Origin of the sequence: Neobacillus dielmonensis, from assembly GCF_000612665.1 — a bacterium.
Classification (GTDB): domain Bacteria; phylum Bacillota; class Bacilli; order Bacillales; family Cytobacillaceae; genus Neobacillus; species Neobacillus dielmonensis.
The window spans coordinates 1-50,811 of sequence record NZ_HG942030.1 but is presented as its reverse complement, the minus strand read 5'-3'; the positions used below and the strand labels follow the sequence as shown (position 1 = coordinate 50,811).

Annotated in this window: 47 protein-coding genes and 1 pseudogene; 9 read left to right on the top strand and 39 right to left on the bottom strand. The window is 44.1% G+C overall.

Annotated features, from left to right (window positions below):
- Positions 1-93: 93 nt before the first annotated feature.
- The 5 genes and pseudogenes from BN2425_RS02965 to BN2425_RS23485 all read right to left on the bottom strand — a co-directional run.
- Positions 94-2,547, bottom strand: a pseudogene (locus tag BN2425_RS02965) (cytochrome P450); the annotation flags it as partial.
- Between the two features lie 48 nt (positions 2,548-2,595).
- Positions 2,596-3,177 (bottom strand): TetR/AcrR family transcriptional regulator, encoded by a 582-nt coding sequence (locus tag BN2425_RS02960; protein ID WP_042454846.1) that lies wholly within the window; start codon positions 3,175-3,177, stop codon positions 2,596-2,598.
- A gap of 197 nt (positions 3,178-3,374) precedes the next feature.
- Positions 3,375-4,805: a MocR-like pyridoxine biosynthesis transcription factor PdxR gene (pdxR, locus tag BN2425_RS02955; protein WP_042454844.1), complete on the bottom strand. Its 1,431-nt coding sequence runs from the start codon at positions 4,803-4,805 to the stop codon at positions 3,375-3,377.
- An 80-nt stretch (positions 4,806-4,885) separates the two neighbouring features.
- Positions 4,886-5,422 carry a DUF1697 domain-containing protein gene (locus tag BN2425_RS02950; RefSeq protein WP_042454842.1) on the bottom strand — a complete coding sequence of 179 codons (537 nt, stop codon included), beginning with the start codon at positions 5,420-5,422 and terminating at the stop codon, positions 4,886-4,888.
- Positions 5,423-5,839: 417 nt separating this feature from the next.
- Complete coding sequence (locus tag BN2425_RS23485) at positions 5,840-5,998, bottom strand: aspartyl-phosphate phosphatase Spo0E family protein (RefSeq protein ID WP_406603182.1); 159 nt, start codon at positions 5,996-5,998, stop codon at positions 5,840-5,842.
- Between the two features lie 413 nt (positions 5,999-6,411).
- On the opposite strand from BN2425_RS23485, the gene BN2425_RS02940 reads away from it, so the two are divergent.
- Entirely contained in the window at positions 6,412-6,843 is a 432-nt protein-coding gene (locus BN2425_RS02940; RefSeq protein ID WP_042454859.1) for a VOC family protein, read from the top strand.
- A 99-nt stretch (positions 6,844-6,942) separates the two neighbouring features.
- On the opposite strand, the gene BN2425_RS22690 is transcribed toward BN2425_RS02940, so the two are convergent.
- The 5 genes from BN2425_RS22690 to BN2425_RS02920 all read right to left on the bottom strand — a co-directional run bounded on the left by BN2425_RS22690 (position 6,943) and on the right by BN2425_RS02920 (position 11,335).
- Positions 6,943-7,119, bottom strand: a complete 177-nt coding sequence (locus BN2425_RS22690; RefSeq protein WP_195891890.1) for an SE1832 family protein — start codon at positions 7,117-7,119, stop codon at positions 6,943-6,945.
- Positions 7,120-7,468: 349 nt separating this feature from the next.
- Complete coding sequence (gatB, locus tag BN2425_RS02935) at positions 7,469-8,896, bottom strand: Asp-tRNA(Asn)/Glu-tRNA(Gln) amidotransferase subunit GatB (protein ID WP_042454840.1); 1,428 nt, start codon at positions 8,894-8,896, stop codon at positions 7,469-7,471.
- A gap of 12 nt (positions 8,897-8,908) precedes the next feature.
- Positions 8,909-10,366 carry an Asp-tRNA(Asn)/Glu-tRNA(Gln) amidotransferase subunit GatA gene (gene gatA / locus BN2425_RS02930; RefSeq protein ID WP_042454837.1) on the bottom strand — a complete coding sequence of 486 codons (1,458 nt, stop codon included), beginning with the start codon at positions 10,364-10,366 and terminating at the stop codon, positions 8,909-8,911.
- 17 nt (positions 10,367-10,383) lie between these two features.
- Complete coding sequence (gene gatC / locus BN2425_RS02925; RefSeq protein WP_042454834.1) at positions 10,384-10,677, bottom strand: Asp-tRNA(Asn)/Glu-tRNA(Gln) amidotransferase subunit GatC; 294 nt, start codon at positions 10,675-10,677, stop codon at positions 10,384-10,386.
- Between the two features lie 166 nt (positions 10,678-10,843).
- On the bottom strand, positions 10,844-11,335 hold the full coding sequence (locus tag BN2425_RS02920; RefSeq protein ID WP_042454832.1) for a VanZ family protein: 492 nt from the start codon (positions 11,333-11,335) through the stop codon (positions 10,844-10,846).
- A gap of 95 nt (positions 11,336-11,430) precedes the next feature.
- On the opposite strand from BN2425_RS02920, the gene BN2425_RS02915 reads away from it, so the two are divergent.
- Both BN2425_RS02915 and BN2425_RS02910 read left to right on the top strand, forming a co-directional pair.
- On the top strand, positions 11,431-11,880 hold the full coding sequence (locus tag BN2425_RS02915) for an OsmC family protein (RefSeq protein WP_042454830.1): 450 nt from the start codon (positions 11,431-11,433) through the stop codon (positions 11,878-11,880).
- A 28-nt stretch (positions 11,881-11,908) separates the two neighbouring features.
- The gene (locus BN2425_RS02910) at positions 11,909-12,568 is read left to right on the top strand and encodes a lysozyme family protein (RefSeq protein ID WP_042454828.1); all 660 of its coding nucleotides are present in this window, start codon (positions 11,909-11,911) and stop codon (positions 12,566-12,568) included.
- Between the two features lie 23 nt (positions 12,569-12,591).
- On the opposite strand, the gene fosM is transcribed toward BN2425_RS02910, so the two are convergent.
- Complete coding sequence (gene fosM / locus BN2425_RS02905; RefSeq protein WP_042454826.1) at positions 12,592-13,014, bottom strand: FosM family fosfomycin resistance protein; 423 nt, start codon at positions 13,012-13,014, stop codon at positions 12,592-12,594.
- 83 nt (positions 13,015-13,097) lie between these two features.
- Between fosM and BN2425_RS02900 the strand changes: the two genes are divergently transcribed.
- On the top strand, positions 13,098-13,868 hold the full coding sequence (locus tag BN2425_RS02900) for a class I SAM-dependent methyltransferase (protein WP_042454823.1): 771 nt from the start codon (positions 13,098-13,100) through the stop codon (positions 13,866-13,868).
- 178 nt (positions 13,869-14,046) lie between these two features.
- Here BN2425_RS02900 and BN2425_RS02895 read toward each other — a convergent pair whose 3' ends face one another.
- From BN2425_RS02895 to nirB, 7 genes are all read right to left on the bottom strand, one after another.
- Positions 14,047-14,481, bottom strand: a complete 435-nt coding sequence (locus BN2425_RS02895) for a YueI family protein (RefSeq protein ID WP_042454822.1) — start codon at positions 14,479-14,481, stop codon at positions 14,047-14,049.
- Positions 14,482-14,660: 179 nt separating this feature from the next.
- Positions 14,661-15,944: an isocitrate lyase gene (aceA, locus tag BN2425_RS02890; RefSeq protein WP_042454821.1), complete on the bottom strand. Its 1,284-nt coding sequence runs from the start codon at positions 15,942-15,944 to the stop codon at positions 14,661-14,663.
- 42 nt (positions 15,945-15,986) lie between these two features.
- A complete protein-coding gene (gene aceB, locus BN2425_RS02885) occupies positions 15,987-17,579 on the bottom strand; it encodes a malate synthase A (protein ID WP_042454819.1) in 1,593 nt (530 codons plus the stop codon).
- A gap of 475 nt (positions 17,580-18,054) precedes the next feature.
- The gene (locus BN2425_RS02880; RefSeq protein WP_042454817.1) at positions 18,055-18,672 is read right to left on the bottom strand and encodes a precorrin-2 dehydrogenase/sirohydrochlorin ferrochelatase family protein; all 618 of its coding nucleotides are present in this window, start codon (positions 18,670-18,672) and stop codon (positions 18,055-18,057) included.
- Complete coding sequence (cobA, locus tag BN2425_RS02875) at positions 18,669-20,120, bottom strand: uroporphyrinogen-III C-methyltransferase (protein ID WP_042454814.1); 1,452 nt, start codon at positions 20,118-20,120, stop codon at positions 18,669-18,671. The genes BN2425_RS02880 and cobA overlap by 4 nt, the downstream gene beginning before the upstream one ends.
- A 79-nt stretch (positions 20,121-20,199) precedes the next feature.
- Positions 20,200-20,520 carry a nitrite reductase small subunit NirD gene (nirD, locus tag BN2425_RS02870; protein WP_154663451.1) on the bottom strand — a complete coding sequence of 107 codons (321 nt, stop codon included), beginning with the start codon at positions 20,518-20,520 and terminating at the stop codon, positions 20,200-20,202.
- A gap of 5 nt (positions 20,521-20,525) precedes the next feature.
- A complete protein-coding gene (gene nirB / locus BN2425_RS02865; protein ID WP_042454812.1) occupies positions 20,526-22,940 on the bottom strand; it encodes a nitrite reductase large subunit NirB in 2,415 nt (804 codons plus the stop codon).
- Between the two features lie 205 nt (positions 22,941-23,145).
- On the opposite strand from nirB, the gene BN2425_RS22920 reads away from it, so the two are divergent.
- Entirely contained in the window at positions 23,146-24,489 is a 1,344-nt protein-coding gene (locus BN2425_RS22920; protein WP_235714558.1) for an acyltransferase family protein, read from the top strand.
- Between the two features lie 99 nt (positions 24,490-24,588).
- A complete protein-coding gene (locus BN2425_RS02845; RefSeq protein WP_042454810.1) occupies positions 24,589-25,125 on the top strand; it encodes a hypothetical protein in 537 nt (178 codons plus the stop codon).
- Between the two features lie 167 nt (positions 25,126-25,292).
- On the opposite strand, the gene BN2425_RS02840 is transcribed toward BN2425_RS02845, so the two are convergent.
- Both BN2425_RS02840 and BN2425_RS02835 read right to left on the bottom strand, forming a co-directional pair.
- Entirely contained in the window at positions 25,293-26,279 is a 987-nt protein-coding gene (locus tag BN2425_RS02840; protein WP_042454808.1) for a hypothetical protein, read from the bottom strand.
- A 20-nt stretch (positions 26,280-26,299) separates the two neighbouring features.
- Entirely contained in the window at positions 26,300-26,527 is a 228-nt protein-coding gene (locus BN2425_RS02835) for a hypothetical protein (protein ID WP_042454805.1), read from the bottom strand.
- Between the two features lie 249 nt (positions 26,528-26,776).
- On the opposite strand from BN2425_RS02835, the gene BN2425_RS02830 reads away from it, so the two are divergent.
- Entirely contained in the window at positions 26,777-27,586 is an 810-nt protein-coding gene (locus BN2425_RS02830; RefSeq protein ID WP_042454803.1) for a hypothetical protein, read from the top strand.
- Between the two features lie 45 nt (positions 27,587-27,631).
- Here the strand turns inward: BN2425_RS02830 and BN2425_RS02825 are convergent, their stop codons facing one another.
- The 10 genes from BN2425_RS02825 to BN2425_RS02780 form a co-directional block, all read right to left on the bottom strand.
- Positions 27,632-28,066: a hypothetical protein gene (locus BN2425_RS02825; RefSeq protein WP_042454800.1), complete on the bottom strand. Its 435-nt coding sequence runs from the start codon at positions 28,064-28,066 to the stop codon at positions 27,632-27,634.
- Positions 28,063-28,263: a helix-turn-helix transcriptional regulator gene (locus BN2425_RS02820; RefSeq protein ID WP_042454796.1), complete on the bottom strand. Its 201-nt coding sequence runs from the start codon at positions 28,261-28,263 to the stop codon at positions 28,063-28,065. Before BN2425_RS02820 ends, BN2425_RS02825 begins: the two co-directional genes overlap by 4 nt.
- Positions 28,264-28,410: 147 nt before the next feature.
- Positions 28,411-29,958: an L-glutamate gamma-semialdehyde dehydrogenase gene (gene pruA / locus BN2425_RS02815; RefSeq protein WP_042454792.1), complete on the bottom strand. Its 1,548-nt coding sequence runs from the start codon at positions 29,956-29,958 to the stop codon at positions 28,411-28,413.
- Positions 29,959-30,115: 157 nt separating this feature from the next.
- Positions 30,116-31,279 carry a CamS family sex pheromone protein gene (locus BN2425_RS02810; protein WP_042454790.1) on the bottom strand — a complete coding sequence of 388 codons (1,164 nt, stop codon included), beginning with the start codon at positions 31,277-31,279 and terminating at the stop codon, positions 30,116-30,118.
- 12 nt (positions 31,280-31,291) lie between these two features.
- The gene (ligA, locus tag BN2425_RS02805) at positions 31,292-33,298 is read right to left on the bottom strand and encodes an NAD-dependent DNA ligase LigA (protein ID WP_042454787.1); all 2,007 of its coding nucleotides are present in this window, start codon (positions 33,296-33,298) and stop codon (positions 31,292-31,294) included.
- Positions 33,299-33,357: 59 nt separating this feature from the next.
- Positions 33,358-35,616: a DNA helicase PcrA gene (pcrA, locus tag BN2425_RS02800; protein ID WP_042454786.1), complete on the bottom strand. Its 2,259-nt coding sequence runs from the start codon at positions 35,614-35,616 to the stop codon at positions 33,358-33,360.
- Between the two features lie 71 nt (positions 35,617-35,687).
- Positions 35,688-36,377, bottom strand: a complete 690-nt coding sequence (locus tag BN2425_RS02795; protein WP_042454784.1) for a heptaprenylglyceryl phosphate synthase — start codon at positions 36,375-36,377, stop codon at positions 35,688-35,690.
- A gap of 435 nt (positions 36,378-36,812) precedes the next feature.
- Positions 36,813-37,130: a YerC/YecD family TrpR-related protein gene (locus BN2425_RS02790; protein ID WP_042454782.1), complete on the bottom strand. Its 318-nt coding sequence runs from the start codon at positions 37,128-37,130 to the stop codon at positions 36,813-36,815.
- A 30-nt stretch (positions 37,131-37,160) separates the two neighbouring features.
- Positions 37,161-38,219: a DUF3048 domain-containing protein gene (locus tag BN2425_RS02785; protein ID WP_042454780.1), complete on the bottom strand. Its 1,059-nt coding sequence runs from the start codon at positions 38,217-38,219 to the stop codon at positions 37,161-37,163.
- 70 nt (positions 38,220-38,289) lie between these two features.
- Positions 38,290-40,035, bottom strand: coding sequence for an adenine deaminase C-terminal domain-containing protein (locus tag BN2425_RS02780; protein WP_154663450.1), 1,746 nt, complete (start codon positions 40,033-40,035; stop codon positions 38,290-38,292).
- Between the two features lie 160 nt (positions 40,036-40,195).
- On the opposite strand from BN2425_RS02780, the gene BN2425_RS02775 reads away from it, so the two are divergent.
- Together BN2425_RS02775 and BN2425_RS23480 are read left to right on the top strand one after the other, a co-directional pair.
- Positions 40,196-40,528: a YgaP family membrane protein gene (locus BN2425_RS02775; protein ID WP_074432999.1), complete on the top strand. Its 333-nt coding sequence runs from the start codon at positions 40,196-40,198 to the stop codon at positions 40,526-40,528.
- Positions 40,529-40,699: 171 nt separating this feature from the next.
- Complete coding sequence (locus BN2425_RS23480; protein ID WP_406603181.1) at positions 40,700-40,807, top strand: EYxxD motif small membrane protein; 108 nt, start codon at positions 40,700-40,702, stop codon at positions 40,805-40,807.
- On the opposite strand, the gene purD is transcribed toward BN2425_RS23480, so the two are convergent.
- Genes purD through purC form a run of 9 tightly spaced genes read right to left on the bottom strand, consistent with a single transcriptional unit; the run spans position 40,791 to position 50,458 of the window.
- Complete coding sequence (purD, locus tag BN2425_RS02770; RefSeq protein ID WP_042454778.1) at positions 40,791-42,056, bottom strand: phosphoribosylamine--glycine ligase; 1,266 nt, start codon at positions 42,054-42,056, stop codon at positions 40,791-40,793. The genes BN2425_RS23480 and purD overlap by 17 nt on opposite strands.
- Before the next feature lie 15 nt (positions 42,057-42,071).
- A complete protein-coding gene (purH, locus tag BN2425_RS02765; RefSeq protein ID WP_042454776.1) occupies positions 42,072-43,610 on the bottom strand; it encodes a bifunctional phosphoribosylaminoimidazolecarboxamide formyltransferase/IMP cyclohydrolase in 1,539 nt (512 codons plus the stop codon).
- Positions 43,585-44,187 (bottom strand): phosphoribosylglycinamide formyltransferase, encoded by a 603-nt coding sequence (gene purN, locus BN2425_RS02760; RefSeq protein WP_042454774.1) that lies wholly within the window; start codon positions 44,185-44,187, stop codon positions 43,585-43,587. The genes purH and purN overlap by 26 nt, the downstream gene beginning before the upstream one ends.
- The gene (purM, locus tag BN2425_RS02755; protein ID WP_042454771.1) at positions 44,184-45,218 is read right to left on the bottom strand and encodes a phosphoribosylformylglycinamidine cyclo-ligase; all 1,035 of its coding nucleotides are present in this window, start codon (positions 45,216-45,218) and stop codon (positions 44,184-44,186) included. The genes purN and purM overlap by 4 nt, the downstream gene beginning before the upstream one ends.
- Before the next feature lie 5 nt (positions 45,219-45,223).
- The gene (gene purF / locus BN2425_RS02750; protein WP_042454768.1) at positions 45,224-46,633 is read right to left on the bottom strand and encodes an amidophosphoribosyltransferase; all 1,410 of its coding nucleotides are present in this window, start codon (positions 46,631-46,633) and stop codon (positions 45,224-45,226) included.
- On the bottom strand, positions 46,609-48,834 hold the full coding sequence (gene purL / locus BN2425_RS02745) for a phosphoribosylformylglycinamidine synthase subunit PurL (RefSeq protein WP_042454766.1): 2,226 nt from the start codon (positions 48,832-48,834) through the stop codon (positions 46,609-46,611). Before purL ends, purF begins: the two co-directional genes overlap by 25 nt.
- Positions 48,818-49,501, bottom strand: a complete 684-nt coding sequence (purQ, locus tag BN2425_RS02740) for a phosphoribosylformylglycinamidine synthase subunit PurQ (protein ID WP_042454765.1) — start codon at positions 49,499-49,501, stop codon at positions 48,818-48,820. Before purQ ends, purL begins: the two co-directional genes overlap by 17 nt.
- The gene (gene purS / locus BN2425_RS02735) at positions 49,498-49,752 is read right to left on the bottom strand and encodes a phosphoribosylformylglycinamidine synthase subunit PurS (RefSeq protein ID WP_042454763.1); all 255 of its coding nucleotides are present in this window, start codon (positions 49,750-49,752) and stop codon (positions 49,498-49,500) included. Before purS ends, purQ begins: the two co-directional genes overlap by 4 nt.
- Positions 49,745-50,458 carry a phosphoribosylaminoimidazolesuccinocarboxamide synthase gene (gene purC / locus BN2425_RS02730; protein ID WP_319922062.1) on the bottom strand — a complete coding sequence of 238 codons (714 nt, stop codon included), beginning with the start codon at positions 50,456-50,458 and terminating at the stop codon, positions 49,745-49,747. The genes purS and purC overlap by 8 nt, the downstream gene beginning before the upstream one ends.
- Positions 50,459-50,811 lie beyond the last annotated feature (353 nt).

The window sequence follows — 50,811 nt, the reverse complement described above, 5'->3', positions numbered from 1 at the left end:
CCATGCTGGGCGCACATAAAGACCACCGCATGTTTCTGCGGTGGTTTTCACTTAATGAGATTCAATCATTTCCTCCTGAAACTTTAAATCAAAATAAAACTTTGGCTTTTGCGGCGGTAACAGTTCAAGGAATCGTTCAAATGGAATTTGGCATGCTTCGTATTTTACAAGCAGGTCGAGCATAGTGATGCCTTTTTGCAAGACTTGCTCTTCATAAGCGTTTTCCCCAGCCATGACTTCTAGCTCCCGCTGGTGAGGCGGACAAACTGTTAATGAGGCCAACTCGAGTATTTGTTCACGTGTGACCGTTGCTTCTAGATTCACATGATGGCGAAGCAATACCTCTATTTGGACGGCCTGATGTATAGGCAAATGAGTTAAACTGCTGTTGCTGGATGTTAATATGACAATGTCTTTTCCATTCAGGCCAAATCTACGTAAAGCTCGTTCTACATTTTCAAAGCGATTGGAAGGAAATACGCCGAGGTAATCTCCTTGCTGAAAACCTCCAGGCACGCCATTTTCCAGCAGCTCTTTTGTTTGTACGGAAACGTACTGGTTATCCATCATTGCTTCCTTGGAATGGCTAATCCACTGTATCGAAAGTTTGTCTCCTGGTTCCTGCTCCTGATTATGCAAGGTCAGTTCAAAAGTATCGATTGCATCTGTCCACATCTGTTTTTTCCATTGTTCAATTTGGTCTTCAAAGTCTTCGCTCACATTTGCTTCACCCCGCTTTGAGAACCGAATAGCACCTTTTTCAGCAAGCTTTTCATCAATCAGTCTAGGAATGTTCTGATAGGTACTTGCCCAGTTGCTGTCACCACAGCCTAATACCGTGTAATGAACCCCATTTAACGAACTAGATCCTGATTCCTCCAGCCATTTGACAAACTTACGTGCATTCCTAGTCGGCCGGCCGTTATAAGACGATGCAACAATGAGCACAGCTCCGTCTGTCGGCAAGTTCCCTACATGGTGGTCGAGTTCATCCACTTCAGTCTGGACACCATACAACCGTGCTGTTTCTGCTAGCTCTTTGGCAATTCGCTCCGTTGTCCCCATGTTAGAACCGTACAGAACAAGTAATGGCCGGTTGTTGACTCCGCTGATGGTAACAGGGTGCGGCTGTCGCAGACGACTATTTGCCATCTGATTCTCCGATACACGGCCCAGCTTTTTATCCCGCTCTTTCACTTTTAATTTAAAATCATCCGGCTTTAGGGTCAATGTTTGCTTCACCTTTAATTGATAATGTGTATCATCGATTAGTTGAAAATGCTGCAAAATCATCCCAATGACCAAAGTGGCTTCATGAAGGGCAAACTGCATGCCTATGCAGGCGCGCTGGCCATTTCCGAATGGCTTATAGGCATGTGTCGGTATTTTACTAGAGTCCTTAAATCGCTCTGGACAGAATTCTTCTGCATCTTCTCCCCAAGCTGTTTTGTCCCGATGGAGCTGTGGCAAGAGGACTGCTACATTTTCACGTTTTTTTATTTGATATTTCCCGCCAATGACTGTGTCCTCTTTTGCATAGAGAGCAAATTGCGGTGCAGTCGGATATAACCGTAGGGATTCCTGTAAAATCATCCGGATGTATTTTAACTCCAAAACCTGCTGGTAGGTCGGCACTGGGCCAGTTAGCACGCGGTCTACTTCTTCATAGGCTTTCTCTAGAACTCTTGAATTATTTTTTAATAGATATAAAGCGAATGATAATAAACCGCTAGTGGTTTCGTGACCGGCAATCAGGAAGGTGATGATTTGATGGCGGATATTCTCATCATCCAACCGCTCCCCTGTTTCCGGGTCCTTAGCGTTCAGCATCCGTGCCAGCAAATCCGTTTCACCTTGGTCACCGCCAGTTTTTCGTTCAGCAATTAGCTGATCCACTAAGGTAAACATGTTCTCTACATCACTTTGGAATTGGCGATTCTTCCGCACCATCAATTTCCGCTGAATCGGCAGCCTTGTGTTCTGATGCATGGCTTCATCCATGGCTCTTACCATACTAATAATAAACGGATTATGACTTTCCTTATAAAAACTATTAAACCGATAATTAAAGCCACATAGCCCGATGGTGTCGAGAGTCAGTCTTGTCATGTTATCAGGAATATCAATGCTCTCATTCGGGTTTAGCCGTGCCCATTTTTCCACCAGCTGTTTGGCGATATCGACCATCATGTCATGGTACCCTTTCATCGCCTGTTGAGAGAACGCTGGCAGCAAGATATTATGTGCCTTTTTCCAGTTTGGCTCTTTGGTTAACCCCGTGAACAGCCCATCTTTGCCTAATGGACGCAAATTGGATAGGCCTAGGGCGATACTTTTATCAAAGCGGGACTCGTCACAAACCTCTGCGACCAGTTCATGTCCGGAAACAACTAGAAACGAGAAGCCAAAGAACTGTAATCGAAATATCGGGCCTAACTCCTCTGCTATTTTGCAAAACGACAATGTGGGGGCATCTTTATCGATTAAAGGGATGTTGCCTAGCAGGCCAAACGTCTTGGGCTGTGGAATCGGTGCGTAATTCTCCATAGAAATCTCCTTTCTTTATAAAAAGACAGCATTGTAACCGTTCAATATTTATAATTTGATTTTATTTCCTAAGATGCCGTATAAAACAACGTCGGCAATTTCTTCCTCCAGGTTTTCCACAGGAACCTTATCAGTTATCAGGTCTGCTTGAATTTTTTCAAAATTGAGGATCGACCAAATGGCTGCTGTGATCCCCAGCTCATAGAGCAGTGATTGAACGGGCGATAGCTCCTTATTAAAAATCGACTTAAGTAAATGTTTCGTGTTTTGTTCATTGGTATATACCTGGTCCAAAAACATTTTGGCTAACTCTGGATGATTGGGTGCTTCCCTAAAGAGTATGTTAAAGCTGTCAAGGTTACTGCGGACAAGATCCACCCTTTCCTTTAAGACTTCCCGAACTTGTTCCTGGTTGTGCCCAGAGTTAATCATCGCTGTTCCGTAAACGTTCGGCGTGATGCAGGCAAGAAAGATCTCCTTTTTCCCTTTAAAATGTTTATACAGAGCCGCTTCTGACACACCTACACGCCGGGCAATTTCAGCTGTTGTGGCCCCGCTGTAGCCGCGTTCGGCAAATAATTCCCGTGATTTCTCAATAATCTTTTTCTTTGTCTCAGATTGAGAGCCCATTTTTGTTTTCACCTTTCAGGTTAGTAAATACTCACTAACCTAGTTTATATACTATTTTGAATATTTAAACCAGTTACTTTTTACCTATTTTTTTGTAATTAATCCATTTGCATACAGAGAACCAATATTAAGCTAAAAAAAATGGTCACTCATGACTACATATGAGTATGAGTGACCACTGCTTTTCCTAAGTATCTCTATAAAGAAGCAAGTGCATCAGCAAAACGCTTGATTCCTTCTCGAATATTCTCTTCATTTTCCCTCGCAAAGGTAAACCTGGCAAATCCTTTTTCAGTCCCCATGGTGGTTCCAGGAACATAGATGACGCCTCTTTTAATGGATTCCTCTAACAACTGAATTTCATTAAACTCCTTATTGATCCGGCACCACAAGTGAATGCCGCCTTCTGGAAGATAAAAATCAACCACATCTTTTAAATAGGTGTGAAGGCTCTCAGCCATTTGGTCTCTGCGCAGTTTTAATTCCTTAACCAAATCCCGCATGTGGGATTCAAATTGCTTTGATTCCAAAAAATCATTGGCCGTCCATTGGGAGTAGCTTGCATGTCCAAAGTCGATTTGCTGTTTGGCATCTGCCAGCCTTTCGATGACTGCTTTTGGACCAATAATCCAGCCTATCCTAAGACCCGATGCGACAATTTTTGTCAGTGAGCTGATATATAAAACATTTCCATGTTGGTCTAATGATTTAAGCGTCTGGATTTTTTCATTAGAAAACGAGGTTAAACTATAAGGATCATCCTCCACCACTGGTATCCCAAATTCAGAAGACAATTCAAGAATTTTCTTTCGGCGTTCTAAGGACAGCAGTGTTCCCGTAGGATTTTGGAAAATAGGATTTAGAAAAATCATCTTTATTCTATGTTTTTTATATAATTCTGCAATCTCGTTGGGATTGATTCCATCCTTATCTACTTTTAAATAATAGGTTTTAATTCCTGCGGATTGAAAGACAGGAAGATTGTAGTGATAAGAAGGATTTTCAATTGCGACAGCGTCTCCTGGTTTTAGCAAGCACTGAACAACAAGGTGCAAAGCCTGCTGTGCCCCCGATGTCACTAATATGGTGGCAGAACTCGTTTCAAATCCGCGATACTGTTGCACATGGTTTGCGATTGTCTGACGCAGGATCGCATTTCCTAATGGATGATCGTACCCTAAGGTACCAATAAAAGATCGATTGGAAGTAATCTCTCTTAGGGCCGACAGTGGAAAAAGGTCCTGAGACAGTTCACCGCTGGCTAAATTGATTAATTTTTGCTCTGCCATTTCTTTATGAATTCTCTGGGTAACAGGCAAATTGGGCAGAAACGAACCGGCTTCAATGTATCGGCTCCAACTTGGAATCCGTTTCTTGGCCATCCCCCAAATATCTTTGCTTACAGTTGTACCGCTGCCTTGATTTCTTTCTATCAGTCCAAGTGATTCCAATTCATCATATGCTGCAATAACGGTGCTCCTGTTTACTCCAATATCCTTTGCCAAGCTTCTTTCCGATGGCAAGGGCTTATCAGGCGGAAATGTCCCATCTGCAATGCCATTTTCAATATAGAGGGCAAGTTGTTTATAAATAGGTATTTTAGAGTTTCTATCTGGTTTCCAATCCATCTGCTACATTCCTTGATAATATTTGAGTCTCTATAAAGATTGTATCCTTTTTCAGTTTATGATTCCTAGCAAATTCACTTCTATAATGCGTTAGCCAGCGATGCTAGTTTGATAACTGTTTTCCAATTTCGTACCGTTGCCGATACTTCTAATTTTGGCAGCTGAGCCGCAAGCTTTGAATTCCGGATGCTATGACGGAAAAACAAGTATACATCTTTGCCATTAATATGAACTTGCTCCATTTCATTCGAAAAGGCAACTAATTGATCGATTCCATCCTGGGAAGGTTCTCCTGCCAAAAAAGCAATCTGCACACTTTCCCCTTCTTTTAATTCCTCTGTTGGAAATGGGCAATTGCTAATCATCTGTTCCAAGTCTGCTTGTGTTCGCAATACTACTGGTACTGGAAAACCAAATGCTTCTTGTATTTGCTTTTCCATGCTTTGCCTAAGTAGTTCTGCATCCCTGTTTGATTCAAACAGCACATTTCCACTTTGAATATATGTTTTGACCTTCTGTAATCCCAACTCTTCAAGGAGTTGCTTCAATTCTGCCATTTTTATAATATGGTGTCCTCCGACATTAATCCCTCTTAATAAGGCAATATAAATTGTCAATCGTGCTCCTCCGTTCCATGCATTCCCCTAAATATTAACATTTGTTTCACCCTCCTACAAAAATGAGGGCGTTTATCGTGCAAAGTCGTTCTCCTCTCTTTATTTATTTAAATGGCTACGTTAAATAATTCTGTTTTAAATAAAGAATGCCAGTCCCTACTTTTAAGAGACCGGCAATCATTTAGGAGTGTCCATTAGCTGTCTATTAGTCGCTCTTACTAAATTTCTATACCATTGGGATAGTCGCACCATATCCCTGTATTATTCCTATTTTTAAATGTCCATTCAAGTAATCAGAACCCGCGTATTTGGCAGAGTAAAAGCTGGCCTATCCAATACTTATCGTTGACTCCCCAATCCTCTTATAACCGTTATCTATGTATAAAATGGCTCGATAGAACTATTCAGCACCCTGCACTAAAGTGACGGAAAAGAACAGTCCATTTTAAGTTGAAGGCAGATAAGAGAATCGAGTGCTTCGCTAAGTTTAATTGTTTCTGAAGCTGTGAGCCCCTTTGATATTCCGACCCGTATCATTTTATTTCGCAATAGTTCAATTTGAAAGGTTAGTTCCATCCTATCCACCAGCAGCACCCCTTACTCTTACTTTAATACTATATTACCAATAGAAAGAGGAAACCGCAGTTCATATTTTTCCACATATTCCTACATTTTTTATCAAAGTAGGAGAACTATTTGAAGAAAAAACTCTAATTATTCCTATCCTCTCAAATATCGACACATTTCCTCACCAATCAAACGTTTGTTTAATAACACAGGGAAACCCTTTTGTCCTTAAGAAACGTTCATTGATCAGTTAATAAAAAATTTGCCGATTATTCGGCATTTGTCACTTATTTTTATCTTAGGGTTAATGACCAGTTTGGAGAAAAATTTCCTGTGCCAAAGTAAAACAAATGGATGATTATGAAGGAACAAGACCCATGTTTGAAGAAATTACTGTATATAAAATTCGAGGGGGAATGAAGTTGGTTTTTCAGAGAGTTAGTCTCCTCACTATTGGAGCATACAATTTACCTGTATTAAGGTCCTTTTATCAATCATTAGGATGGGAGGAGACAGAATCTAGTTCAGACAGCTATGCTGTTTTTAAGACAGCAGGCGTTATCCTAACCCTATTTCCTGTGGCAGAGCTGGCAAAGGATGCCAGTATTGAGTTCCCTTCATCACCGGATGCATACCGACCGGTAACGTTTGCTATTAATGTGGACGCACCTGAACAGGTTGATTCAACCATTGAACAGGTACGGATATCAGGGGCTAAGCTTCTGCGTGAGCCTAGTGATGCCTTTTGGGGTGGCCGGACCGCCTATTTTGCTGACCCTGAAAACAATCTTTGGGAAGTGGCCTGGAATCCAAGTGCTATTTTTGATGAACGTGGTGCCATGCTCTCTTTTTAGGAACCACTGCTGGCATTTTTAAAAAATATAGTAAAAAAGAGATTGTCCCAAAAACGAATTGAACAATGGCCTTTTTGAGACACCCTCATTTGATAGAATCTATGATTCACGCAGCTTTTGATTAAGGACACTTAGTTCCTTTTCAATTTCAGCAAGACGATTTTCTAATGGAACTAAGTTTCCCTTCACAAGCTCCATTTTTTCAAGATTATGCTGAAGTTGTAAATACTCGTCCTTCAATTCTACTATTTGATATTCTATTTCTTTTTTAGTCATCCTCTAGCCTCCCTTTCCTGCCAGTATCTTAAATTACCATTTCTAGGATTGTTCATTTTTAAAACAAACGTTTGATTAAAATTGCACTATTTCCCTTCACTACGGACTTCTAGCAAAAGTTTTCACGTGAAACATGTCGACAACCATTAGATTTATGGAAATCCTTGTAGAAACTAGAACCTGCAGCTAACGTTCGACATTTCCCCTTACTTTTCGTTCCTATTTAAACAGTTGATTAAAATTAGATGATGTCTTGATAAGTAAAGAATCTTTCCCGGGAAATGGGGTAAAAAACGTCGAAGTGTGGTTCGACAAAAACAGCTGGCAGAAAGGTTCTGCCAGCTTATGGTTATCGTTTTTGCAATTCTTGTTGCAACAATTGGTTCACCAATTGCGGGTTAGCCTGTCCTTTGGTGGCCTTCATGATCTGACCGACCAAGAAACCAGTTGCTTTGGCTTTTCCACCTTTAAAGTCCTCAATGGATTTTGGATTGTTATCAAGCACCTCGCCAATAATCTTGAGCAGCGTCCCCTCATCGGAAATTTGCACAAGCCCTTTATCCTTGACGATTTGCTCGGCATCACCGCCGTTTTCAATCAATTCTTTGAATACGGTTTTGGCAATCTTGGAAGAAATCGTGCCATTTTCAATCAGTTTAATCATACCCGCAAGTCCTTCAGGGGTCAGCGGAACTTGATCCAGCTCTTTGCCTTCCGCATTTAAGTAGCCGGACACTTCTCCCATAATCCAGTTCGACGCCTGTTTCGCATCGGCACCTGCATTTACGGTTGCTTCAAAGAAATCAGCCGTCTCCTTGGTAACTGTAAGCACCTTGGCATCATAAACCGGCAGCCCCAGTTCTTCCACATAACGCTTTTGCCGCTCATCTGGCAGCTCGGGAATTTCGGCACGAATCCGTGCTTTCCAGTCTTCATCGATATATAGCTCCAGTAAATCCGGTTCTGGGAAGTAGCGGTAATCATCCGAGCCTTCCTTGACCCGCATCAGGATGGTTGTTCCAGTTGCTTCATCGAACCGGCGTGTTTCCTGTTCAATTTTTCCGCCTGCAGAAATTACTTCACGCTGGCGTTTTTCCTCGTACTCCAATCCTTTACGAACAAAGTTGAAGGAGTTCAAGTTTTTCAATTCCGTCTTGGTGCCGAACTCTTCCTGTCCTACCGGACGAATGGAGATGTTGGCATCGCAGCGCAGCGATCCTTCTTCCATTTTACAGTCAGAAACGCCGGTGTATTGGATAATCGACTTTAATTTTTCCAAATAAGCATAGGCTTCATCCGGAGTCCGAATATCTGGCTCTGATACGATTTCAATTAATGGCGTTCCTTGGCGGTTGAAATCAACTAAGGAGTAGCCATTTCCATGGTTGAGCTTTCCAGCATCCTCTTCCAGATGAATTCGGGTGATGCCAATTTTTTTCGTATATCCATTTACTTCAATCTCGATCCAGCCATGTTCACCGATTGGCTGATCAAATTGAGAGATTTGATAGGCTTTCGGGTTATCCGGGTAAAAATAGTTCTTCCGATCAAACTTGGTGTTGGTGGCAATCTCACAATTCAATGCCATAGACGCCTTCATTCCGAAGTCAACGACTTTTTTGTTCAGCACCGGCAGCACCCCTGGATAACCAAGGTCGATGACCGTTGTATTAGAGTTTGGTTCAGCACCAAAGTGATTTGGGCTGCTTGAGAAAATTTTCGATTCTGTTTTGAGTTCGACATGGACCTCAAGTCCGATTACTGTTTCAAATTCCATCTTGTTCACCCCCTACAATTGCGGCTTCTGATTATGATAATCCGTGGCTTGTTCAAAAGCGTGTGCCACGCGGTAAATCGTTGCTTCATCAAAATGTTTGCCGATAATTTGCAAGCCTAACGGCAGGCCGCCGTCAAAGCCGCACGGAACGGAAATTCCTGGTACCCCAGCCAAGTTTACTGGGATTGTTAAAATATCATTGATATACATAGTCATTGGGTCATCGATGTTCTCACCTATTTTAAATGCCGGTGTTGGCGTAGTCGGTCCAATGATGACATCATATTTTTCAAACACATTTTCAAAGTCTTGCTTAATCAATGTACGAACCTTTTGTGCTTTTTTATAGTAAGCATCATAATAACCGGAGCTTAATGCAAATGTCCCCAGCATGATCCGGCGTTTGACTTCATCGCCAAAGCCTTCCGCTCTTGTCTTTTTATATAAATCAAGTAAGTTCTCCGCATCCGGTGACCGGTAACCGTATCGAACCCCGTCAAAACGGGCCAGGTTGGCTGACGCTTCTGAAGATGATAATAGGTAATAAGCAGCCAAGGCGTATTTAGAATGTGGCAGGGAAACCTCTTCCCAAACGGCGCCAAGTCCTTCCAACACTTTTAACGCATCAAGCACGGACTGGCGAACGGATTCGGTGACGCCTTCACCCAAATACTCCTTTGGAACGGCAATTCTTAAACCTTTGATATCTCCTGTTAATGCTGCCGCAAAGTTAGGCACGTCCACATTGGCTGATGTGGAATCCATCGGGTCTACTCCTGAGATGGCCTGAAGTAAATATGCATTGTCCTCAACTGTTCTTGTCACCGGCCCGATTTGATCCAAGGAGGATGCGAATGCGACTAATCCAAAACGGGATACACGGCCATAGGTTGGCTTTAAGCCGACGACACCGCAGAACGCTGCCGGCTGGCGAATCGAACCGCCCGTGTCAGAACCTAAGGAAAACAGCACTTCCCCTGCGGCAACTGCTGCTGCTGAACCGCCGGAAGATCCACCCGGTACTCGTTCCAAGTTCCATGGGTTACGTGTTTTTTGAAAATGGGAGTTTTCATTGGAAGAACCCATCGCAAACTCGTCCATGTTCAATTTGCCGATCGTGACGGTTTCTGCCTGCTGCAGTTTTTGTACAACGGTGGCATCATAGATTGGGTCAAAGTTTTCTAGAATTTTGCTGGCACAGGTTGTCCGCAGACCTTTTGTCACTAGGTTATCTTTCAACCCAATTGGCATGCCAAACAACAGCCCATTTGATGAATCCGTGTTTAGTTTGTCATCAAGCGCTTTCGCTGTTTGGCGTGCTCTTTCTTCATCCAAGGTTAAAAATGCCTGGACTTTGTCTTCGACATCCTGGATGCGCTTATACGATTCGTCTACTAGCTCCGCTACCTTCAGTTCTTTTTTTTGCAAGAGTTCATGAAGGTCGGAAACTTTATAATCAAATAAACTCAAACGACTCATTCCTCCTCTTACTCCCCTAAAATCGCTGGTACTTTAAATTGCCCATCTTGTTGGTCCGGGGCATTTTTTAATACTTCTTCACGCGGCAGACCAGCTTTTGGCACGTCTTCGCGCAGAACATTTTTCATGTCAAGCACATGGTATGTAGGTTTCACATTTTCTGTATCCAATTCGTTTAACTGCTCTGCGAATGTGATTATTGCATCTAGTTGCTTAGTAAACATTTCAGTCTCTTCCTCGGTGATCGCTAACCGCGCCAAATTGGCAACGTGTTTTACCTGGTCAGTTGATATTCGTGACATTCCTGTGACCTCCGTTCATCCATATTCATAATAATGATAATACCAAACTTTTCCGCTTTACCGCAATGATTACTCCTTCAGTATGGACAAGTTTGGAATAATTAGATTCACCTATCATATGTATAAAAAAAATTGGCAGTCTCTACTAAAAGAAGCTGCCAACTTTTTAATTTACTACTGTTCGTTTATTCCTTTTTATTTGCTGCAAAAACAGGACAACTTTAATTGGAATATACCCCAAAATTCCACCGAACGTGTTTAAAATTAAATCGTCCACATCAAAGCTGCCAAATTCAAAGATGAGCTGCAGAACTTCGAAACTCAGACTTAGCGCAAAAGTAGTGACGGTGACCAATCCAAGGCTTTGAAACTTTTTCACTAACAATGGTAAGATGAAACCAAATGGGATAAACCCGAATACGTTCCCGGCTAAATTTTTTATCCGTATATCCAAATTGACATCGGCCAAGAACAAATAAAAATTAATTGTTTTAAACGGGACATAGTTATTGGAACGCCAAAAGTCTTCATCATTTCTAAAGTTAAAATGATGAATGATTTCTGATAGTGGGATGTATTTGAACAAAACCATTTTTGTCAGAACGGCTAAATAGATACAAAGGATTATTGTTAAGGTCAGTTTTTTAAAAAAATTCATTTCACTTCTCCACTGGACGACTGTAACAATACCATACCATATTTTTCAATTCGTGTGGGTGGCAAATTGAAAACCAATTATTGGAGGGACTTATTTTGGCAGAACATGTATTTCATTTAAAAGCAAATTGGCCTGGATTACGCAATGATGTCGGTGAAATTGAGGCTGGGAATCTTAAAACCAAGATATCAATTCCGCCTGAAATGGATGGACCCGGCGTTGGAACCAACCCTGATGAAATGCTCCTTGGAGCAGCGGCAACCTGCTATATCATTACCCTAGCAGCAATGATGGAGCGTTCAGGGCTTGAGAAAGAAAGTTTAACCATGGAATCGGAAGGCATCGTAGATGTAACCAATGGTGTGTTTACCTATAAAAAAATCATTCACCGTCCGCGCATTGTGTTGAAAAGCTCAGCCAGTGACAAAGATGTGGAGTTAGCTCGCCGGTTTGCCCAAAAAGCAGAGACTTCGTGCATGATTACTCGTGCCATTCAGGGGAACGTCGAAATCGAGTTACAGGAAACGATAGAGAAACAATCTTAATTTCGAGCATTCCATTGGGAGAGTAAGGATGAAACGGAAGCAAAGGAAAAAGTCCAAAACAGTCTTAAGCTTAATGCTGCTATTTTGCTTGTTAGCAGGAATCCAATATTATTTTCAGCAACCCAAACAGCAGCCGCAGCCGGATTTACAAGGTCCCTTTGTGGATGCATTGAAATATAGTCCTGTGATTCAAGAAGAATTAGAGAAAGTCCATTTAGCGACCTACACTCCGGTCCTTGTTGCCATTATGCAGCAGGAAAGCCATGGGAAGGGCGGCGATCCGATGCAGGCATCGGAATCGGCTGGTTTCGCTAAGGATGCCATTACCGACCCAGTTCAAAGTATTGAAGCAGGAGTCTCCTATTTTCACCGGGTTCTTACTTATGGAAATGAAAAAAAAGTAGATTTCCCTACAATTATTCAGTCCTACAATATGGGGATTGGTTATATTGACTATGTCGCTGCGCACGGCGGAAAACACAGTGAAGAGCTAGCCAAACAATTTTCCAATCTTCAAGTGCAAAAAAATCCCCAGCAATATAATTGCGGCGGTGATAAAACGAATTTTCGTTATCCCTATTGTTACGGTGATTTCACTTATAGCACGAAAGTATTAAAAAACATGGAATTGCTGGCAGACACCATGCCCGTTGCTGGCAACAAAGACAAGACCGGTAAGCCATTTTAATGGTTGCCGGTTTTGTTATTTCATTAATCATAGAATTCCATGTGTTTCTTTTCCTGCCTGTAGTATTCGATTCGTTCCTGCAGCGTCCCCGTATGGAATTCAAATTTATGGCCGTCCGGGTCGGTAAAATAGATAGATTTTTGATCCTGCTCATCCCGCTTCCGGCCGGACAGGATGTTCACGTGCAGCTCCACCAATTTATCAGATATTTTTGCTAAGTCCTTTTCCTCTATTGAAAAAGCAATATGGGTATACGATTCGTTTATTTCATGTCTTGGGATGTGTTTTTCTTCATTCAAAGCGAGCCACAGTCCGTTCAAATCGAAGTAGGCTGTAGTCCTTCCTCTCACAAGCAGCTTGGCATCAAATACCTTTTGATAGAAATCGATTGAATGATCAAGATTAGATACAGAAAATAGAAAATGGTTGATTCCCTTTATGGACATGAGGCGGCCTCCTGTTTGGAAATTATCGGAAACTATTATATTATGAATTTATATATTTTTTCCAGTAGGAAGGGGTGTCATTAATGGGTGTTACAAAGATGGATAATTGGAATGCTGATTTATACGATAACAATCATGCTTTTGTATCAAAGTTTGGGGAAGGACTAGTGGAACTCCTGGTTCCACAGAGTGGGGAGACAATTCTTGATCTTGGCTGCGGAACTGGGGACCTCGCCTCCGTGTTGCATCATCTTGGGGTGAAAGTGATCGGGATTGACCAGTCAGAAAATATGATTGAGCAAGCCAAAAGGAAATACCCTGAACTGCAATTTGATGTTCAAGATGCTTTGCATTTGCCATATCAAGAAGAATTTGACGCGGTGTTCTCGAATGCCGTGCTGCACTGGATTAAGGAACCTAGCCAGGTTTTATCGGGTATATATTCTTCATTAAAGCCAGGTGGCCGCTTTGTAGCGGAGTTTGGCGGGAAAGGAAATGTTCAGAGGATTATCGATGAGTTAATGAAGCAACTTTTTCAAATTGGAATAAATGACCCTTTACAACGTTTTCCGTTTTATTACCCCAGTATCGGAGAATATACGACTTTAATGGAGAATACAGGCTTTCGGGTCGTTTTTGCACAACATTTTGACAGGCCAACAATGCTGGAAGGGGATAATGGGTTAAGGAACTGGATTGAGATGTTTTGCGGAGCCTTGTTTGAAGGAGTCACAGACGATATAAGGCATTCGATTATAACTAAAGCAGAACATAACTTGAAACCTATTTTATATCGGGATGGAGTTTGGTATGCCGATTATAAACGAATTCGGGTTATTGGCATAAAAGAGTAGCATGGCGGTGGGGTTACGGTATGAGGACAAGACAGGGCTGGTCCCACTGATTTTTGTCCTCATGAACCCGCCATGGAGACAAAACTTGCCTGCTTTTCCTCGTTTCTGTCCTCATGAACTCCCTATGAGGACAAAAGTTGACCAGTCTCTCCAGTTTTTGTCCTCATGAAGCAACGGACTACCGACCAAATAGTTTCCCAAAAAGCCCCTTACTTTTCTTTACTTCCTTTGAAAGCTCTACTGATTTTTTTGAAATGAATATTTCCTCTTTCTCAATAGCGTAGTGAACGGCCAGTACTAACCCTATCTCCGTTTCGTGCTCCTTATCGTTCACAATCGTGTGCTCGATTTTATGTTTGGTTGCCAGTTTAACGTATTTGGACAAATCCTGGTAGTCCATCGTGCCGTTGAGATAAAGATGTGCATCGGGATGCTTCTTCATCGACTGTTCTACTTGCGGATAAATTTCCCCCTCGGCCACCTGGCTTTTGTTCAAGGCAATTACAATTCGTTCTCGTATTGTGCCCAAGAACTTGCGCCGCTCCTCAGGCTTCGTTTCCAGCGGTCCATAAATGCCTTGCTGGAGAACCTGCTCCACGGTTTGTTTTTTCAACTAAATCAACTCCCTCTATCAAGAAGCTATTATTATCTATGTAGTTTACTTATGGATGGTTCCTCCGACAGTTTGCCATTTTTCAAGAAGAACGGGCTGTTTTCTTTAGTTTTACCACGGAAAACACCAATTAGCAAAAACCCCTTCCTCAACAATGGGAGAAAGGGGGGGAAACTCTATTATTTCGTGCTGGTAAACTGAGCTTCTTCCGTAGAGCCTTTTAGGGCTGTAGTCGAAGATGTACCACCCGTGATAACCATAGATACTTGGTCGAAGTAGCCAGTACCAACCTCGCGCTGGTGACGAGTTGCTGTGTAGCCATACTGTTCAGAAGCAAACTCAGCTTCCTGAAGCTCGGAGTAAGCTGCCATGCCGCGCTCTTTATAGCCGCGGGCAAGCTCAAACATGCTGTGATTCAACGCATGGAATCCGGCTAGTGTAACGAATTGGAACTTGTAGCCCATCTTGCCAAGCTCTTGCTGGAAGTTGGCGATTGTTTCTGGATCTAATTTTTTCTTCCAGTTAAAGGAAGGTGAACAGTTGTAGGCCAGCAATTTGCCAGGGAACTTCTCATGAATGGCCTCAGCAAACTTCCTCGCTTCATCAACATTTGGCTCAGAAGTTTCACACCAGATCAGGTCAGCATATGGAGCATAAGCCAGGCCGCGGGCAATCGCTTGGTCGATGCCAGCTTTGGTCCGGTAGAAGCCTTCTGGAGTCCGCTCACCGGTAATAAACGGTGCATCGTACTCATCAACATCGCTGGTGATCAAATCAGCTGCATTGGCATCAGTACGGGCAACTAATACAGTTGGAGTACCCATAACATCAGCTGCAAGTCGTGCAGCAATCAGGTTGCGGACTGCTGTTTGAGTAGGAAGCAGCACTTTTCCACCTAAGTGGCCGCATTTCTTTTCAGATGATAGCTGGTCTTCGAAGTGGACACCAGCAGCGCCTGCCTCAATCATGCCTTTCATTAATTCGAAGCAGTTAAGCTGTCCGCCAAAACCAGCCTCAGCATCGGCTACAATCGGGGCAAACCAGTCAATGGAGTTATCGCCTTCGGAATGAGTGATTTGGTCGGCGCGCTGTAATGCTTGGTTGATTCGCTTAACTACGCTTGGCACACTGTTGGCAGGATACAAGCTCTGGTCCGGGTACATATGGCCAGAAAGGTTCGCGTCCGCTGCAACCTGCCAGCCGCTTAAGTAGATGGCTTTCAAACCAGCCTTTACTTGCTGTACCGCTTGGTTACCGGTTAAGGCACCAAGAGCGTTAATGTAATCTTCCTCACGAAGCAGTTTCCACAGTTTTTCAGCACCTTTGCGAGCTAGTGTATGTTCAATATCAATTGATCCGCGCAGCTTGATAACCTCTTCAGCTGTGTAAGGGCGGGTAACCCCATTCCAGCGTTCATCCATTTCCCAGCTTTCCTGTAATTTTTCTACTCTCTCATTTGTCATGTCTTTTCCCTCCTATTAATCTATCAAAATTTTTATAAAAATTTATAGTAATTCATACCCCGGCAGGGTTAAGAAGTCAGCAAACTCATCGTCCAAAATTAACCTGTCAAACAGTTGAACCGCATCATCAAAACGTCCATTCCTGTAGGCATCTTCGCCTAGTTCCTGCTTGATTTTTTCCAACTCTTCGGTCTTAAATTGCTGATACATTTCAACGGTAACCTTCCGGCCGTCATTCAGAATGCCTTTTGAATGACGGATCCACTGCCACAGCTGGGCACGAGAAATTTCAGCAGTTGCAGCATCCTCCATCAAATTATAGATTGGGGCAGCGCCTCTTCCAGATAACCAGGATGCCACGTATTGAATACCTACATTGATGTTAGTCCGGACGCCTTGCTCAGAAATCGTCCCACCTGGCACTTCGAGTAAGTCCTCGGCAGTAATGTTAATTTTTTGCTGCTTCGATGTATGGATTTGATTAGGTGTCGGCATTTCTCGATCGAACACTTCCAGCGCAACTGGTACAAGCCCTGGGTGTGCCACCCATGTGCCATCATGACCATCGCGTGCTTCCCGCTCTTTATCGGCGCGAACCTTTGCGAATGCCGCTTCATTAGCCTCCGGATCATTTTTAATTGGAATTTGGGCTGCCATACCGCCCATGGCCGGTGCCTTACGACGATGGCAGGTTTGAATCGTAAGTAATGAGTATGAGCGCATAAACGGAGCTGTCATCGTCACTTGAGAACGGTCCGGCAATATAACGTCCGGTTGATTGCGCAATTTCTTCAGATAACTAAAGATATAATCCCAGCGGCCGCAGTTTAAACCGGCGGAGTGGTCTTTTAATTCATAAAGAATCTCATCCATTTCAAAGGCTGCCATGATCGTTTCGATGAGGACCGTTGCTTTAATCGTCCCTTTGGCGACACCCAGCTTATCCTGTGCAAATACAAACACATCGTTCCAAAGCCTTGCTTCTAAATGGCTTTCCAGCTTCGGCAGGTAAAAATATGGACCAGAGCCCCTGGCCAGAAGTTCTTTCGCATTATGATAAAAATAAAGGCCAAAATCTAGTAAGCTTCCGGAAATCGGCTTTCCGTCTACTAGGATATGTTTTTCTTCTAGGTGCCAGCCACGCGGCCTAACGATTAGTACCGCTGTTTTTTCCTTCAGCTGATACTTTTTGCCGTTTGGATTTTCAAAAGAGATAGTCCGTCTTACTGCATCGCGCAGGTTAATTTGGCCTTCGATGATACTTTGCCATGTTGGTGAAGTGGCATCCTCAAAGTCTGCCATAAACAGTTTGGCACCGGAGTTTAACGCATTGATAACCATTTTCCGATCGGTTGGTCCGGTGATTTCGACTCGGCGGTCTTGCAGATCTTCTGGCAGTGATGCAATGGTCCAGTCTCCCATACGGATATGTTTGGTTTCCGGCAGGAAGTTTGGCAGTTTGCCATGATTGATTTCCTCCTGGCGCTTTTGTCTGTTTTGTAACAGTTCCACTCTTCTTGCCCCAAATGTCCGTTCTAATTCTTCGATGAATTGCAGTGCTTGCGGAGTTAGAATCTCATCATACTGGGCTTTTAGCGCCCCTACTACTTCAATTCCCCTTGTTTGCGTTGACACTTACCAGTTCACCCCTTTGTTATAATACAGTATCTTTCTATGTTTTGTATTATATAACACACTTTTTAAAAAGTGAACTACTTTTATCAAAATTTTTTAAAAATAGGTAAAATTCTCCTCTGCGTCGCAGAAAGATGTATTTCATGTAAGGTTCACTAGCAGGAGTAGATGCGCTCAAGAGAGGGAAGTTAGCCCAAATGATTGGGGCAAGAGAGGTTTCATTAAGCGGATAAAGGCCCTAACACGATATTAAAAGATTTATTAACGACAGTTTTATTGATTCAATTAGTCACTTTGTCGTTAATAGCCCTTATTAACGACAGTTTTGATAGATCCCAGCTACATTTTGTCGTTAAGAGCCCAGATATTTCTTTGGTCGAATCCATACCGGAATAAGATCTTTCACGAGCATTTAACGAACAGAAATTCACAATTTTTCTAAACAAAGAGGCACCAGAACAATTCTGATACCTACTTAAATCATTTCTTTATATATTTTCTGAAATAGGGCCTCACGATTAGAACTGTCGAGAAATTCCGGCCCTGTAATCGCCGTCAGCAATTTGCTTTTTAAGGATTGATCACCTACATGGCTTAAAATCCATTTCCGTTTCAAAAAAAGAAATTCGAGAAAATCTCCATAATTGGGATCAAACTGTTCTTCCAATTGCCGGCGAATTCTTCTGGCAAGAGTGGGGCTGGCCCCCCCAGTAGATATCGCTATGCTCAACCGACCGCGATTGATGCGGGCTGGCACGTGGAAATCCGAGCTGTCCGGATCATCAGCAAGAGTGACCAACTGACGGGGCCCGGCAACATCCTTTACGAGCTGGTTAATCTTAGAATCATTGGATGCAGCAAATATTATATCCGCTCCTTGCGCATCTGCCGGATCAAATGACCTCTCGTGCCAAGTGACCTTTTTTTCATCAGCCAGTTTTTGGATAAACTCCCCCGCCTCCGGACTAATCACGGTAATATGGGCTCCTGTTCCAAGCAAACCTTTGATTTTTCGCTCTGCGACATTACCGCCGCCCACCACCACTACTTTTTTTCCTTCAAGGCGCAGCATAATCGGATAATAGGAGCTCATGACTCACCCCTGCTTAAAAATTGAACTAACGCATCCTTAGTAGGCTGATCCGGCATCCCATTGGATGGGAGTCCCGCGGAAACGACCGCTTCTAGCGTTTGCATCCCCATACTTACAACCTGTGCATTTTGCAAGATCTCCTCAGTAGTAACTTTAAAGCCCTTGAGTCCTTCAAGAAACAGCTCAACGGATGCTCTGCTAGGGAAAACGACCGTATCTACTTGTGCTTCTCCCAACATTCTTTTAAAAATCGATTCATATTGTGGATCAATCTGCTTTTGATGGATAACCCACAAATCAGCATTTGCGCCCTTATAGCCCTGCAGGGTAATATCATCACCAACAATTAAAAAGCGGCCGTTCTCAGGCATTTCAGCTGCTAACTGCGGAATAAATCCTCGTGCCTCTAATGCATTTAACGTTTTCTTGGAAAAGCCATATACAACAGCAGTTAACTGGCGAATATCGACTTTAAAGCTCCTAAGAGCATGAAAAAATTCATCGACACTCTCCGGTGAAGTGAACAAAACCTTTTGATAGGTCGGCAGCTTTTCAATTAGCTCCTGATCAACCGGAACCGAGATGCTCGTCCACTTAGGAAATTCGATCACATCCGCTCCCTGATTCGTAAGCTCTTTGGCTAATTCACTGGAATGGGTACCAGTCCGAGCTAACAGAATTTGCCGGCCGGACAATGGCTTTTTCTCAAACCAACTAATTTTTTCACGAAGGGATACTACTTTCCCAACAAGAATAATCGAAGGATTGCTGAATTTCGCCGCTAATACTTTCTCCGTTATATCAGTTAACGTTCCTTGCAGAGTTTTCTGCCGGCCAAACGTACCCCATTGAATCAGAATGACCGGGGTATCAGATGGTTTCCCGTATTTGATGAGATTTTCGCAGATGAACGGCAAATTTTTGACTCCCATGTAAAAAGCAATTGTATCAACACCGCGGGCCAAGCCCTCCCAGTCCAGAACCGGTCTGCCGTCCTGCGACTTGTCATGAGCGGTGACGACCGCGAATGATTCCGCATGCTCCCTATGGGTAACAGGGATTCCAGCATAAAGCGGTGCGGCAATTCCAGATGAGATCCCGGGAACCATTTCATAGGTGATGCCAGACTCGGCGAGAGCAGCCGCTTCTTCCCCAACACGGCCAAACACACCCGGATCGCCGCCCTTTAACCGGACAACGATTTTTCCGTCTAAAGCTTTTTCCACCAAAAGTTCATTGATGCGCTCTTGGCGAAGTGTATGGCGATCTGGCAACTTGCCGCAATAAATAAGCTCGCACTCTGGGGGAGCGTACTCCAACAGCCTCGGATTCGCCAATCGGTCGTATAAAATTACCTCCGCCTGCCTAATCGCTTCCAAGCCTTTTACGGTGATTAACCCGATGTCTCCCGGTCCTGCCCCTACTAAAAACACTTTCCCTGGTTTCATTTTTTGCAGCCATCCTTCCCTGTTGTCCGTCTTTTTACAGCGGAAGCACCCTAGTGACTAGAGTGCTTCTGCTTTTTCACTATAATACTATAAATACAATGCCATCGACTATATCCACTGCATAGGTTTGTACTTTTCCTGTATCAGGAGCCTGCACAAGCCCATCGACTAAAGAAATTTTCCAATCATAAACCGGGCAGTACACATACTCGCCGCTGACCAGCCCTTCGGAAAGGACTCCGCCCTTTGGATGGGGGCTATGGTTTTCCAAGGCATACACTTGACCCTTAGAGGTTCTAAACAAGGCTATCTCTTTGTCGTCAATTTTGAGAGAATACCCTGCCCTTGCCTTTAGATTCGAAAGATTGGCTACGGGAATCCTGGTTATTGTCTGCACCATTGTGATCACTCTCCGACCTTAATTGTATGCTTTGCATAGTATTTATCTTGAATATCTTCGCTCTCAATTGCTTCTTTCCAAGGCTCATTATATTTCTTCAATGTTTGATCCATCCGCTCATTTAGAGTTTTAACGGTTTTTTTATCACCTAAAACCTGTCTCACTTGGTCTAGCCCAACACGTTCCAACCATTTGGAAGTCCGCTCTAAATAATTGGCTGTCTCACGGTAGTATTGCAGATAGGCACTAGTGATTTCCATGACTTCCTCTTGGGTTTTAACAGTCGTTAGTAAATCTCCGGCACGGAGGTCCACCCCGCCGTTTCCTGCGACATAAATCTCCCAGCCGCCGTCAACTCCCACAAAGCCGATGTCCTTGATTCCGGCTTCGGAACAGTTTCTTGGGCAAGCAGATACGCCCATTTTCACTTTATGAGGGGTATCGAGTCGTTCAAATTTCTTCTCGAGTTCGATTCCGAGTGCCATGGAATCCTGCGTGCCATAGCGGCAGAATTGCGCACCGACACAAGTTTTAACCGTCCGTAATGTTTTACCGTACGCATAACCGGATGGCATGTTGAGGTCTTCCCATACGTTTGGCAAGTCTTCTTTTTTGATGCCGAACAAGCCAATCCGTTGTCCTCCAGTTAATTTTACTAATGGTACCTCATATTTTTCAGCCACTTCAGCAATTTTTTTCAAATCTGCTGCGGAAGTCACGCCGCCGTACATTCTTGGCACAACAGAATAAGTTCCGTCCTTCTGGATGTTGGCATGCATCTTTTCATTAACCAGACGGGAATCACGGTCGTCCTTGTACTCGTCCATGTGAATCATGCCTAGATAGTAGTTAATTGCCGGACGGCATTTCGTGCAGCCTTCCTCGTTGTTCCACTCTAAAACATTCATGACTTCTTTGACGCTGGTTAAACCTTTTGCCTTAATTTCAGCCACTAATTCCTCGCGGCTTAATGTCGTACAGCCGCAAATGCTTGTCTTTTGTTCGGCCGCAGCATCAAACTGGTCGCCAAGCGTATGGGCGAGAATTTGGTTAACCAGCGGTTTGCATCGTCCGCAAGAGCGCCCGGCATTGGTGCAATGGCTCACCTGGTCAAGTGTGGTCAACCCTTGTGTTTGAATTGCTTCGACAATGGTACCTTTGGTCACACCGTTACAGCCGCAGACTAGTTCGTCATTTGGCATGGAAGCAATATCGTCTGCTTCTTCCGTGTTATTGCCCATTTGGAAAACGGAAGTGCCGCTGATATCTTCTTTTTTCGAAAGCATACGGTACAACCTTGTGCTATCCTTTGTATCTCCATAAAGGACAATCCCGACAATCCGGTTGTCTCTTGTTAAAACTTTCTTATAAACTCCCTCAAACTCATTATAAATCATGATGGATTTGGTAGAGGTACCATCTTCAAAAATTTCGCCAGCGGAATAAAGGTCAACTCCGGCAACCTTCAGCTGCGTACCCGTAACAGACCCTTCATAAGGCTCTCCTACTTTACCGCAAATCCGGCTGGCCAGCACTTTGCCTTGCTCATACAATGGTGCGACCAAACCGTAGACAATTTCCCGGTGCTCAGCACATTCTCCGACGGCATATACGTGCGGCACGCTTGTTTCTAAAAAGTCGTTGACGACAATACCGCGGTTTACGTAGATGCCGCTGTTTCTTGCTACTTCCACATTCGATTTAATGCCAATCGCCATCACCACAAGGTCCGCTTCCACTTCGGAGCCGTCCTTAAAGCGCAGCCCAGTGACACGCTCATCACCCAAAATCTCAACGGTTTCTTTTTCCATCAAAAAGTTCATGCCTTGTGATTCCAGTTCTGCCTTCAGCATGGTAGAGGCAATCGGGTCAAGCTGCCTTTCCATCAGGTTTGGCATTAAATGCACGACGTCGACCTCCATGCCAAGGTTTAGCAAGCCTCTAGCCGCTTCCAGTCCGAGCAGCCCGCCGCCAATGACCACAGCCTTTTTGTAGTGCTGTGCTGATTTGATCATCTTTTCACAATCTTGTATGTCACGAAATCCAGTTACACCTTGCTTATCCGCACCAGGAATCGGCAGGATAAACGATTGGGAGCCGGTAGCAATAATCAGTTCGTCATAGGCGACTTCTCGTCCTTGGTCGCTGATGACCGTCTTCGCTTCGACATCAATTTTCACCACTGATTCACCTGTGAACAATTGAATGTGGTTCTCTTTGTACCAGTCCAAAGGGTTAATAATAATTTCCTCAAAGCTTGCATCACCTTGTAAGATGTTTGATAGTTTAATTCGGTTATAGTTTGGATGTGGTTCTTGTCCAAAAATGGTGATCTCAAATTGTTCTGATTCCAGCTTTAGGATTTCCTCTATGGTTCTTACACCAGCCATACCGTTGCCAATCATCACTAATTTTTTCATGCTGGTTCACTCCTTTATATATAATCACGTCATTGACATTTAGTTGGTTTTCTCTATAGCTATATTGTAATCTGGCATGACCGATAAAATTGTGACGTTCGTCACTTTTTTAACACTATGTGTGACTGGTTTCACATTATTGTCAAAAACCATGTTTTGCTAGATAATTAGTCCTACTGGATTAATATGTATAATGAGGTGATTTATGGAGAATAAGACGATTCAACGACAATACGACTTGGATTGGATAAGGGTACTGGCCACACTTGCTGTATTTCTGTATCACTGTTCGATGTTTTTCAATCCCTGGCCGTGGCATGTAAAAAATAATCAGCTGAATTATTCTGGTATTTTGGTATTTTCACTTTTTACAAGTTCATGGATTATGCCTATCTTTTTTGCTGTATCAGGGATCAGTGTTGTCTACACCCTGAAGAAAAGGTCTGCCGGTGCTTATTTTAAGGAGCGGTTCATAAGGCTTGGGGTGCCTCTATTGTTGGGGGTGTTTATTTTGTCCCCGCCCCAGGTTTTCATCGAGAGATTGACCCACAACCAATTCAGCGGATCTTTCTTGGATTTTATCCCACATTATTTTGACGGGGTGTATTTAAGTATCGGTGGATCCGGAAATTTCGCTTTTATTGGCTTACATCTATGGTACTTGCTAGTGCTTTTAGTCTATTCCTTTCTTACTTTTCCTTTTTTCAAAAAAGTGGACCTGTTAAATTTGGCAGTTGATTTCCGCTCCAGACGCTCGCTTTCCGCGGGCGTGCCGGGGAGCCTCCTCGGCGCTGATGCGCCTGCGGGGTCTCCCCAGCCCCGTACTCCCGCAGGAGTCGAGCGCCTTCCGCTCCAATCAACAGAGCTAAAAAAATCAACATTTTCGTTTAACAGAACCCCCAAAATAAGAAAGCAACGCAGCTTTAAGCCGATTCATCTGTTCATACTGCCATTATTTCTTGTTCTTATCGGCCCTATTAAAACGGTGAACCTTGGCGGATGGGACTTGCTTTTTTATCTGGTCCTCTTTGTTTATGGGTACTATTTTTTCTCAGACAGCGAATTTAAATCGGTTGTTAAAAAGACCATCATGCTTCATTTCAGTCTCGCAATTGTGACTTCCATTGTATATATCTCCTGGTTTATGATGGGGAGCCCAAAACCTGGCTCCTTCGCAGATATCATCTTTTATGCCATCCGTACGGTCAATTGCTGGAGCTGGATGTTAGGCATCTTTTATCTTGCCGATCGGTATTTAACGGCTTCAAACCGTTTTTTGGCATATGGCAGCGAGGCATCTATGCCGTTCTACGTAATCCACCAGCCGGTCATTGTGCTGCTTGGGTTTGGAATTTATGATTCATCGTTACCGGTGGCGGGAAAGGCACTGTTATTAATCGGAGCTTCTTTTTCCATCATTATGGTCTGTTATCACATGGGGATTCGGCGGACGAAATTTATACGGGTGCTCTTCGGAATGAAAGCACAAGTCGACCAGAAGTTGGTTACTCATGCCGTTGAAATGACAAGAGGAGGATCCCCTAAATAAATATCTATTTGTAGGCATCTACACATTTATAAGAGAACAAGCTGATAGGTGAATGACTAATGAATAGGATAGTGTGAGATAAGTAAAGGAGTGTATGTTATGTATCCTATTTCAACACCTCTCTATTATAACGATCCATACAGTCACGATGCCTATTCCTATTCATATCCATATGAGAATTATTACTATACTGACCCTGTAGACAGACTATTTGACATGTTTCAGCCTCCGTTTGGCCCGCCTGGCCAAGGACAACCGGGTGGACCACCACCGTTTGGCCCCCCTGGTCAAGGGCAACCGAGTGGACCGCCTTCGTTTGGCCCGCCTGGCCAAGGGCAACCGGGTGGACCGCCTCCATTTGCACCACCTGGCCAAGGACAACAGGCCGGACCGCCTACAGCGCCACCGCCATCTTTTATTCCCCAGGAACAAGTATCCGCTTTTGCGGTTGATCCAGGCGGCATTGCAAGATGCTTATTCAGATACACGTACGTATGGCTGAGAGGCTTTGACCAATTTTGGTTTTACCCGATTTTTGTAGGTCGAACCTCTGTCGCAGGCTGGCGTTGGACCGGATTTAGATGGGTTTATTTCGGTATAAGTTTACGGCAAATTCAATCTTTTACTTGCTTTTAACTTAGAAAACCGTTGTAGTGACTTGAATATCTAATGGACGATGCTTTAAGATGAGGCATCGTTTATTTTTGATTGAAAAAAGCAGAGTCATTTGTATATACAACCAACTCTGCCCCCTTCTCTTCCTCCAATTGGAACCGATTAATAAGTTACTACGTCTTGGACAACTACGAAACTATTCGCTGCCGGTCGGGATGCCGGAGAAATTGTAGCCGCGCTACAGCAACTGGAATAAAGGCACCGATAAGTGCTGCTGGTATGCTTTCCCATAACACTAGTGGTGGAGTGACAAGCAGCTCAGACTGTTGTATCGCATACAAGACAAGAAAGTAGCCTAACCCTCCAACAATTCCCGCTGCCCAGCTGGTTCTTTTAAATAGTAAATACGATATTGGAATTAATAAGAGAGTAATCGGGACATAGGAAGTTGGATAATTGACAGCCCAAAAGGCCCCTTTAAAAATAAAACGAATCAAAATGTAAAGCCCGGCCGCCATTACTGGTAAAGTGTAATCGCGAAATACTTTTATCATGACAACGGTCAATAACCCTACCATTAACACCGAGTATATCGGGTATACCCATTCAGGAATGCCGCCAAAAATTTGTGACTTTGGATCTGATATTAACTCCAGGATTTCCTGTGAAGCGATTGATTTTCCATGGATATATTGGGAATAAGAGATTGCACCATTTTCCTGCTGCATGTTAGGAAACATGAAACATTCCAGCAAGAACATGGCAAACCACGTATGCAGCGACCTCCATGTGGGCTGTATGTCATGGGTATACAGATAGTAGCCCCGCCAAACGCCAAATATCATAATATCGGTGGCAATATAATAAATAAAATGAGTTGGACTCCAGGTGGTCAAATCAATCCCATAAGCGATATGGTAGGTAAAATCTAGTGGAATGCCGATTAAAAATAACGCATACCCAATCGTAATCAGGTTCCGCGAAAACTTATCCATAAAGTGGGATTGCCGCCACTCCTTGAACAACAGCCAGGCACCCAAGACAAACCCGGCGAAGTTGACGATATGCGGGATGGAGTATTCCTCAAAAAGATATTTAAAATGATACGACGCATCCCAGGCTGAACCAATAAATTTTAACAAAAAAGCAATTACCCATAATCGGTAATACTTCATTCACACACTTCCTCTCTTTGTTAGCCAAGCAAATCAAACGGATCTCCAAAAATGGCAATCAGGATGTAATTCACAACCAGTGCGATACCGAAAGTCATTGCTGCAATTCGAACGTTTTTCTGTTTGAACAACCTATACATAAACACAATCCCTGACGCGACCACAAGGATATTGATGCAGACAAACATGCCAAGCAATCCCTCGCTATGCTCGACAGCTGTCACGTGCAATAAATATAACGGTATCAAACCAATACCTCCATGAGATGTTTTTTACTAGTTAAGACCATTGACACAGTGCTTTTGGAATATTGCACTCTTACTATATAACGATTTTTACGGAGGAAAAGTTTCTTAATCATTTCCATTATGTTTATCTTATCATTTTTTTAGTAATATCAGTCTAACAACTTTTACAAAAAGTCCTTGCATTGGTTGAAAAAGGTAATGTACATTTAGGGAGGAGTACCTACCTATTCTATTGGAGGGGAGTGCTATATGAGGCATCTAATTTTGACTATCATTCTAGTTTGTTCGATTTTGCTAACATCTTGCAATTCATTAAAGGTTCCTAAATCAATGATGGACCATAAAATGAGCGCGGTTCCAGTGGATGTTGTGCCGACTAACGCAGAATGGAAAGTCCCTGAGCATGTAAACCCGAGTGAAAAGATTCCGCTTTCGATTTTAATCAAGGATAACTCCAATCAACCCATTACTTCGTTTGAAACCGTTCATGAGAAGAAGATGCATTTATTTATAATCAGCAATGATTTATCCTATTTTTCTCATATACATCCTAAATATAAAGAAAATGGACAGTTTGATTTTACAGGGGAATTTCCAGCGGGCGGCGATTACAAATTGATTGCTGAGTTTACGCCAAAAGGCGGCGGAGATAGCAGTGTGGAGACTCACTGGCTCCAGGTGGAGGGTGAACCGGCTGATTTTGGGCCTATTGTTCCTGATAAAAAGCTAACAAAGAAAGTGAACGGAAAAGAGGTCACGCTTTCTTTTGACCAGTTGCAGCCAAACAAGATTCTGCACATGACTTTTAGCATCCGGGATGCAAAGATACACAAGCCAATAAAGGACCTCCAACCATACTTAGGAGCCATGGGACATGCTGTCGCCATCAGTGCCGACGCTGAACAATACCTGCATATTCATCCCATGACAACAGAGGAAAATGGGCCTAAGGTGACCTTCATGACCATCTTTCCTGAAAAGGGTCTGTATAAGATTTGGGGGCAATTCAAGCATGACGGGAAGGTGTTTACTGTTCCGTTTGTCATAGAAGTGCATTAACACATTAAAAAGCTGATATACAAAAAGTATCAGCTTTCCTTTAGACTATATAGATTCATCCTCATCCATTTCTTCATAATGCTTTCTTCGCAGATAGTAGGCATAAGAGAATGATGCTAAAAAGCAAATAAACAGGACTCCGCCGATGAGCAGGGCATCGCGAAGTGTTCCATCCGGCCCAATAAAAGTGATTCCACCAAAAACCACCCCAACCGCCAATGATAACAGCAAGGTTTTATAATACGGACCCGGCTTTTTGGAATTGAAGGTTTGTTGAACGTCAACTGATATTCGGATATTCAGATATCCCAATAAAACGCAAGTAGCCATAAAAATCAGCCATAGTGGACTGTCGGTAATATGAGAAATTCCTTTCCTGATACCGTCATAGATGAGCATCCCCACAATGCATATAGTTTGAAACGCAAAGGCAATCCTGATATTCTTTAAGCTTTGCAAGACTAGCCGTTCATCCTTCATAACTCATCAACCTCCCAAAATAGTTCATCCAACGTTTTACGGAGCGTTTTCGCGATTGCAATACATAGCTGAAGGCTCGGATTATACTCGCCTTTTTCAATCAATCCAATGGTCTGCCTGGTCACACCCACTTTGATGGCTAATTGTTCCTGAGTCATCGACATTTTCATTCGGGTTATCTTTACATTGTTTTTCATATCATCACCCACACCAATGATGCAATATATATATTGCATATGCAATTTATATCTTACATCAATAGTATTATTTTGTCAAAATATTCCTCAAGATATAAAAATAAAACCTCCCCCCGTTTTACTTGGGAAGAGGTTTCTGCTAATCTATTAAAACATTTCTGACGTCGTTTTAGCTTGCATATGAAGCAATAGGTAATCAGGCCCGCCTGCCTTGGAGTCAGTACCGGACATGTTGAAGCCCCCAAATGGCTGATAGCCAACGATCGCTCCTGTGCAGCCACGGTTAATATACAAATTACCAACATGGAAATCTTCACGAGCTTGTTCAATATGGGCACGATTTCTGGAGATTACTGCACCGGTTAAGCCATACTCCGTATTGTTGGCAATCTCGATTGCTTCATCGAAATTCTTAGCTTTAGTAAACCCAACAACCGGTCCAAAAATTTCTTCTTGCATTAAGCGGGCTTTCCGGTCAAGGTCCGCAAATACAGTTGGTTGAATAAAAAATCCTTTGGAGCTGTCTCCTTCGCCACCTGTCATCAGCTTGCCTTCCTGTTTCCCAACTTCGATGTATTCCATAATCTTTTTGAAAGCACCATGATCATTAACTGGGCCCATAAAATTGCTGATATCAGATGGGTCACCAACGGTCAATTGATTTGTCAATTCTACCACACGGTTTAACACTTGTTCATAAACATCCTCCACCACCACGGCACGGGAGCAGGCAGAGCATTTTTGCCCAGAGAATCCAAATGCGGAGGCAACAATTGATTGTGCGGCTAGCTCAAGGTCAGCTTCACTGTCGACGACAATCGTATCTTTACCACCCATTTCGGCAATCAACCGCTTCATCCATATTTGCCCTTCACTGATTTTAGAGGACCGTTCAAAAATTCGGAGGCCTACTTCACGGGAACCGGTAAAGCTGATGAACCGGGTATCTTTATGGTCTACTAAATAGTCACCGACTTCTGACCCGCTTCCAGGAACAAAATTTAGCACACCTTTTGGCAGGCCTGCTTCTTCCATAACCTCCACAAATTTCGCCGCAATCACCGGCGTGGTGGAAGCTGGTTTAAGCAGGACTGTGTTTCCTGAAACAATGGCGGCGACGGTTGTTCCAGCCATAATCGCAAAAGGAAAATTCCAGGGCGAAATAATGACTCCGACCCCTAGTGGGATATAACCATAACGGTTGTGCTCATTTGGACGGCTCTGAACTGACATGCCATTTTTAAGTGCCAGCATCTGACGACCATAGTATTCCAGGAAATCAATTCCTTCTGCTGTATCGGCATCCGCTTCACTCCACGGTTTGCCCGCTTCTTTTGTCATTAATGCCGAGAACTCGTGCTTGCGGCGGCGAATAATCGCTGCTGCTTTAAAAAGTACATCTGCACGAACTTCCGGCTTGGTTTTTTTCCACGTCTTGAACGCTTCAACGGCAGCTTGCATAGCTATTTCTGCCAACTCTTGGTTCGCCTTTGAAACGCGTCCAATGACTTCCTGTTTATTGGCTGGGTTAACTGAAATAATTCTGTCTTCCGTAGAAACCTTTTCTCCGCCAATGACAAGATCATAATCCTTGCCAAGTTCGCCTTCAATTGTTTTTAAAGCTTGCAGGTAGGCTTGGCGGTTTGCTTCGATTGAGAAATCAGTTAATGGTTCATGTTTGTATGGTTGTACCATTGTCTTAACCCCTCCCCGTTCATGTAAAGCGTTTACATTTCATACCCATTCTACAAAATAATATTCATAGTATCAATCGTTTAGGACTTGGCAGGGGATTCTCTTGTTACCGACATTTGACATCATAAAAAAAGACCCGGTGTCAACCGGATCTCACTTACTGGTAGATATATACAAATGGTTCATCTTCGTCGGCCTTGCGGACAATCAGTGCCTCCGGTCCATCCACAGAGGTTACGCTGACCGATACAGCAATATACTTAGGGAAGTGCTCCATCACCAAGCCTGTTACATATTGGGTAAAGCCCACTCCTTCTGTCTTTCCATAGAACTGAATCGGAATCGTGATATTTAATTCCTGAAGCTGGTCACCCGCATAAAAAGCCTTTCCAATGACTCCATTAAAGTTTGGAAAATATTCCTCTACATCCTGTTTAAAATTGAGGAAGGCAGTCACATCATCGCGATGGGCTTCTTCAGCATCATTAGACGGGAACAGATAGTATTTTTCATTAATCTTTTCCCAGTCATTTAAATTGGAGCTCCCTTTATCAACCGTTGTATAGGCAATAAAATTCCCTGGTACAACAGAGCTTTTGCTTTGCTGCGCAAATAGAGCGATTGTAATCGGAACATCCGCAAGATCCTTCATGCCCCGCATCCGGTTGATTACTTCTTCAGCTATTTTCTTCCCTTGGCTCTCCATTTCGGCCGCATCAATTTTTTCCTCTTTTTGAATCGTACCGTCCCCTTGCTGGACCTTGTAATAATAAACCGAGTTCAAAGCAAGTCCAATCGTAATGCCGCCTAAAGCAACATTTCCCTTATCGTCTTTTGTTAAATAATCATGTTCTAATATATGAGCCAGATAAATAGGCGAGCTAGGATCTTCAGCCGATCCCGTGTTAACTGGATTTAAACCGATATTATCTTCCGGTTTGATATTGTCCGCTTTTAACTGTTCTGGCGTATACTGCCGGTTTAGCCAGGCTTTAATGGTCTTTGACTTAATTTCCTGTCCTTCCCGGAAGTAGTATTTATCGGTATCAAAGCTATTTTGAGCGATTCTCATTAAGCCCATTTCAAACTCGTTCAAATCGTAACGCGTATTGATGTTATTCACGACCAATCCCCGAGTTTCGCTTGGCTCAAATGGTAAAATCGTTCGATAATAGCTGTCCGATATGTTGTACTTTGGAATAATCGCTTTCCCCTTGTCCTCCTCCTTCGTTTGGACGACTTCGTTTTGCTTGCCAAAATTGGGTGCACAGGCAGTTAGCAAAAAGACAAGGGAGAGAGCGAGAATTGAGATCTTTCTCACATCTTCCACCTCTTATTTATTTAACTCTTCCAAGAGCTTCTCTTCATCCCATATTTCAATACCAAGTTCTTGCGCCTTGGTTAATTTAGAGCCAGCATCGGCACCGGCAACGACCAAATGCGTTTTTTTGCTGACACTTCCAGCCACATTGCCGCCGAGGGCTTCTATTTTTTCCTTGGCTTCATTTCTGGACAATTGCTCAAGCTTACCGGTGAGAACAACAGTTTTTCCAGCAAAAACAGAATCAGATTCCTCCGCCGATACTGGTTTTGCTCCTTTATAATCCATGTTCACTCCAGCAGCTTTTAATTCTGCAATCAGCTCTTGAGCTTCTTCCATTTCAAAATAGTTAACAATCGAATCGGCCATCTTATCGCCAATTTCATTAATCGCGGTTAAATCGTCTTTGGAAGCAGCTGCGAGCCTGTCCATGCTGCCAAATTGCTGGGCCAGTGTCTTGGCGGCTTTTGCCCCGACCAATCGAATTCCCAGACCAAACACTAATTTTTCCAGTGAATTAGCTTTGGAAGCCTCTATGGCTTCTAGTAAGTTCGAAACAGACTTGGCCCCCATCCGTTCAAGGGAAATCAGCTGCTCATAAGTAAGTTTATAAATATCCGCCACATCACTGATTAATTGTTCAGCAAACAGCTGACTGATCACTTTTTCACCCAAGCCATCAATGTTCATTGCATCTCTTGAGACAAAGTGAATCAAGCCTTCACGGATTTGGGCAGGGCATTTTGGGTTGATGCAGCGCAATGCGACTTCCCCCTCGAGGCGGACTAACTCACTCTCGCACTCAGGGCAATGGGTTGGCATATGGAATTCCCTTTCCTCCCCGGTCCGCTGATCAGCAAGGACATTAACAACCTCAGGGATAATGTCGCCTGCTTTTTTGACAACCACTTTATCGCCGATTTTAATATCTTTTTCCCTGATTAAATCTTCATTGTGCAGGGATGCACGTTGGACGGTTGTACCTGCCACTTTTACCGGTTCAAGAATTGCCGTTGGCGTGATGACACCGGTTCTTCCGACACTAAGCTCAATGTCTAACAAAGTGGTCACCACTTCTTCAGCCGGGAACTTATAGGCAATTGCCCAACGCGGGCTTTTAGCTGTTGTTCCTAGCGCCGCCTGCTGCTCAAGAGAGTCTAGTTTGATAACGATCCCATCAATCTCATATGGCAGTTGCGGACGCTTTTCCGTCCATTCCTTGATGTATTTGAGCACGTCTTCAATCGTGCTGCATTTTCTGCGTTCTTTATTTGTTTTAAAACCAAGACGATCTAAATAATCGAGGCCTTCGCTATGGGCAGCCACGTCAATGACTTCCGGATTGCCGATGTTATATAAAAATGTATCTAATTTACGAGATGCTGCGATTTTTGGGTCGAGCTGACGAAGGGATCCAGCTGCTGCATTCCGTGGGTTAGCAAACAGCTCCTCTCCCCGCTCCTGTCTGGCTTTATTTAACGCTTCAAAGGAACGTTTTGGCATATAAGCTTCACCGCGAACCTCAATGGAAATAGGTTCCTTTAACCGGAGCGGTACCGATTGAATGGTTCTGATATTAGCGGTGATATCTTCGCCAATTGTGCCATCTCCTCGGGTAGATCCTTGAGCAAACAAACCATCCTCATATCGTAAGGAAACTGCCAGTCCATCAATCTTCAGCTCGCAGACATAAGAAACATTTTCACCAACTGCTTTACGAATTCGTGCATCAAAGTCACGCAAATCCTGCTCATTAAAGGCATTGCCCAGACTTAGCATCGGAATCGTATGTTCTACTTTTTCGAACATATCGAGTACTGCTCCGCCGACACGCTGTGATGGGGAGTCCGGAGTCTTTAATTCTGGGAATTCTTCCTCTAATTTCAACAGTTCCTGCATAAGCCGATCGTATTCCGCATCCGGTACGGATGGATTGTCTAATACATAATATTCATAGCCGTATTGACTTAATTGGTTTTGTAATTCTTTGACACGTTGTTCAGCGCTTTGAAGGTCCATAAATCCAGCCCTTTCATAAAAAGATCATCTTGTTATTGACATATATTTTTGAAAAAAAGTTACACTTTTTTTATTGGTGCAAATTTGGCCAACAGGCGCTTAATTCCAGTTGGGCTTGGGAAAGCAATATCGAGTTCGGTTCCCTCTCCTTGCCCTTTCACACTCACGACAGTTCCGGTTCCCCATTTGCCATGCTGTGCTTTATCTCCGACCTTCCAGCCTAATTCATCTCCGCCGGTGGCAGCAGCAATTGGGCGTGTAACAGGTTTTCTTGGAGCCGCCTGTTTTCCAGCAAATGAGCTTCGTGGTGAACCAAAGGATGATCCGGTTGACGCCCCAAATGGTCTTGATCCAAATGGATTGGACTCGCGAGGCTCCATCCCTTCGAGTAAATCTTCGGGGATTTCCTTAATGAATCGAGATGCTGGGTTCATATTGGTGCGGCCAAACAGGGTTCTCATTTGGGCGTTGGTCAAGAACAGCGTTTGCTCCGCCCTTGTAATGCCGACATAAGCTAGACGGCGTTCTTCTTCCATCTCAGCTTCTTCCATCAATGAACGGCTATGGGGGAATACGCCTTCCTCCATGCCAATTAGGAAGACAACTGGGAATTCCAGTCCTTTCGCTGAGTGCAGTGTCATCAGAACGACAGAGTCTGCCTTTTCCCCATCATCATCCATGGAATCGATATCGGCGACAAGGGCCAAATCGGTTAAGAAAGCAACCAGGCTCTTATCCTCGCTAGTCTCCTCAAAGTTTTTGGTAACTGATAATAATTCCTCAAGGTTTTCCAAGCGGCTCTGTGCTTCCAAGGATTTTTCTGCCTTCAGCATTTCGGTGTAGCCTGTTTTCTCTAGGACTTCCTCCACTAATTCGGTAACAGAAAGGAATTCTTGCATTTGGGTGTAATTTTTAATTAAATCCCGGAATTCCCTTGCAGCTTTCGTAATCTTCGGGCTTAATCCCAAAAGCTCGACGGAGTCGAGTGCTTTGAAAATGGAAATATCATGCTGCCCAGCAAAATTAGCAATCTTGTCAAGCGAGCTTGAGCCGATTCCCCGTTTAGGGACATTAATAATCCGCTGCAGGCTGATATCATCATCCGGATTTGAAATTAACCTTAGATAGGCAAGCATGTCCTTAATCTCTTTTCGGTCATAGAACTTGGTGCCGCCCACAATCGAGTATTCGATATTGGATTTTAACAGCACTTCCTCCATGACACGAGACTGTGCGTTAGTCCGGTATAAAATGGCGACATCAGAGAGCCGGTATTTGCCACCTGAGGTCAATTCTTTGATTTTACCAGCGACAAACTGCGCTTCGCTTTGCTCACTGTCCGCACGGTAATAGGAGATTTTGTTACCTTCTGGATTTTCTGTCCACAGATTTTTCGGCTTGCGGTTAAAGTTATTCTCAATTACTTTATTAGCAGCCATCAAAATCCGTTTAGTCGAACGATAATTTTGCTCGAGCAAAATCACAGTAGCGTTCGGGTAATCCTTTTCGAATGATAGGATATTGGCGATGTCTGCCCCGCGCCAGCGGTAGATGGACTGGTCCGAGTCCCCTACGACACAGAGGTTTTTAAATCGGGCAGCCAGCTTTTTGACTAACATATATTGAGCACGGTTCGTGTCTTGGTACTCATCGACGTGTATATACTGGAACTTGCGTTGATAGTATTCCAATACTTCCGGAATCCGGTCAAACAATTGGATAGTCTTCATGATCAAATCATCAAAATCAAGCGCCTGATTTTTACGCAGCCGTTTTTGATATTCTTCATACACATCACTGACGACTTGCTCAAAGTAGCCGCCGACTAATTTCCCATACTCATCCGGGTCCATCAGTTCATTTTTTGCCGAGCTGATCGCACCTAAAATCGCCCGAGGGTCAAACTTTTTCGGGTCGATATTTTTATCCTTTAATATGCCTTTGATGACTGACTGCTGGTCGGTAGTATCTAAAATTGTAAAGTTGCGGTTGAATCCGATGCGGTCAATATCCCTTCTCAGGATGCGCACACACATCGAGTGGAAGGTGGAAATCCAAATTTCGTCGGCTGTACCGCCCATCACTTTCCCAATCCGGTCTTTCATCTCACGGGCCGCTTTATTGGTAAATGTAATGGCTAGAATATTATAAGGATTTACCCGTTTTTCAACAATTAAATACGCGATTCGATGGGTGAGAACTCTGGTCTTTCCGCTCCCGGCTCCAGCCATGATGAGCAGTGGTCCATCCGTTGCTTTGACTGCTTTTTGTTGTTCTGGATTTAACCCATTCAATAATTTATCTGTTAAATATTGCATGTCTTCACCCCAAAATCAAACATTTGTTCTTATTATCTATCATAACGTTGTTTCCGATTACTGGCAAATTTCTAACGAACGCCTTTTATAGTTGCTAATGCTGCTTGAAAATTTTCATAGATGGCATTTCCAACAACGATGACATCCGCGTGTACAGCCATTTCTTTTGCTTGCTCAGGTCCCGAGATTCCCCCGCCATAAAACAGGGTTGTGTTTGAGCCGATTAGGACTTTTTTGACTTCAGCCACCAAATTGATGTCACCATATGTTCCGCTGTATTCTAGATAGAAGATCGGCAGATGGAACATCTTGTCCGCCATCATGGCATAGGCTTTTACGTCTTCGGTGGTTAAATTGGTATGAGCTGAAGTAAGTTTGGCAGCTTTGCAGTCTCCGTTCAGGATGCAATAGCCCTCCATCGCAATTTCGCGCCAATCCATAATTTCGCCGAATCCTTTTACGGCCTGATGATGCATTCCGGTAATCCATTCTGGTTTGGTGCTGTTTAACACGGTTGGGATAAAATAGAGATCGAATCCCGGTGTAACCGTCTCGATGCTGGAAACTTCAAGTACACAGGGTACTGTAAAGCGACGGACTCTTGCCATTAGGTTCAGAACATTATCCAATGTCACTCCGTCAGTTCCCCCGATCAAGACAGCATCGGTGCCTGATTCACAAATTTGTTCTAATTTATCTTCTGATATCTCTTTATTAGGATCAAGTTTAAATACATGGCGCCATTCGCGAACATCGTACATTAGAGGAGCCTCCTATATTTCATTCCATTTCACCATTATAGCATTGCATGGACAATTAAAAAAAGGAAACAATAAATCTAGAAATAGAAATAGTATCCAATGGGGCTGCGCGAGGGACGAGCAAAGAAGTGAACGCTGTTCATTTACTTACAGGCCTTTTTAAAAATGGCTGTGTTAAAGGTCACTGTTGACATTTAACCAGTTGATTGGAACTGAAGGCGCTCAGCGACCCAGCGGGCGTGCCGGGGAGCCTCCTCGGCGATGAAATATTTAAAAAGTTACGATGTATATTTCAGTACTTACGACCGATTCTTGGGCACATACGACCTGTTTTTGGGACAAGCTGGTAAACCACCTATTTGTTTATTTACCACTAATGAAAAAAACAAAAAGCACATGAGGTTCACCTGCCCCATGTGCTTCACTGTTCTATTTCTACTCCGCTGTTTCCGACGGTTCTTCCTGTTCCTTCAGACGCTCCAGCACCATTTCATAGCTATCATTACCAAAATTCAAGCAGCGTTTCACCCGTGAAATCGTTGCTGTGCTCGCGCCAGTTTCCGATTCAATCACATGATAGGTTTTCTTCTCACGCAGCATTCTGGCTACCTCCAGGCGCTGGGCCAACGCTTGAATCTCATTAATCGTACATAAATCATCAAAAAATCGGTAGCATTCTTCCAAATCTTTTAATGAAAGAATGGAATTAAACAATTGATCAAGTTCTTTGCCCCGTAATTTATCAATCTGCATCTTTTCAATACTCCTTCTTTTCAAAAATAATCAATTGGCATCAAACGAGACGCTCTGGGCCAGCCCTGGCTTCGACGGTACCACATTCACCCAAGTTTTACCGGGAACCAGTCCAACCTCTTTCCCGTCTTTCACCGGAACAATTTGACCGTTCTTATTGACCCAGTTTACTTCATTTACCTTACCCATTTGCAGCAAATAGCCTGTGCCGCCTGACTTGAGGTCAATCGATAAATGGCCACTGGAATCGAGCACTTGGTGGTCGGCTTCTATGATAAAAACATTGTCTAATAAAATAGGTTCGTTGGTATCCAATTCAACCGTTTGTTCTGATCCATTAAACCGCTTATACTTACTCGATTGGGCATCAAACTCATACATACAATTCGATGTTCCACCATTGGAGTAAGTGATCATAACTGAACTCCCAGGGTTGCCAGTTAAGGATTGCTTTTCTTCGTCTGTTAAAAACTTAAAACTTGATGGGGGAGTTTGGTCCATCGAGTATTTTTTCATTTCCGCACCCTTTACAACATTCTCATACGTGATATAGGAGTTATGTGGTGCTTTTCTCGTGCTCGACCGTTTGAACAGAGTACCATCATAGACCATGCCGTTAATATTATCAACATAATTACTCTCGAGCATCACTCTTGCGTCTTCACTATAGCCATGGGCCACATAAAAAGCATTAAATCCTTTGGCTAGTTCGATATAATAAGGTCTGGCACTGCGGACAGGGCCAATGTTTGCCGGCTTTTCACTTTGAAAAACAGCAAGAAATCTTGTTACGTCCCCTTCAGCAATCATTTCATAAACGATATCGGCTTTCGATAGACCGGATTGCGGTCTTGCTTTCGGATGATTGTTGACCATCACGGCAACGGCCCTTCCATCTGTACTGGCCTCCGTCCTGATCCCTGTTAAAGGAAAAACATTCAGATCTTCTTGTTTCCCCTCCACCGGTTCTTGTTGTTTAACTGTCTCTTCCGCTTTTTCTTCCTGTACAGGTGTTTTCACTGAATCTTTCTTACTGCAGCCAGTGAACAATAAAAGGACAGCGGCTAAGGCAATTGCCCATTTTTTCATTGATGAACCCCCTGGTATACTTTATAGCCCCTTTATACTGTGATGCGTTAAAACATTAGTCAATTACAGTTTAACGCATTATTGACGGAAAGAGTACTGTTTTATTCATGACATCGTACATTCCTTGCTGGGTAATGCGGATGTATGGTAAATGCGTTGCGGAAAAGAACAGCAAACTATAAATCGGATTTAAGAACGAATACCCTCTTGCTGCTAATTCGTCGGTCAGTATTTTTTCCTGCTCAGCCAATTCTTCCATCGGCAGGTCTGACATGACTCCACTTAATGGCAGGGGAAGTTCAAAAACCACCTCGCCATTTTCAACCATCACGATCCCGCCGCCCAACTCTTTCATTCTATTAAAAGCAGCGAGCATATCTGGCTTGCTTTTTCCAATTAAAATAATATCTCCAGTATTCGAAAACGAGCTTGCCAAGGCTGACAACTTATTGGTAAAGCCCTTTAGCATTGTATTAATCCGCCACTTTCCATGACGATCAATCAAGGTAAAGAAACTCTCATTATGGGTCATTGCCAATTCGTCACTAGAAACATCAATGGAAATCGAGTATGGTTTGGTAATAACGGCATTGACCATTTCTATTCCAAATGGCATCGAATATTGCAAATCATCCATTGATAAATTCCAATCCAGGTTCATTGGGGTAAAGCCATAATCATCCCACTTAAACTTAGGATAAACCCCGTCTACCTTTGCCCCGTCTCGCTTCACCCATTTTCCTTTCGCCAAAACAGATACAGGAGTTGGGTTTTCGATACTTGATAAGAAGTTAATATTTGCCACCCGGCCGGTCGCAATATTACCATATAAATGGTCAATATTATAATAACGGGCAATATTGACAGTTGCCATATTATACGCGTCAATAATCGGGATCCCTTTTTCAATCATCATCTTGATTAAGAAGTCTGTGACCCCTTGCTGATAAAACAACGGTGTAGACCCGTCCGTATTCACTAGCATTCTATCATAAGCGTCGATTTCCAGCCGCTTCATGTCATCTAAAAGATGAGGCAGGTCTGGGCGAATCGAAGAGTGGCGCAATGACACGGTGTAACCTTGCATCAACCGATTATAGATCTCTTCCCCGTTGATTGCTTCATGATCACAATCGGCTCCAAGAAGCATCATCTTCGCCAATGTTTTTTCGGAGGCACCCGGAAAATGTCCCTCGATTTGTTTGCGTCTCCGTTTTGCTTCCTGGATCCAGTGAAGCATCATATCATCGCCATCGAGCAATTTTGGCCATCCGGTCAATTCACCGCCTTGAAGTACCGCATCATACTCAAGCCAAGACTTAATATTACTGTGTGAAAAAACCTCTACTTCATCCAAAATTTCCGTTTGTGAATCAAACCGGCACCACCAGAACATCGAGGTAGGCATGGTCCCAAAGTCATTCACTAATGAAAACGCTTGCTCTTTTTGCAAATGTAAAACCAGCGCCATATTGTCGTTGATTAACATAGTGGTCCCAAATTGAGATGCATACTCCGCGAGTGTTTGGGGATTATAAAGTTGAAACGGGTGAGAATGTGGTTCAATATAGCCTGGAACAAGGATTTGATCCGTACAATCCATGATTTCACAATTGTCCAGTTTGGTTGGTAATTGATCACCAACATAAACGATCCGATCTTGATAAATCCATATATTACCCCTCATCCACTTTCGAAAGGTTTGGTTTAAATATAAAGCATTTTTCAATAGTATGGTGGGAGCCGTTTTCCCATCCAAAATGGATACATGCATGCGCAATTGTTTGTTTTTCCATCGATAGCGTTGATCTAGCACACAAAGCCCTCCCTTAATACAGTTATATATATTAAAAAGTTGATTTCATCATAAAGAAAGCCCTTACAAAATTCTTTAGTTACTATACTATCATATTTTATTGTTTAACGCAGTAAAGAATTTCAAAATAACGGAAAAAATTCGTGAAGGAGTGAACAAAATGAAAGTAAAACAAAATATCGGTATTTTAAACGCGCTAATTCGCATCACTCTTGGTCTGACTTTGCTGTCTTGGACAACAGCCAAACTGGTGAAACAGCCTTGGCGGGACTCCTACCTATTTATTGCGATTTGTGCCGCCATGAAAGTGGCAGAAGGGATTGTCCGTTATTGTCCGGTTACCGCATTATATGAAAATTATCAGGGCAATATGAACGGCGGGTCGTCAGGGAACAGCCAATCTGACGGACAACAGTCCCGCTCTACTGATGGAACCTCCGCATCGCGCGACAGCATGGAAGGGGTTGCTGAAGGACAGATAGCTCCTAACTGATAGGGAGAAATACGTTATATCAGGAAAAACCCCAATATATCGGTAAAATTTTTAATATATCAGGAAAAAAACAAATATATCAGGAAAAATTGACATTTTATCAGGAAAACTACCAGAGCATATAAAAGGGCTGCCCCAATTGGAGCAGCCCTTGAAAGGAAGTTGAAGTAGATGATTTGGGAATGGCTTTCCCATACTGCGTTTGTACTCATTATTTTAATTGGCAGCATCGTTGCCTTGTTATTTGCCTATATCCGCCGCTCTAAACGACGGGCATAATTGCCTTGGCTCCAATATCTTTTCGGTAAAAAACTCCGTCACATTTCAACTTTTCTAACTGACGGTATACTTGATTCTGGGCTTCCTGCAGATCTGCTGCTTTCGCTCCGACAAGCAGGACTCTTCCGCCGTCCGTGACAAATTCAGACTCCACCTTACGAGTTCCGGCATGGAACACATGAACGGAATCATCGATACTGCTTAGACCTTGCAGTACCGCACCCTTTTGATAGTCTCCAGGGTATCCCTTGGAAGCGACAACCACGCCGAGCATGGATTGCTCGTCCCACTCAAGCTCTGGTCTTTTGCCAGCTAATAAGTCTAAAATAACTTGAACCAAATCTGATTTTAACCTTGGCAGGACAACCTGGGTTTCCGGATCGCCAAACCTCGCATTAAATTCAATCACTTTTGGTCCTGCATTCGTATTAATCAACCCGGCATACAAAATCCCGCAAAAGCTTCGGTTTTCCTGTACCATCGCTTTAGCTGCCGGAATTAAAATCGTTTCCACCGCTGTTTGGACTGTTTCCGCACCAATATGTGGGACAGGTGAATAAGCGCCCATACCGCCAGTATTCGGACCCTGGTCGCCATCATATGCCCGCTTATGGTCCTGAGCGATTTCTAACGGCACTACCACATCACCATTGACAAATGCCATAAGTGAAAATTCTTCTCCAGCTAAAAATTCCTCGATGACAACCTGTGCAGAGGCCTCGCCAAACTGCTTGCCAACCAGCATACTCTCAAGACTTGCCAAGGCTTCTTCTACCGTGAACGCCACCGTTACCCCTTTACCGGCAGCCAAGCCATCCGCTTTAATCACAATAGGGGCGCCTTTTGCTTTTACGTATTGGCTGGCGTCAGCAAAAGAAGTAAACACCGCATAATCAGCTGTCGGTATTTCATACTTTTTCATCAGCTCTTTAGCAAATGCTTTACTGCCCTCGATTTCCGCAGCGGCCTGCCGCGGGCCAAATACCGTTAGCCCTACTGCTTCAAACCGGTTAGCTACCCCTGCCAAAAGCGGCACTTCCGGGCCAATAATCGTTATGCCAATTCCCTGCTGCTGAGCAAAATCGATTAGAGCATCTTGGTCTAATTCCTCAATCGAAACCAATTCAGCCACATCGGTCATGCCAGGATTGCCTGGAGCAGCGTACACTTTCTCCACTAGCTCACTTTGGCTGACCTTCTGGCAAATCGCGTGTTCTCTTCCGCCTCTGCCAATCACTAAAACCTTCACCTAACTACACCCCCATTAGTGTTTAAAATGTCTGACCCCAGTAAACACCATGGCGATTCCAAACTTATCCGCCATATCAATCGAGTCTTTGTCCTTTTTCGATCCTCCTGGCTGGATAATCGCAGTAATGCCCGCTTTTCCTGCAGCTTCCACGGTATCGTCCATTGGGAAAAACGCATCTGAGGCCATTGCAGCGCCTTCTGCTTTTGCCCCTGCTTGTTTAAGGGCGATTTCAGCAGAGCCCACACGGTTCATTTGTCCGGCCCCTACACCAAGGGTCATTTCATTATTAGAAACCACAATCGCATTCGATTTCACATGTTTCACAACTTTCCAGCCAAGTTTCAATGCTTCCCATTCTCCTGGAGTCGGCTGGCGTTTCGTAGGAATGGTAATCGTGGCATCGTCCAAAGAATAAGTATCCCGTTCTTGAAGAAGCAATCCGCCCTCAACTGTAGTCATCTTCACTTCCGGCTTTCTGCCCTGCTCAAACGGAATCGTTAACAAGCGGATATTCTTTTTACCCGTTAAAATTGTTACTGCTTCTTCTGAGAATGATGGTGCGATGACGATTTCTAAGAAGATTTCATGGAGCTTAGCTGCCGTTTCTGCATCCACTTCCCGGTTGAATGCAATGATTCCGCCAAAAATCGAAACAGGATCTGCCGCAAAGGCCTTTTCAAATGCATCAAATACGTTTTTCCCAGTACCGACACCGCATGGATTCATGTGTTTCACTGCAACGGCTGCCGGCTCGTCAAACTCTTTGACAATTTGCAATGCCGCATCGGCATCATTGATATTATTATAGGAAAGCTCTTTTCCGTGAAGCTGTGTCGCATAAGCAATGGAAAACTCCGAACCCAGCGGTTTTTTATAAAAAGCCGCTTTTTGATGAGGGTTTTCGCCGTAACGAAGCGGCTGCTTCAATTCATATGTAACGGTTAATTTTTCAGGCGTTTCTTCTTGAGCTAAATTGGTCATATACTCAGCAATTAGCGCATCATAGGCCGCTGTATGGCGAAATACTTTAGCAGCAAGCTTTGTTCTTGTTTCAAGGGAAGTTTCCCCGTTTGCTTTTAACTCCTCGATTACGGTGCTGTAATCAATAGGATCCACGACAACTGTTACATATTGATGGTTTTTGGCAGATGATCGCAGCATGGAAGGACCGCCGATATCGATGTTTTCAATCGCATCCGCAACGGTCACATCTGGTTTTTCAATGGTTTGCTGGAATGGATAAAGGTTGACACACACCACTTGAATTGGGTCAATGCCATGCTCTTCTAACTGCTGTTTGTGGCTATCATCGTCATGTTTTGCTAACAAGCCGCCATGAATAAATGGATTAAGTGTTTTAACCCGGCCATCTAGGATTTCGGGGAAGCCCGTTACATCACTGACACTGATTACTGGGATGCCCTGTTCCTGCAGCATCTTTTTCGTACCGCCAGTTGAAATGATTTCAAAGCCAAGGTCAGCTAGTTGTTTGGCAAATTCCCCTACGCCATTTTTGTCAGAAACACTAATAAGTGCTCGTTTTTTCGTCATGTTTAACCTCTCCTCTTGTAAGCAGCATGTGCAGAATTTCTGGGTAAAGTCTATGTTCAATCCCTTGGATTTTCCGCTGCAAACTCTCCCTTGTTTCGTTTGCCTCGATGCGAACCCGCTCCTGGACGATAATTGGCCCCGTGTCCATTCCATCATCCACAAAATGGATGGTGACACCGCTCCATTTCGCTTTGGCGGCCAATGCCTGGCCTACAGCATCTTTGCCTGGGAATTCCGGCAGCAACGATGGATGAATATTCAGAATTCTACCTTCGTACTCTTTTAGCAGGGTTGGGCCAACTAACCTCATATAGCCGGCAAGGATGACCCATTCGACTCCCGCAGTGGTTAATTGTTCACAAATTTTCTGTTCAAAGTCAGCTTTGCTTGGGTAATCCTTTGGGTTAAAAACAAATATCGGGATTCCCGCTGCGTTTGCCCGTTCAACACAATACGCCCCTGGCCGGTCACAGACCAATAGGGAAATATGGGCCGTTAGGTCGCCCGCATGAACCCGATCGATAATCGCCTGAAAATTACTACCGTTACCTGAGGCAAATATAGCGATATTTTTCATCGGTGTCCCCTAAAACCATTAATCGTAATTCCTTCTTGCTCGGTCACCACACCCATTTCATAGGCTGTTTCGCCAAACTCGCGAAAATGATTCAGGGCCGCCTCGGCTTCGGTCGGGTCTACAGCGATGACCATGCCAATTCCCATGTTAAAAATATTATACATCTCTTTGTATTCGATTTGTCCAACCTCGGAGATTAGCTTAAAGATATTGGGGATTTCCCAACTCTTTTCATCCAGTTCAGCCCCGAGCCCTGCCGGTAGCATCCTTGGAATATTTTCAATAAACCCGCCGCCGGTTATATGGGCCATGCCTTTCAAATTGAATTTTTTCAGAGCGGATAAAATGGGTTTCACATAGATTTTGGTTGGTTTCAGCAGTTCCTCACCGAGCTTGCAGCCTAATTCATTCACATACTCGATTAATGACCAATTATTAAATACTTTGCGCACCAAGGAATATCCATTGCTGTGTATCCCGCTGGAAGCTAACCCAATCAGGACATCACCAGGTTTGATGGTTTCACCTGTAACTAATTGTGATTTTTCGCAAGCCCCAACAGCAAACCCTGCCAAGTCGTACTCTTTTTCACGGTAAAGCCCCGGCATTTCAGCTGTTTCCCCGCCAATTAAGGCACAGCCGGCCTGCTCGCAGCCATCAGCCACTCCTTTGACAATCGCTTCAATTTTTTCCGGAAGTGCCTTGCCACAGGCAATATAATCTAAAAAGTAAAGCGGCTCCGCTCCCTGGACGACAATATCGTTCACGCACATGGCAACTGCATCGATGCCAATCGTATCGTGTTGGTCCAGCATAAATGCCAGCATCAATTTAGTGCCGACCCCGTCGGTGCCTGACACTAAAACCGGCTCTTTCAAGTTAAGTGAAGAAAGATCAAACATGCCGCCAAAACCGCCAAGGCCCCCAACTACACCGGCCCTTGCTGTTCTTTGAACATGCTTTTTCATTCGGGCGACCGCTTCATAGCCTGCCTCGATATTGACTCCCGCTTCTTTATAGGCATTCGCCATGAATGTCATCCCCTTTGATAATAGTATTGTAGTGTGTCTGGATAAATCTCAGTTGGATAGTTTCCGGTAAAGCAGCCAAGACAGAAGCCGTTTAAACCTTCCGTTTGCGTAATAGCTGCCGCCATTCCCTCAAGACTTAAAAACGTCAATGTATCTGCCCCGATGATTTGGCGAATTTCTTCTACGGTTTTATCTGAAGCAATCAGTTCTTCTTTTGAAGAGGTATCGATGCCGTAAAAACAAGGATTTTTAATCGGCGGCGAACTGATGACGACATGGACTTCGGTTGCACCCGCTTCTTTTAGCATATTTACGATCCTTCGGCTGGTTGTGCCGCGGACAATCGAGTCATCGACCATGACAACGCGCTTGCCTTCTACGACTCCGCGTACAGCAGACAGCTTCATTTTGACGCCCTGCTCCCGCAACGACTGTGACGGCTGGATAAATGTCCTTCCGACATATTTATTCTTGATTAGCCCCATTTCATAGGGGATGCCTGATGCTTCGGCATAGCCGATGGCGGCAGAAATACTGGAGTCCGGAACCCCGGTCACAACATCGGCATCGAATGGCGCTTCAATTGCCAAGCGTTTCCCCATGTTTTTGCGGGCTGTATGAACATTGATTCCGTGAATATTGCTATCCGGTCTGGAAAAATAAACATATTCCATCATACAGATGGCTTTGGTCGAGCTATGGGCAAACCGCTCGGAAGTTATCCCGTTGTCGTTAATGATAAGCAGTTCACCTGGCTCGATGTCACGAATGTATTCGGCACCGATCACATCAAAAGCACAGGTTTCGGATGCCAACACATAAGCATCTCCCAGGCAGCCAAGTGACAGCGGTCTGAGTCCATGCGGGTCGAGCGCCGCCATTAATTCCGTTTCGGTCATGATTAAATAGGCATAAGCCCCTTTTAGCATCGAAAGGGCATTCTTCACCTGATCCTTGATTTGCGGGAAGCCGCTTCTTCTGATTAAGTGGGCTAATACTTCGGAATCGGAGCTTGTTTGAAAAATACTTCCCTGTGTTTCAAGCTGATGCTTCAACGAATTGGCATTGACGAGGTTGCCGTTATGGGCCAGTGCCAGGCTGCCAGTTTGCGAATGGAACAAGAGCGGCTGGACATTTTCATAGCCTCCGCCGCCTGCCGTCGCATATCGGACGTGGCCAATCGCAGCATTTCCATGTAATTCCTTGATGGTATCCGCTGTAAAAATTTCCGTAACCAATCCTTCGCCCTTTTTTCCTTTAAGGGTATTTCCGTCAGAAACCACAATGCCGGTGCCTTCCTGACCGCGGTGCTGCAAGCTATGAAGCCCATAATAAGTCAGCTGGGAAGCATCCGGGTGCCCCCAAACGCCAAAAATGCCGCACTCCTCATTTAATCCCTTGATTTCAGCAAGCATGGGATCGCTCCTCTCCAAGCGGCCTTTAGTTCTGCAACCGGCGCCGCAACGACCGTTTGCCCCTCATTCGTAACGGTTAATACTCCAGAATCGTTCACTTCACCAATCCATTGGGCTTCTACTAAACGTTCAAACTCTGCTTGATCTTCTTTTTTCACGGTTAATAGAAAACGAGTTTGGGTTTCACTAAATAAAGCTGTGACATGATTTCCTGTAATGCTGACATCCGCTCCAAGTGCTTCACTGCCAAATAGACTTTCTGCTAAGGCTACTCCCAAACCGCCCTCGGACAGGTCATGAGCAGACTGAACCACTCCCGCACGAATCGCAGCAAGAACTTGTTGTTGTCTTTCTTTTTCCGTATCGATATCTAATTCTGGCGCTTTACCAAAAATCCGGCCGTAAGTCAGCTTTTGCAGCTCGCTGCCGCCGAACTCGGCTTTGGTCTCCCCGACAAGGTAAATCAAATCGCCGCTGGTTTTAAAATGTTGAGTCGTAATATGGTCTAAGTCTGTCACTAAACCAACCATGCCGATAACCGGAGTTGGATAAATCGCTGTACCGCTAGTTTCATTATAAAGCGAGACGTTGCCGCCGATGACTGGGGTTTCAAGCACTCGGCAGGCTTCACTGATGCCGTCCGCCGCTTTTTCAATTTGCCAGAATACTTCTGGCTTTTCTGGATTTCCGAAGTTTAGGTTATCCGTAATCGCTAACGGCTCGGCACCGGAACAGACAATATTGCGGGCTGCTTCAGCGACGGCAATTTTCCCACCAGTTACTGGATCAAGGTAAACAAATCGAGAATTACAATCTGTCGTCATAGCTAATGCCTTGCGAGTTCCTCTAATTCTAGTAACTGCAGCGTCCGAACCAGGCGCGACAACGGTATTGGTACGCACCATGTAATCGTATTGCTCGTAAACCCATTCCTTGCTGGCAATCGTCGGCTGGCACAACAACTGTAATAATGTATCTTTCACGTCATCCACTTGTGGGACCTCATTGTCCATTTCTTGGAATTCAGCGAAATAGGCTGGTTCCTTCGATGGTTTATGGTAAACTGGTGCATCTTCAGCTAATGCATCGACTGGAATGTCGGCCACCACTTCGCCTTTATGGAACAGGCGGAACTGTTTATCATCGGTTACCTGCCCGATGGCGACGGCATCTAGGTCATATTTTTTAAAAAGATCTTTGATTTCCTGCTCCCGTCCCTTTTTTACGACAATGAGCATCCGTTCCTGTGATTCAGACAGCATCATTTCATAAGCGGTCATACCGGTTTCCCGCTGTGGAACAAGGTCCAGATTCATCTCAATGCCCATTCCAGCTTTGCTGGCCATCTCCGAAGACGAACTGGCGAGTCCAGCTGCACCCATGTCCTGAATTCCGACAAGGGCATCTGATTGGATTAGCTCAAGGCAGGCTTCTAAAAGCAACTTTTCCATGAAGGGATCGCCGACTTGGACCGCAGGGCGTTTTTCATCGGAATCCTCTGTTAATTCCTCTGAGGCAAAGGTTGCCCCGTGAATTCCGTCTCGGCCTGTCTTTGCACCAACGTACATTACGGTATTGCCAAGGCCGTGTGCCTGACCTTTTTTAATATCTTTATGATCGATTAAACCGACACACATTGCATTAACGAGCGGGTTTCCTTCGTACGATGGGTCGAACTGAACCTCACCTCCCACGGTTGGAATCCCGATACAGTTACCGTAACCAGCGATTCCTGCAACCACTTCTTTAAATAAATAACGAGTTCTTGCTTTATTGAGTTCGCCGAAGCGAAGCGAGTTTAACATCGCGATTGGACGAGCCCCCATCGAGAACACATCGCGGATAATGCCGCCGACACCCGTTGCCGCTCCTTGGTACGGTTCAATCGCCGATGGGTGGTTGTGGCTTTCAATTTTAAACACAACGGCCTGGCCGTCACCGATATCGACAATCCCTGCGCCCTCTCCAGGACCCTGAAGGACTCTTTGCCCTGCGGTGGGGAATCTTTTTAACACAGGCTTGGAGGTTTTATAACTGCAGTGCTCCGACCACATGACCGAAAACAAACCGGTTTCAGTGTAATTCGGTGTTCTGCCGAGAATTTTTTCGACCATCGCAAACTCTTCATCGGACAAACCCATTTGCTGATATATTTTCTCTTGTTTAATTTGTTCCGGATTTGGTTCAAGCGTTGACAACATGTGCTTCCCTCCAAGATTTTACGATTGATTGAAACAGTTTCAGCCCGTCGGCACTGCCTAACAGCCCATCAACGGCCCGCTCAGGGTGCGGCATCATGCCAAGGACATTGCCCTTTTCATTGGTGATGCCGGCAATATCAGCAAGGCTTCCGTTCGGGTTTTGCTGATAGGTAAACACGATTTGATTATTGGCCCTCAGCTTTTCGAGCATCTCTTCGTCACAATAGTAATTGCCTTCGCCGTGGGCCACTGGGATCGTGATGGATTCGCCTGGCTGGTACTCTGCCGTAAACATGGTTTGATTGTTTTCGACTATTAACTCGACTGGTTTGCAGATAAACGATAGACTTTCGTTCCGTCTCATCGCGCCCGGAAGCAATCCTGCTTCGAGGAGTATTTGAAATCCGTTGCACACGCCAAGCACCGGCTTGCCGGCTTCCGCCGCTTTGACGACTTCCTTCATGACTTTGCTGAAGCGGGCAATCGCACCGGTACGTAAGTAATCTCCGTACGAAAAACCACCCGGCAGGAGGATTCCATCGAACCCTTCTAAGCTTTCGGTATCGTGCCAAACGTACTCCACTTCTTCGCCGAGTTCATCTTTGATGCTATGGTACATGTCGACATCACAGTTGGATCCAGGAAAGACGATGACCGCAAATTTCACTGTGCGACACACTCCTCTACCTCATAGCGGTAATCTTCGATAACCGGATTGGCTAATAGTTTGGTACAAATTTCGTTGATAACCTCATCCAGGTCACGCTCTGATTTTTCAATCGTGAGTTCCATATATTTGCCGATACGGACATCGGTTACTTCCTGATAGTTTAATGAGTTGAGAGATTGTGTAACAGCCTTTCCCTGCGGATCTAGAACACTTTCTCTTAATGTGACATACACCTTTACTTTAAACATGCTGATGCCCTCCAAGTCTTTTTAGAATATTTTCATAGGCGTCAGTTAAGCTGCCTAAATCGCGGCGGAATACATCTTTATCCAGCTTTTCATTGGTCTCTTTGTCCCATAGGCGGCAGGTATCAGGAGAAATTTCGTCAGCCAATAAAATTTGTCCCTGTGCGTCCTTGCCAAACTCAAGTTTGAAATCGATCAGGTTAATGCCTAATCCTGCAAAAAAGCTCGATAAAATTGCATCAACTTCTAACGCCTTTTCTTTTAAAATAGCAATCCCTTCGGTTGTGGCCGCTTTTAGTTCGAGGATGTGGTCAACGGTTACCAGCGGGTCGCCGAGGGCATCATCTTTTAAATAGAATTCTACGATTGGCTGTGACAGCGGTCGTCCTTCTTCGATTCCCAACCTTTTTGAAAAACTGCCAGCGGCTACATTGCGGACAACAACTTCCAGCGGAATGATGGTAACGCGTTTTACCAGCTGCTCTGTTTCGGAGATGCGCTTGATAAAGTGCGAGTCGATTCCTTTCTCTTTTAACACGGAAAATAGCAAACTAGTAATCTCGTTGTTGAGTCGGCCTTTGCCTGTGATTTCCGCCTTTTTTTCTCCGTTAAAAGCGGTGGCGGAATCTTTGTACTGCACCAAGACCACTTGTTCTTCGTCTGTAGCATAAATGCGTTTGGCTTTTCCTTCATATAACAGTTGACTCATTTGGATTTCACTCCTAATTAGCAATATTGGGAATCTTCAGTCTGGAAAAATGTAGGCAGATACTGTTTTGTTGCCCAGCAGAATATTTTCTTGTTTTGGGTATGTCAGGCCCTTCTACGTTACCCTGAACTGGCTTGTTCTTTGATTTGGGTTACGTAGAACCTTCCTACGTGACCGTAGGATCTCTTTTTCTTTGATTTGGGTCACGTAGAACCTTCCTACGTGACCGTGGACTCTCTTTTTCTTTATTTTGGGTCACGTAGAACCTTCCTACGTGACCGTGGACTCTCTTTTTCTTTATTTTGGGTCACGTAGAACCTTCCTACGTGACCGTGGACTCTCTTTTTCTTTAT

Excerpts from the sequence above, each read along its gene's own strand:
- BN2425_RS02960 (WP_042454846.1), bottom strand. The coding sequence starts at position 3,177 with ATGGGCTCTCAATCTGAGACAAAGAAAAAGATTATTGAGAAATCACGG.
- pdxR (WP_042454844.1), bottom strand. The coding sequence starts at position 4,805 with ATGGATTGGAAACCAGATAGAAACTCTAAAATACCTATTTATAAACAA.
- BN2425_RS23485 (WP_406603182.1), bottom strand. The coding sequence starts at position 5,998 with ATGGAACTAACCTTTCAAATTGAACTATTGCGAAATAAAATGATACGG.
- BN2425_RS22690 (WP_195891890.1), bottom strand. The coding sequence starts at position 7,119 with ATGACTAAAAAAGAAATAGAATATCAAATAGTAGAATTGAAGGACGAG.
- gatB (WP_042454840.1), bottom strand. The coding sequence starts at position 8,896 with ATGGAATTTGAAACAGTAATCGGACTTGAGGTCCATGTCGAACTCAAA.
- gatC (WP_042454834.1), bottom strand. The coding sequence starts at position 10,677 with ATGTCACGAATATCAACTGACCAGGTAAAACACGTTGCCAATTTGGCG.
- BN2425_RS02920 (WP_042454832.1), bottom strand. The coding sequence starts at position 11,335 with ATGAATTTTTTTAAAAAACTGACCTTAACAATAATCCTTTGTATCTAT.
- BN2425_RS02910 (WP_042454828.1), top strand. The coding sequence starts at position 11,909 with ATGAAACGGAAGCAAAGGAAAAAGTCCAAAACAGTCTTAAGCTTAATG.
- fosM (WP_042454826.1), bottom strand. The coding sequence starts at position 13,014 with ATGTCCATAAAGGGAATCAACCATTTTCTATTTTCTGTATCTAATCTT.
- BN2425_RS02900 (WP_042454823.1), top strand. The coding sequence starts at position 13,098 with ATGGGTGTTACAAAGATGGATAATTGGAATGCTGATTTATACGATAAC.
- aceA (WP_042454821.1), bottom strand. The coding sequence starts at position 15,944 with ATGACAAATGAGAGAGTAGAAAAATTACAGGAAAGCTGGGAAATGGAT.
- BN2425_RS02880 (WP_042454817.1), bottom strand. The coding sequence starts at position 18,672 with ATGAGCTCCTATTATCCGATTATGCTGCGCCTTGAAGGAAAAAAAGTA.
- cobA (WP_042454814.1), bottom strand. The coding sequence starts at position 20,120 with ATGAAACCAGGGAAAGTGTTTTTAGTAGGGGCAGGACCGGGAGACATC.
- nirD (WP_154663451.1), bottom strand. The coding sequence starts at position 20,520 with ATGGTGCAGACAATAACCAGGATTCCCGTAGCCAATCTTTCGAATCTA.
- nirB (WP_042454812.1), bottom strand. The coding sequence starts at position 22,940 with ATGAAAAAATTAGTGATGATTGGCAACGGTATGGCTGGTGTAAGAACC.
- BN2425_RS22920 (WP_235714558.1), top strand. The coding sequence starts at position 23,146 with ATGGAGAATAAGACGATTCAACGACAATACGACTTGGATTGGATAAGG.
- BN2425_RS02845 (WP_042454810.1), top strand. The coding sequence starts at position 24,589 with ATGTATCCTATTTCAACACCTCTCTATTATAACGATCCATACAGTCAC.
- BN2425_RS02840 (WP_042454808.1), bottom strand. The coding sequence starts at position 26,279 with ATGAAGTATTACCGATTATGGGTAATTGCTTTTTTGTTAAAATTTATT.
- BN2425_RS02830 (WP_042454803.1), top strand. The coding sequence starts at position 26,777 with ATGAGGCATCTAATTTTGACTATCATTCTAGTTTGTTCGATTTTGCTA.
- BN2425_RS02825 (WP_042454800.1), bottom strand. The coding sequence starts at position 28,066 with ATGAAGGATGAACGGCTAGTCTTGCAAAGCTTAAAGAATATCAGGATT.
- BN2425_RS02820 (WP_042454796.1), bottom strand. The coding sequence starts at position 28,263 with ATGAAAAACAATGTAAAGATAACCCGAATGAAAATGTCGATGACTCAG.
- pruA (WP_042454792.1), bottom strand. The coding sequence starts at position 29,958 with ATGGTACAACCATACAAACATGAACCATTAACTGATTTCTCAATCGAA.
- ligA (WP_042454787.1), bottom strand. The coding sequence starts at position 33,298 with ATGGACCTTCAAAGCGCTGAACAACGTGTCAAAGAATTACAAAACCAA.
- pcrA (WP_042454786.1), bottom strand. The coding sequence starts at position 35,616 with ATGCAATATTTAACAGATAAATTATTGAATGGGTTAAATCCAGAACAA.
- BN2425_RS02795 (WP_042454784.1), bottom strand. The coding sequence starts at position 36,377 with ATGTACGATGTTCGCGAATGGCGCCATGTATTTAAACTTGATCCTAAT.
- BN2425_RS02790 (WP_042454782.1), bottom strand. The coding sequence starts at position 37,130 with ATGCAGATTGATAAATTACGGGGCAAAGAACTTGATCAATTGTTTAAT.
- BN2425_RS02785 (WP_042454780.1), bottom strand. The coding sequence starts at position 38,219 with ATGAAAAAATGGGCAATTGCCTTAGCCGCTGTCCTTTTATTGTTCACT.
- BN2425_RS02775 (WP_074432999.1), top strand. The coding sequence starts at position 40,196 with ATGAAAGTAAAACAAAATATCGGTATTTTAAACGCGCTAATTCGCATC.
- BN2425_RS23480 (WP_406603181.1), top strand. The coding sequence starts at position 40,700 with ATGATTTGGGAATGGCTTTCCCATACTGCGTTTGTACTCATTATTTTA.
- purH (WP_042454776.1), bottom strand. The coding sequence starts at position 43,610 with ATGACGAAAAAACGAGCACTTATTAGTGTTTCTGACAAAAATGGCGTA.
- purN (WP_042454774.1), bottom strand. The coding sequence starts at position 44,187 with ATGAAAAATATCGCTATATTTGCCTCAGGTAACGGTAGTAATTTTCAG.
- purM (WP_042454771.1), bottom strand. The coding sequence starts at position 45,218 with ATGGCGAATGCCTATAAAGAAGCGGGAGTCAATATCGAGGCAGGCTAT.
- purF (WP_042454768.1), bottom strand. The coding sequence starts at position 46,633 with ATGCTTGCTGAAATCAAGGGATTAAATGAGGAGTGCGGCATTTTTGGC.
- purL (WP_042454766.1), bottom strand. The coding sequence starts at position 48,834 with ATGTTGTCAACGCTTGAACCAAATCCGGAACAAATTAAACAAGAGAAA.
- purS (WP_042454763.1), bottom strand. The coding sequence starts at position 49,752 with ATGTTTAAAGTAAAGGTGTATGTCACATTAAGAGAAAGTGTTCTAGAT.
- purC (WP_319922062.1), bottom strand. The coding sequence starts at position 50,458 with ATGAGTCAACTGTTATATGAAGGAAAAGCCAAACGCATTTATGCTACA.